The organism is Burkholderia sp. LFS061, from assembly GCF_047978125.1.
GTDB classification, from domain to species: Bacteria; Pseudomonadota; Gammaproteobacteria; order Burkholderiales; family Burkholderiaceae; genus Burkholderia; species Burkholderia pyrrocinia_C.
The window spans coordinates 1-56,318 of the sequence record NZ_JBFPFS010000020.1 but is presented as its reverse complement, the minus strand read 5'-3'; the positions used below and the strand labels follow the sequence as shown (position 1 = coordinate 56,318).

At 68.7% G+C, this 56,318-nt stretch carries 48 protein-coding genes and 3 pseudogenes (1 of these 51 running past the window's edge); 24 read left to right on the top strand and 27 right to left on the bottom strand.

Annotated features, from left to right (window positions below):
- Both ACNQQL_RS19015 and ACNQQL_RS19010 read right to left on the bottom strand, forming a co-directional pair.
- Window positions 1-1,296: the 5' portion of a VTT domain-containing protein gene (locus ACNQQL_RS19015; RefSeq protein WP_347065077.1), read on the bottom strand. The gene continues 723 nt to the left of window position 1, outside the view; the window shows 1,296 of its 2,019 coding nt (coding positions 1-1,296); it begins with the start codon at window positions 1,294-1,296; its stop codon lies off the left edge, out of view.
- 102 nt (window positions 1,297-1,398) lie between these two features.
- The gene (locus ACNQQL_RS19010; protein WP_347065076.1) at window positions 1,399-1,851 is read right to left on the bottom strand and encodes a hypothetical protein; all 453 of its coding nucleotides are present in this window, start codon (window positions 1,849-1,851) and stop codon (window positions 1,399-1,401) included.
- A gap of 322 nt (window positions 1,852-2,173) precedes the next feature.
- On the opposite strand from ACNQQL_RS19010, the gene ACNQQL_RS19005 reads away from it, so the two are divergent.
- Complete coding sequence (locus ACNQQL_RS19005) at window positions 2,174-2,821, top strand: response regulator transcription factor (protein WP_072442167.1); 648 nt, start codon at window positions 2,174-2,176, stop codon at window positions 2,819-2,821.
- Complete coding sequence (locus ACNQQL_RS19000; RefSeq protein WP_347065075.1) at window positions 2,818-4,605, top strand: sensor histidine kinase; 1,788 nt, start codon at window positions 2,818-2,820, stop codon at window positions 4,603-4,605. Before ACNQQL_RS19005 ends, ACNQQL_RS19000 begins: the two co-directional genes overlap by 4 nt.
- A 120-nt stretch (window positions 4,606-4,725) precedes the next feature.
- Here ACNQQL_RS19000 and ACNQQL_RS18995 read toward each other — a convergent pair whose 3' ends face one another.
- From ACNQQL_RS18995 to ACNQQL_RS18985, 3 genes are all read right to left on the bottom strand, one after another.
- Entirely contained in the window at window positions 4,726-5,001 is a 276-nt protein-coding gene (locus tag ACNQQL_RS18995) for a YlcI/YnfO family protein (RefSeq protein ID WP_072442171.1), read from the bottom strand.
- 93 nt (window positions 5,002-5,094) lie between these two features.
- Complete coding sequence (locus tag ACNQQL_RS18990; protein WP_034182070.1) at window positions 5,095-6,405, bottom strand: MFS transporter; 1,311 nt, start codon at window positions 6,403-6,405, stop codon at window positions 5,095-5,097.
- 113 nt (window positions 6,406-6,518) lie between these two features.
- Window positions 6,519-7,535: an ABC transporter substrate-binding protein gene (locus tag ACNQQL_RS18985; RefSeq protein ID WP_347065074.1), complete on the bottom strand. Its 1,017-nt coding sequence runs from the start codon at window positions 7,533-7,535 to the stop codon at window positions 6,519-6,521.
- A 238-nt stretch (window positions 7,536-7,773) separates the two neighbouring features.
- Between ACNQQL_RS18985 and ACNQQL_RS18980 the strand changes: the two genes are divergently transcribed.
- Window positions 7,774-8,439 (top strand): response regulator transcription factor, encoded by a 666-nt coding sequence (locus ACNQQL_RS18980; RefSeq protein ID WP_072442176.1) that lies wholly within the window; start codon window positions 7,774-7,776, stop codon window positions 8,437-8,439.
- Window positions 8,426-9,847 carry a sensor histidine kinase gene (locus ACNQQL_RS18975; RefSeq protein ID WP_347065073.1) on the top strand — a complete coding sequence of 474 codons (1,422 nt, stop codon included), beginning with the start codon at window positions 8,426-8,428 and terminating at the stop codon, window positions 9,845-9,847. The genes ACNQQL_RS18980 and ACNQQL_RS18975 overlap by 14 nt, the downstream gene beginning before the upstream one ends.
- A gap of 92 nt (window positions 9,848-9,939) precedes the next feature.
- On the opposite strand, the gene ACNQQL_RS18970 is transcribed toward ACNQQL_RS18975, so the two are convergent.
- The 4 genes from ACNQQL_RS18970 to ACNQQL_RS18955 are packed head-to-tail and all read right to left on the bottom strand — an operon-like array spanning window position 9,940 to window position 14,612.
- Window positions 9,940-10,704: an ABC transporter ATP-binding protein gene (locus ACNQQL_RS18970; protein ID WP_347065072.1), complete on the bottom strand. Its 765-nt coding sequence runs from the start codon at window positions 10,702-10,704 to the stop codon at window positions 9,940-9,942.
- Window positions 10,701-11,558 carry an ABC transporter ATP-binding protein gene (locus tag ACNQQL_RS18965; protein WP_347065071.1) on the bottom strand — a complete coding sequence of 286 codons (858 nt, stop codon included), beginning with the start codon at window positions 11,556-11,558 and terminating at the stop codon, window positions 10,701-10,703. Before ACNQQL_RS18965 ends, ACNQQL_RS18970 begins: the two co-directional genes overlap by 4 nt.
- A gap of 11 nt (window positions 11,559-11,569) precedes the next feature.
- Window positions 11,570-13,381 (bottom strand): ABC transporter permease, encoded by a 1,812-nt coding sequence (locus ACNQQL_RS18960; RefSeq protein WP_347065070.1) that lies wholly within the window; start codon window positions 13,379-13,381, stop codon window positions 11,570-11,572.
- Window positions 13,382-13,418: 37 nt separating this feature from the next.
- A complete protein-coding gene (locus tag ACNQQL_RS18955; protein ID WP_347065069.1) occupies window positions 13,419-14,612 on the bottom strand; it encodes an ABC transporter substrate-binding protein in 1,194 nt (397 codons plus the stop codon).
- 355 nt (window positions 14,613-14,967) lie between these two features.
- Between ACNQQL_RS18955 and ACNQQL_RS18950 the strand changes: the two genes are divergently transcribed.
- Genes ACNQQL_RS18950 through ACNQQL_RS18935 form a run of 4 tightly spaced genes read left to right on the top strand, consistent with a single transcriptional unit; the run spans window position 14,968 to window position 18,568 of the window.
- Window positions 14,968-15,981, top strand: coding sequence for a LysR family transcriptional regulator (locus ACNQQL_RS18950; protein WP_347065068.1), 1,014 nt, complete (start codon window positions 14,968-14,970; stop codon window positions 15,979-15,981).
- Window positions 15,978-17,402 (top strand): NAD(P)/FAD-dependent oxidoreductase, encoded by a 1,425-nt coding sequence (locus tag ACNQQL_RS18945; protein ID WP_347065067.1) that lies wholly within the window; start codon window positions 15,978-15,980, stop codon window positions 17,400-17,402. The genes ACNQQL_RS18950 and ACNQQL_RS18945 overlap by 4 nt, the downstream gene beginning before the upstream one ends.
- A 45-nt stretch (window positions 17,403-17,447) precedes the next feature.
- A complete protein-coding gene (locus tag ACNQQL_RS18940) occupies window positions 17,448-17,978 on the top strand; it encodes a hypothetical protein (RefSeq protein WP_347065066.1) in 531 nt (176 codons plus the stop codon).
- Complete coding sequence (locus tag ACNQQL_RS18935; protein ID WP_347065065.1) at window positions 17,975-18,568, top strand: peroxidase-related enzyme; 594 nt, start codon at window positions 17,975-17,977, stop codon at window positions 18,566-18,568. Before ACNQQL_RS18940 ends, ACNQQL_RS18935 begins: the two co-directional genes overlap by 4 nt.
- Before the next feature lie 53 nt (window positions 18,569-18,621).
- On the opposite strand, the pseudogene ACNQQL_RS18930 reads toward ACNQQL_RS18935, so the two are convergent.
- Window positions 18,622-18,876: pseudogene (locus ACNQQL_RS18930) on the bottom strand (Lrp/AsnC ligand binding domain-containing protein); the annotation flags it as partial.
- Between ACNQQL_RS18930 and ACNQQL_RS18925 the strand changes: the two are divergent.
- Window positions 18,841-19,365: pseudogene (locus tag ACNQQL_RS18925) on the top strand (arginine deiminase-related protein); the annotation flags it as partial. The pseudogenes ACNQQL_RS18930 and ACNQQL_RS18925 overlap by 36 nt on opposite strands.
- 154 nt (window positions 19,366-19,519) lie before the next feature.
- On the opposite strand, the gene ACNQQL_RS18920 reads toward ACNQQL_RS18925, so the two are convergent.
- From ACNQQL_RS18920 to ACNQQL_RS18905, 4 genes are all read right to left on the bottom strand, one after another.
- Window positions 19,520-22,264 (bottom strand): Hsp70 family protein, encoded by a 2,745-nt coding sequence (locus ACNQQL_RS18920; protein WP_347065064.1) that lies wholly within the window; start codon window positions 22,262-22,264, stop codon window positions 19,520-19,522.
- 5 nt (window positions 22,265-22,269) lie between these two features.
- Window positions 22,270-24,111, bottom strand: a complete 1,842-nt coding sequence (locus ACNQQL_RS18915; RefSeq protein ID WP_347065063.1) for an Hsp70 family protein — start codon at window positions 24,109-24,111, stop codon at window positions 22,270-22,272.
- Entirely contained in the window at window positions 24,108-24,725 is a 618-nt protein-coding gene (locus ACNQQL_RS18910) for a DUF2760 domain-containing protein (RefSeq protein ID WP_347065062.1), read from the bottom strand. The genes ACNQQL_RS18915 and ACNQQL_RS18910 overlap by 4 nt, the downstream gene beginning before the upstream one ends.
- Window positions 24,726-24,985: 260 nt before the next feature.
- Window positions 24,986-25,426 (bottom strand): Rrf2 family transcriptional regulator, encoded by a 441-nt coding sequence (locus tag ACNQQL_RS18905; protein ID WP_072442206.1) that lies wholly within the window; start codon window positions 25,424-25,426, stop codon window positions 24,986-24,988.
- A gap of 141 nt (window positions 25,427-25,567) precedes the next feature.
- Between ACNQQL_RS18905 and ACNQQL_RS18900 the strand changes: the two genes are divergently transcribed.
- The 5 genes from ACNQQL_RS18900 (at window position 25,568) to ACNQQL_RS18880 (ending at window position 30,704) form a co-directional block, all read left to right on the top strand.
- Complete coding sequence (locus ACNQQL_RS18900; RefSeq protein ID WP_347065061.1) at window positions 25,568-26,482, top strand: NAD(P)/FAD-dependent oxidoreductase; 915 nt, start codon at window positions 25,568-25,570, stop codon at window positions 26,480-26,482.
- Window positions 26,483-26,645: 163 nt separating this feature from the next.
- Complete coding sequence (locus ACNQQL_RS18895) at window positions 26,646-27,605, top strand: LysR substrate-binding domain-containing protein (RefSeq protein ID WP_204423087.1); 960 nt, start codon at window positions 26,646-26,648, stop codon at window positions 27,603-27,605.
- 129 nt (window positions 27,606-27,734) lie between these two features.
- Window positions 27,735-28,865, top strand: a complete 1,131-nt coding sequence (locus ACNQQL_RS18890) for a DSD1 family PLP-dependent enzyme (RefSeq protein WP_347065060.1) — start codon at window positions 27,735-27,737, stop codon at window positions 28,863-28,865.
- 115 nt (window positions 28,866-28,980) lie between these two features.
- Entirely contained in the window at window positions 28,981-29,952 is a 972-nt protein-coding gene (locus tag ACNQQL_RS18885; RefSeq protein WP_347065059.1) for an ornithine cyclodeaminase family protein, read from the top strand.
- Between the two features lie 29 nt (window positions 29,953-29,981).
- A complete protein-coding gene (locus tag ACNQQL_RS18880) occupies window positions 29,982-30,704 on the top strand; it encodes an HAD family hydrolase (RefSeq protein ID WP_347065058.1) in 723 nt (240 codons plus the stop codon).
- A gap of 127 nt (window positions 30,705-30,831) precedes the next feature.
- On the opposite strand, the gene ACNQQL_RS18875 is transcribed toward ACNQQL_RS18880, so the two are convergent.
- A complete protein-coding gene (locus ACNQQL_RS18875) occupies window positions 30,832-31,449 on the bottom strand; it encodes a glutathione S-transferase family protein (RefSeq protein WP_072442216.1) in 618 nt (205 codons plus the stop codon).
- Window positions 31,450-31,537: 88 nt separating this feature from the next.
- Window positions 31,538-31,906 carry a hypothetical protein gene (locus ACNQQL_RS18870; protein ID WP_347065057.1) on the bottom strand — a complete coding sequence of 123 codons (369 nt, stop codon included), beginning with the start codon at window positions 31,904-31,906 and terminating at the stop codon, window positions 31,538-31,540.
- Window positions 31,907-31,987: 81 nt separating this feature from the next.
- Here ACNQQL_RS18870 and ACNQQL_RS18865 point away from each other — a divergent pair, with 81 nt between their 5' ends.
- Window positions 31,988-32,455: a MarR family transcriptional regulator gene (locus ACNQQL_RS18865; RefSeq protein ID WP_347065056.1), complete on the top strand. Its 468-nt coding sequence runs from the start codon at window positions 31,988-31,990 to the stop codon at window positions 32,453-32,455.
- A 33-nt stretch (window positions 32,456-32,488) separates the two neighbouring features.
- On the opposite strand, the gene ACNQQL_RS18860 is transcribed toward ACNQQL_RS18865, so the two are convergent.
- On the bottom strand, window positions 32,489-33,082 hold the full coding sequence (locus ACNQQL_RS18860; RefSeq protein WP_347065055.1) for a TetR/AcrR family transcriptional regulator: 594 nt from the start codon (window positions 33,080-33,082) through the stop codon (window positions 32,489-32,491).
- A 118-nt stretch (window positions 33,083-33,200) separates the two neighbouring features.
- On the opposite strand from ACNQQL_RS18860, the gene ACNQQL_RS18855 reads away from it, so the two are divergent.
- Complete coding sequence (locus tag ACNQQL_RS18855) at window positions 33,201-34,259, top strand: saccharopine dehydrogenase family protein (protein ID WP_347065054.1); 1,059 nt, start codon at window positions 33,201-33,203, stop codon at window positions 34,257-34,259.
- The gene (locus tag ACNQQL_RS18850) at window positions 34,246-35,007 is read left to right on the top strand and encodes an isocitrate lyase/phosphoenolpyruvate mutase family protein (protein WP_347065053.1); all 762 of its coding nucleotides are present in this window, start codon (window positions 34,246-34,248) and stop codon (window positions 35,005-35,007) included. The genes ACNQQL_RS18855 and ACNQQL_RS18850 overlap by 14 nt, the downstream gene beginning before the upstream one ends.
- 141 nt (window positions 35,008-35,148) lie before the next feature.
- Here the strand turns inward: ACNQQL_RS18850 and ACNQQL_RS18845 are convergent, their stop codons facing one another.
- Window positions 35,149-36,048, bottom strand: a complete 900-nt coding sequence (locus ACNQQL_RS18845) for a LysR family transcriptional regulator (RefSeq protein WP_347065052.1) — start codon at window positions 36,046-36,048, stop codon at window positions 35,149-35,151.
- Window positions 36,049-36,152: 104 nt separating this feature from the next.
- Here ACNQQL_RS18845 and ACNQQL_RS18840 point away from each other — a divergent pair, with 104 nt between their 5' ends.
- Window positions 36,153-37,031: an aldo/keto reductase family oxidoreductase gene (locus ACNQQL_RS18840; RefSeq protein ID WP_347065051.1), complete on the top strand. Its 879-nt coding sequence runs from the start codon at window positions 36,153-36,155 to the stop codon at window positions 37,029-37,031.
- A gap of 45 nt (window positions 37,032-37,076) precedes the next feature.
- On the opposite strand, the gene ACNQQL_RS18835 is transcribed toward ACNQQL_RS18840, so the two are convergent.
- The gene (locus ACNQQL_RS18835; RefSeq protein WP_347065050.1) at window positions 37,077-38,279 is read right to left on the bottom strand and encodes an MFS transporter; all 1,203 of its coding nucleotides are present in this window, start codon (window positions 38,277-38,279) and stop codon (window positions 37,077-37,079) included.
- A 71-nt stretch (window positions 38,280-38,350) separates the two neighbouring features.
- Between ACNQQL_RS18835 and ACNQQL_RS18830 the strand changes: the two genes are divergently transcribed.
- Window positions 38,351-39,400, top strand: a complete 1,050-nt coding sequence (locus tag ACNQQL_RS18830; RefSeq protein ID WP_175960753.1) for an AraC family transcriptional regulator — start codon at window positions 38,351-38,353, stop codon at window positions 39,398-39,400.
- Window positions 39,401-39,513: 113 nt separating this feature from the next.
- Here the strand turns inward: ACNQQL_RS18830 and ACNQQL_RS18825 are convergent, their stop codons facing one another.
- Together ACNQQL_RS18825 and ACNQQL_RS18820 are read right to left on the bottom strand one after the other, a co-directional pair.
- On the bottom strand, window positions 39,514-39,681 hold the full coding sequence (locus ACNQQL_RS18825) for a hypothetical protein (RefSeq protein ID WP_347065049.1): 168 nt from the start codon (window positions 39,679-39,681) through the stop codon (window positions 39,514-39,516).
- A gap of 56 nt (window positions 39,682-39,737) precedes the next feature.
- On the bottom strand, window positions 39,738-41,657 hold the full coding sequence (locus tag ACNQQL_RS18820; RefSeq protein ID WP_416392645.1) for a DUF3857 domain-containing transglutaminase family protein: 1,920 nt from the start codon (window positions 41,655-41,657) through the stop codon (window positions 39,738-39,740).
- A 221-nt stretch (window positions 41,658-41,878) separates the two neighbouring features.
- Between ACNQQL_RS18820 and ACNQQL_RS18815 the strand changes: the two genes are divergently transcribed.
- Complete coding sequence (locus ACNQQL_RS18815; RefSeq protein ID WP_177318407.1) at window positions 41,879-42,037, top strand: hypothetical protein; 159 nt, start codon at window positions 41,879-41,881, stop codon at window positions 42,035-42,037.
- 6 nt (window positions 42,038-42,043) lie between these two features.
- On the opposite strand, the gene ACNQQL_RS18810 is transcribed toward ACNQQL_RS18815, so the two are convergent.
- Together ACNQQL_RS18810 and ACNQQL_RS18805 are read right to left on the bottom strand one after the other, a co-directional pair.
- Window positions 42,044-42,169 (bottom strand): hypothetical protein, encoded by a 126-nt coding sequence (locus ACNQQL_RS18810; RefSeq protein ID WP_347065048.1) that lies wholly within the window; start codon window positions 42,167-42,169, stop codon window positions 42,044-42,046.
- Between the two features lie 21 nt (window positions 42,170-42,190).
- Window positions 42,191-44,161 carry an APC family permease gene (locus ACNQQL_RS18805; RefSeq protein ID WP_347065047.1) on the bottom strand — a complete coding sequence of 657 codons (1,971 nt, stop codon included), beginning with the start codon at window positions 44,159-44,161 and terminating at the stop codon, window positions 42,191-42,193.
- Between the two features lie 457 nt (window positions 44,162-44,618).
- On the opposite strand from ACNQQL_RS18805, the gene ACNQQL_RS18800 reads away from it, so the two are divergent.
- A complete protein-coding gene (locus ACNQQL_RS18800; RefSeq protein ID WP_347065046.1) occupies window positions 44,619-45,482 on the top strand; it encodes a crotonase/enoyl-CoA hydratase family protein in 864 nt (287 codons plus the stop codon).
- Window positions 45,483-45,533: 51 nt separating this feature from the next.
- Here ACNQQL_RS18800 and pdeR read toward each other — a convergent pair whose 3' ends face one another.
- From pdeR to ACNQQL_RS18780, 4 genes are all read right to left on the bottom strand, one after another.
- Window positions 45,534-47,537 (bottom strand): cyclic di-GMP phosphodiesterase, encoded by a 2,004-nt coding sequence (gene pdeR / locus ACNQQL_RS18795; protein WP_072442242.1) that lies wholly within the window; start codon window positions 47,535-47,537, stop codon window positions 45,534-45,536.
- 703 nt (window positions 47,538-48,240) lie between these two features.
- Complete coding sequence (locus tag ACNQQL_RS18790; RefSeq protein WP_347065045.1) at window positions 48,241-51,879, bottom strand: hydantoinase B/oxoprolinase family protein; 3,639 nt, start codon at window positions 51,877-51,879, stop codon at window positions 48,241-48,243.
- Between the two features lie 115 nt (window positions 51,880-51,994).
- A complete protein-coding gene (locus tag ACNQQL_RS18785) occupies window positions 51,995-53,293 on the bottom strand; it encodes an MFS transporter (protein WP_347065044.1) in 1,299 nt (432 codons plus the stop codon).
- Window positions 53,294-53,363: 70 nt separating this feature from the next.
- Complete coding sequence (locus tag ACNQQL_RS18780) at window positions 53,364-54,137, bottom strand: putative hydro-lyase (protein WP_347065043.1); 774 nt, start codon at window positions 54,135-54,137, stop codon at window positions 53,364-53,366.
- 205 nt (window positions 54,138-54,342) lie between these two features.
- Between ACNQQL_RS18780 and ACNQQL_RS18775 the strand changes: the two genes are divergently transcribed.
- The 3 genes and pseudogenes from ACNQQL_RS18775 to ACNQQL_RS18765 all read left to right on the top strand — a co-directional run.
- Window positions 54,343-55,275, top strand: coding sequence for a LysR family transcriptional regulator (locus ACNQQL_RS18775; RefSeq protein WP_347065042.1), 933 nt, complete (start codon window positions 54,343-54,345; stop codon window positions 55,273-55,275).
- A gap of 152 nt (window positions 55,276-55,427) precedes the next feature.
- Window positions 55,428-55,697: a PAAR domain-containing protein gene (locus ACNQQL_RS18770; protein WP_347065041.1), complete on the top strand. Its 270-nt coding sequence runs from the start codon at window positions 55,428-55,430 to the stop codon at window positions 55,695-55,697.
- Window positions 55,698-56,213, top strand: a pseudogene (locus tag ACNQQL_RS18765) (contractile injection system protein, VgrG/Pvc8 family); the annotation flags it as partial.
- Window positions 56,214-56,318 lie beyond the last annotated feature (105 nt).

Here is a 56,318-nt window from a genome sequence, read left to right as displayed (position 1 = left end):
GAACCACGCCAGCCCGAGGCTCCAGCCGCCGAGCAAACCCGACAGCCACGTGTCGCCGACATACAACCGCGCGAAGCCGCCGAGCACGATCCACAGCACGACCGCCGTCACGACCGGGATGCGCCACCGCGCGGGCCCGTCGTGCGCCAGCACCCAGCCGAGGCCACTGCTCGCGAGAATCGCGAACGCGGCATCGGCATCGGGCAGCGGCACGTGCAGTGCGCCGGGCGGCAGGCTCGCGGGCGTCGCGCCGGGCACGCCCGCGCCGAACACCGGCACGAGCACGACGGCGATGCCGATCGTCGCGAGCCACCACGCGGACGTCAGCCAGCAGCGATGAATCATCAGCCAGACGAGAAACGCGGCCGCGACGATCAGCCCCGTATCGTGCCCGTGCAGCACCGCGAGCGCGCTCATCGCGGCATCGACGGGCGGCGTGCGCAGGTTCTGCAGGAACGCGTACAGCGCGATGTCCGCCTGCATCAGCGGATCGTTCGCGACGACATCCTGCACGAGCCCCGCGAACAGCCACACGCAGCCGACGAAAAGCAGCGCGAGCACCGGCACCGCGCCCGGCAGGCGACGCACGCGCGCGATCATGTCATGCAGCCGCGCGCCGAACCGCGGCCAGCGGCGCGCGCAGGCGTGCGCGACTTCGACGAGCGCACGACGCAGCAGCGGCCAGCCGCGCCGCAACGCGACGCGCACGCCGATCCACACCAGCGCGACCAGCGCGGCGACGACCGCCAGGATCGCGGCGACCCGCACGCTGATCGCCGCGGCCAGGACGGCCGATGCGCCGAACAGGATGCCCGGCGCCACATGAACGGGCGCCCACACGAGTGCCGATATCACGTTGACCGGATAGAACGACCGGCGCGGCAGCATCGCGCAGCCGACGACGACCGGCACGACCGCGCGCACCGGCGCGAGGAAGCGCGCGAGCACGATGCTCTTCATGCCGTGACGCAGCACGAACTCCTCGCCACGCGCGTAAGCGGCTGCGTAGCCGAAGCGCGCCCACGCGTTGCGGATCACCCCGCCATAGTGCCGCCCGAGTTCGTAGCTGATCCCGTCGCCGACCACGGCGCCGACGGCCGCGACGCCGATCGTCGTCCACCCGTCGAGCGCGCCCGCGCCGATCAGCGCACCGGCCGCGAACATCACGGCACCGGCCGGCACGACCGTGCCGACCAGCGCGATCGCCTCGGCGCAGGCGGTCAAGAACACGATCGCCAGCACGAGCAGCGGATGCGCGCCGATCGCGCCGATCCACGCGTGGATCGTGTCGCTCATCGCGCGCTCCAAAGCGGTGCGGCCCGGTGTGCGAACACCGGGCCGGCAGTGGCGTGGGGAACGTTCATCGCGAGGTGCGCGCGGTCGAGCCGGCGTCGGAGGTCAATCGAACTCGTACTGCCGCGCATCGGCCTCGAGCGGCGCGTCGTGGTACCCGACCGTCGCGATCTCGTGCAGATAGCGCGCGAGAAACGCGCCGATCGACCCGGCGGCCTCGAATTGATGCACGTGACGGAATTCGTGGGTCAGCAGGCGGCGCGTGTCTTGCCCGCGCAGCACGAACACCGCATGGCCGAGCGTGAGCCCGATCGTCCCCGGCGACAGCAGCCCAGTGTCGCGTGCGATCGCGGCCAGCGAAGGCGTTTCGGGAAACGGCATGCGGTCGACGATCACGACGCGGATCCGCTCCGGCTGCGCGACGCCCACGGTGCGCGCGTCGTCGGCCTGCGCCGGCGTCAGCGGCACGCCCTGCGCGATCCCGCGCGCCGCCTCCGCTTCGGCCCATGCGACGGCGGCAGGCAGTGCGGACGGAAGGATATCGGCAAGGTCGATCATCGCGGGGCTCCTCGGTTGGCGCGGCGGCATCGGGCACCAGTTTAGTCCCGAATCGGGGCCGTTCGCGGGGCGCTTCGCGTGACGCCACGCAGGTCCGCCCCGGGCGCATCAGTCATCAGGGAATACCCTATTCCACAAGCGGTCCACGCCGCTTCCTTTCCGTCGATTACTTCGGTTCAGTACACATTCCGGGGTCGGATATCTCGAAAATTTCCCGGATGTGTACCGTTTTGGGATTCGGCGGAATATATTGATCGGAAGAACAATCGCGGCGGCAACCGGACGGCAGGGTCCGCGGCGTCATCCCGAAGAGGGTCGCTCGATGATCAGGGTAATTCTGGCTGACGATCACGCAGTCATGCGAGACGGACTGCGTCATATCCTGGAGAGGGCCGGCGGTTTCGAAATCGTCGGCGAGGCGAGCGACGGCCCGGCCACGCTCGCGCTGGCCGAGCGCAGCGCCGCCGACGTGCTGCTGCTCGACCTGTCGATGCCCGCGCCGACCGGCATCGAGCTGATCCGGCTGGTCAAGAGCCACGCGCCGTCGCTGCGCACGCTCGTGCTGACGATGCATGCCGAGGCGCAGTACGCGGCGCGCGCGTTCAAGGCCGGCGCAGTCGGTTACCTGACGAAGGACAGCGCGACCGCCGAGCTCGTCGAGGCCGTGGGCAAGGTCGCGGCGGGCGGCGTCTACGTGAGCCCGTCGGCGGCCGAAAGCCTCGCGCGCACGCTGCGCGCGCCGGCCCAAACGCTGCCGCACGAACGGCTGTCCGCGCGCGAGCTCGACGTGATGCGCCGCATCGTCGCGGGCCAGACGGTCACGCAGATCGCGTCCGAACTCGCGCTGAGCGCGAAGACGGTCAGCACATACAAGACGCGGATCCTCGAGAAGATGGAACTGCCGCACGAAGCCGCGCTGGTCCGCTACGCGATGCGCCACGATCTCGACCCCGGCGTCGACGACGCATGACGACCACCCTCCACTTATCGCCTGCCCCCGCGGACGACGCCGATCCGGACGCGTCGCGCCTGTTCATGTCGTCGCTGCCGCCAGGGCGGCGCGAGCGGCGGCTCGCGATCGCGACCGTGCTCGTGTCGGCCGCGATCTTCGCCACGCTCGCGCCGTTCGCGGGCATGCCGCTCGCGCCGGGCTGGGCGTTCATCCCTGTGTACCAGTCGGCGATCGTCGTCAACGACATGGTGACGGCCGGCCTCCTGCTCGGCCAGTACGCGATCCTGCGCGAGAAATCGCTGCTCGCGCTCGCGGGCGGCTACCTGTTCACGGGCTTCATGGCCGGCACGCACATGCTGACCTTCCCGGGGCTGTTCGCGCCGACGGGCCTGCTCGGTGCCGGCGAACAGACCACGGCCTGGCTGTACCTGTTCTGGCACGGCGGCTTTCCGCTCGCGGTCGCCGCCTATGCGCTGCTGCGCGCGGCGTCGCGCACGCGCCCGATCCCCGCCCCGCAGCGCCGCGCGGCGATTCCGGTGGTGCTCTGCATCGCCGCGGCGGCCGCCGCGACGGCCGCGCTCGCGGTGCTCGCGACCGCCGGCCACGACCTGCTGCCGCGCATCATGCACGGCAACCGGATGGCCGCGACGATGACGAACGCGATCACGGTCGTCTGGGCGCTGAACCTGATTGCGCTGGTGCTGATGTGGCGGCAGCGGCGCCATCATTCCGTGCTCGACCTGTGGGTGATGACCGTGCTCGTTGCCTGGCTGTTCGACATCGCGCTGTCGTCGATGCTCAATCACGGGCGCTTCGATCTCGGCTTCTACGCGGGCCGCGCGTACGGCCTCGTCGCGTCCGGCGTCGTGCTGTTCGCGATGCTGTTCGAGAACGGCCGGCTGCATGCGCAGACGGTGCGCGCGCTGGCCGGCGCGCGCTACCAGCATCTGCTCGTCGTGCAGAAGAGCGCGCAGCTGAACGAGGCGAACGAACGGCTCGAACAGCGCGTCGCCGCGCGCACCGCGCAACTGAGCGCGTCGAACCGCGACCTGCGGCGCGAAGTCGAGGAGCGCGTGCGCGCGGAGCGGGCGCTGCAGGCGTCACGCGAGGAACTGCGCGAGATCGCCGCGATCAGCGCGACCGCGCGCGAGGCCGAGCAGCGCCGCATCGCCCGCGAGCTGCACGACGAACTCGCGCAGACGCTCGCGGCGCTGAAGAACGATCTCGAATGGCTGATCGACCGCGTGCCGCAGGACGACGCGCCGCTGGCGCGCAAGATCGCGGCGATGCACACGATGGCACGCGGCGCGGTGGCCGCGACGCGGCGCATCGCGTCGGACCTGCGCCCGCTGATGCTCGACGATCTCGGCTTCGCGGCGGCGATGCAATGGCTCGTGGAGGATTTTCGGCACCGTCACGGGATCGCGTGCGCGCTGCATGTCGATCCGCCCGAGTTGCAGCTCGACGAGCCGTATGCGACGGCCGTGTTCCGCATCGCGCAGGAAGCGCTCGCGAACGTCGCGCGGCACGCGGCCGCGTCGCATGCGGATGTCGAGCTCGTGCACGGCGACGATGCGATCGCGCTGACGATTCGCGACGACGGTGCGGGATTCGATCCCGGCGTGCCACGCAAGTCGAACTCGTTCGGGCTGGTCGGCTTGCGCGAGCGTGCGTACCTCGTCGGCGGCACGCTGCAGATTACGACGACGCTCGGCGAAGGTACGACGGTCGAGGTGGAGATTCCGCTGTCGCATCCGCAGGTAGCTGTTGCGCATGGGGGAGATGAGGCTTCGCGCGGGTAGGCGGTCGAATGCGGCGGTGCCGCGACGCTGACGCGGTCAGTGGTAATCGTCTTCTCGTTGATGGCGGACGGCGAGGATCGTGACTTGCGTCCGCGATGCATGGATCGCCATCCCAATGGCTTACCCGAGCGCTCTTGTCGCCCGTGCCGCTTTCAGCATGCGCTCGAGTTCAGCCTGGACGTTTACAGCATCGATGTATTCGCCGGTCCGCCGCGCCTCGTCGCGTGATGCGAGACCACGCGCGACAAACTCGCGCTGCACGCGTCGGCGCGCAACGCGAGCGCGCAACGCCGATTCGATGAACGCGGAGAGCGTCTCGTTTTTCGCCAGAACGGATTCAGCGGCTTCAAGCAATTGCGGATCGATCCGGAACGCGGACTTCGTCGCAGAATTCATTGCATTCCCCATGTGTGTCAATGGATCGCACGGTAGCACACCGACACGCTCCAGGAGCGTGAACCGGTTGGAGCAGCCACGAATCCATGCGCGTCACACCCGCGCCGCCACCATCCCCCGCTCCGACCGTGTCCACGCGACCAGCGCGCCGATCCCGAGCAGCGCGAGGCACACGATCGGCACGATCATCGGCCCGAACGCGGTGCCCGTCACCTTGCCCGCGAACGGCATCAGGTTCTGGCTGAAGAAGCCGCCGAGGTTGCCGATCGAATTGATCGCCGCGACGCTCGCCGCCGCCCGCGCGCCGGTGAAATAGCGCGGCGGCATCGACCAGAAGCACGGATACAGCAGCGGGATGCATGCGCCGCCGAGCACGAGCGCGATGAAGCGCAGCGGCGTCGACGGCAGCACGAGACTCAGCAGGAAGCCGAGCGCGCCGAGCGCCGCGACGATCGCGATCGTGCGCAGGATGCTCTTCGCGCGGCGCAGCTTCGCCGGCAGCCACACCAGCAGCAGCACCGCGAGCGCCCACGGCAGCATGCTCAGGAAACCGTTCGTACTGCTCGACACGCCGAACGATTTCACGAGCGTCGGCAGCCAGTACGTGACGCCGTACAGCGACGTCGACATCAGCATGTAGGTCGCCGCGAACAGCATCACGCGCGGATCGAGCAGCGCCTTCCACGGCTGCCCATGCTCGGCCTGCGCGGGCTTCTCGCGCTCCAGCGCGGCCGCGACGATCTGCTTCTCGCGCTCGTCGAGGAACGGCGCCTCGCGAAACGACGCGGGCAGCACGCGGAACACGACGATCGCGACGATCACGGCCGGGATGCCCGTTGCAATGAACACCCACTGCCAGCCCGCCAGCCCCCACACGCCGTTCAGGCTCAGCAGCACGCCGCCGACCAGCGAGCCGAGCATGTTCGCGAGCGCGCTGCCGAGCGTGAAGATGCCGAGCACCTTCGCGCGGTAGCTTTGCGGAAACCACAGCGTCAGGTAGTAGATCACGCCCGGATAGAAGCCGGCCTCGGCGATGCCGAGCAGGAAGCGCAGCGAGCAGAACGCGGGCATCGACGTCGTGAAGCCCATCAGCACGGTGATGAGGCCCCACGTCAGCATGATCCGCGCGAGCCATACGCGTGCGCCGTAGCGATGCAGCGCGAGCGTGCTCGGCACCTCGAACAGCAGGTAGCCGATGAAGAACAGCGACGACGCGAGCCCGAACGCGGCCTCCGTCATCCCGAGGCTGTGCACCATCTGCAGCTTCGCGAAACCGACGTTCTGCCGGTCGATGAACGCGATCAGGAACATCACGACGAGGATGGGCAGCAGGCGCCGCGCCACCTTCGACATGATGCGCTGTTCTTCGGCGGACGCGGGGTCCAGGGTTTCGGTAGCGTTCACTACGGGCTCCTTGCGTGAATCGGTTGCGTGTCGGTTGTATCGGCGCCGCGCGCGACGAAGGCGCGGGCGCGGAATGTTTCGATGAATATCGTTTGTAAGCGGGCCGGCGGCGCTCAGCCCGACCGGTAGTCGTCGAGCATCGGCGCGAACATCTCGTGCCATGCGCGCGGCTTCGCCTTGATCGTGCCGGCCAGGTACAGGAATTCGACGTAGTCCATCAGCTGGTTCGGCCGCACCGAAAAGCGCGTGTCGGGTGCGGCGAGCATCCGCATCACGTCGTCGTGCGACACGCCGACGCCCGACGACGCCGCATAAAGCGCGGCCGCCGCGCGCGGATCCTGCGCGATCAGGCGGTTCGCTTCGTCGAGCGCGCCGAGAAACGCGGCGGCCAGCGCGGGCTCCGTATCGACGAGCCGCTTCGGCGCGAACACGACGTCGAGCGTCAGCGGGCCGAGCACGTCGACCGAACTCACGACGCGGTGGATGCCCGGCTGCCGCAACTCGAGCGTCGAGAACGGCGGCGACGTGAAGTGCGCGGTGACGCCGTTCTCGCGTCGGATCAGCGCCTGCATCGCCTGCGGATGCGGCAGGTTCACGGTGATCGAATCGAGCTGCGCGAAATGCTTCGGGCCGAGCAGCCGGCTCGCGACCATCTGCAGCACGACGGCCGACAACGACGTGCGGATGCCGGGCACCGCGATCCGGTCGGACGGCGTGAAGTCGCGCAGCGACGCGAGGCCCGGACGGTTCGCGTTCAGCGACAGCGACGTGGTCGACAGCCCGCTGATGCCGATCACCTCGACGTTCGGAATGCCGCGCGCCCGCGCCCACAGCTCGATGAAGCCCGGCGCGCCGGCGCCCGCGAAATCCAGCGTGCCGGCCATCATCGCGTCGTTGACGGAATTGCCGCCGTCGAGCAGCACCCAGTCGACCGCGACGTCGCGCACGCCGTGCCGCGCCGCGTGCCGCTCGAACAACCGCTGCTTCTCCATCACGAGCAGCGGCAGGTACAGCACGCCGTAGCCCTTCGAGATCCGCACGGTGCGCGGCTTCGCGCGCACCAGCGCCGGCGCGGCGAGCGCGCCGAGCCCGGCGGCGATCAATGCGCGGCGGCGCGGCGACGTCGTCATGCGCGCGCCGCCTTGCGACGGGCGGCAAACAGCCACGCGAAGGCTGGCGGCGCGCTGCGGCGCGCGTGCGTCGTGCCCGTGACTTGCTGCATGTTGCCGTCTCCTTGAATATTTCTGGTATTAATGCCGTCCTTGCGTGCTGCTTCCGGCTCGACACAGGTTATCGACCGAGTCTGAGAAAATGCTGACATCCCGGCCCCGGGAAAACCCCTAATCCACCCACCTGAAAAACGGCACCATGCGCATTCTCGTCGTGGAGGACGATGCCGAAATCGGCGCGGCGATCCGCAGCCGCCTGGCGCGGCTCGGCCACGCGGTCGATCTCGAAACCGACGGCGCGACCGCGAACGGGCTGCTGCGCGTCGAGCGCTTCGACCTCGTCGTGCTCGACGCGAACCTGCCCGGCATGGACGGGTTCGCGGTGCTGCGCAACCTGCGCGCGTCGGGCGGCACGACGCCCGTGCTGCTCGTCACCGCGCGCTCGGCGATCGACGACCGCGTGAGCGGCCTCGGCCTCGGCGCCGACGACTATCTGGTGAAGCCGTTCGACTACCGCGAGCTCGATGCGCGCGTGCAGGCGCTCCTGCGCCGCAACAGCGGCCACGCGAACGACGTGCTGACGCTCGGCGGCCTCGTGATCGACCGCAGCAGCCGCCTCGCCGAGCTCGACGGCCAGCCGCTGTCGCTGTCGCGCCAGGAATTCGCGCTGCTCGAAATCCTCGCGAGCCGACCGCAGCGCATCTTCTCGAAGGAAGAGCTGCTGAACCAGTTGTTCAGCTTCGGCAACGAGCCGACCGCGAACGCGGTCGAGCAGTACGTGACGCGCGTGCGCAGAAAGCTGCAGGGCAGCTCGGTCGAGATCCGCACCGCGCGCGGGATGGGGTATCAGATTGCCGCGCATTGACTGGTTCCCGAAGACGCTGTTCGGACGCACGCTGCTCTTCATCGCGCTCGTCGTCGCGACCGGCGCGCTCGCGCTCGCGGCGATCGCGCGCTACTACGCGGGCGTCGCGGCCGAACGCGCGTACGACCAGCTGCTCGCCGGCGCGTCGATCCAGGTCGCGGAAAACCTCTACGTGCAAGGCGGCGTGCTCGCACTGAATCCGCCGGTGGCCGCGCTGTCGACGCTGTCGCGCTACGACCTCGTCTACTACAAGGTCGTCGATTCGCGCGGCATCGTCGTGGCCGGCTACAACGATCTCGCGAGCCCCGCGACGCTCGCCGCCGCGAAACAGGGCCCCGCGTTCGCGAACGCCGTCTACCAGGGGCACCGGATCCGCACCGCGACCATCGCGCGCTACATGCCCGAGGAAAGCACGCCGGGCTGGGCACTCGTGACCGTTGCGCAAACAACCAATGCGCGCCAGCAGCTCACGAACGACATGAGCATCAAGGTGTGGACGCTGATCCTGCTGATGAGCGTGCTCGCGATCGGCGCGAGCGGCCTCGCGATCCGGCGCGGCCTGCGCCCGCTCGCGCAGATCGGCACGATCATCGCCGCGCGCGACCCGGCCGACCTGCGGCCGGTGGCCGTCGACACGCCGAGCGAGATCGACGCGATCATCGGCTCGATCAACGGGTTGATACACCGCCTGGCCGAACGCATCAATGCGATGCAGCGCTTCATCGCCGACGCCGCGCACCAGATGCGCACGCCGCTCGCGCGGCTCGACGCACAGATCGAACTGCTCGACGGCGAATCCGATCCCGCGCGCCATGCGGCACGCCTCGATGCGCTGCGCGCGACCTGCTCGGACGTCGGCCGCCTCACCGGCCAGTTGCTCAATCATGCGATGGTGATCCATCGCATCGAGGCCGTGCCGCTGCAACCGGTCGAACTCGTCGCGCTCGCGAAGGACGTGCTCGGACGCACGATTCCGCTCGCGGACGAGCGCGACGTCGCCGTCGCGTTCGCGAGCGACGCGCCGCTTGCGTGGATCGACGGCGATGCGATCAGCTTGCAGGAAGCGCTGTCGAACGTGCTGCACAACGCGCTGCTGCATGGTCATGCCGACGACATCGTCGTCTCGGTCGCGACCGCGGGCAACGCCGACGGCGCGGTCATGCTGACCGTCACCGACAACGGCCGCGGGATTCCGCGCGAGCACTGGGACGCCGCATTGCAGCCATTCGTGCGGCTCGCGCCGGACGGCAGCGAACGGCGCACGGGGTCGGGCCTCGGGCTCGCGATCGTGCAGGAAGTGATGAAGGCGCACGGCGGGCGCGTCGGGTTTGCGTTTCCGGATGCGGGTGGGTTCGCGGTGGTGATGACGTTTCCGCGGGCGGCGGGGATCGGCGCCAGGCAGGCATAGGCCGGTGGAACCCGGCTCACGGTCGATCGGGTACTTGCTTCAACTCATGAGCCGCAGATGATCATGTGTCGGCCACCGATGAGCCACGCCGACTACACCGCCACCGCCTCCCCGCCCAGATACGCATCTCGCACGCGCTCATCGTCGAGCAGCGCCTTCGCGGGCCCTTCGAGCACGACGCGCCCGGTCTGCAGCACGTACCCGTAGTGCGCGATCTCCAGCGCGAGGCTCGCATTCTGCTCGACCATGAACACCGTCACGCCCTGCTTGTTGATCGCGTCGATCAGTTCGAGCACCTTGTCGACGTAGAGCGGCGACAACCCCATCGTCGGCTCGTCCATGCAGATCAGCTTCGGCCGCGCCATCAGCGCGCGCGCCATCGCGAGCATCTGCTGCTCGCCGCCCGACAGCGTGCCCGCGCGCTGCGCGAGCCGCTCCCGCACGCGCGGAAACAGGTCGAGCACGCGTTCGTAATCTTCCGCCACTGCCGTGCGGTCGCTGCGCGTATACGCACCCATCAGCAGGTTCTCCCGCACGCTCATGTCGCCGAACAGCCGCCGCGCCTCGGGCACGGCCGCGATTCCGCGTCGCACGCGCTGCGGCGTCGCGAGCGCCGTCACGTCGTCGCCGTCGAAACGCACGACGCCGCGGCGCGGCCGCATCAGCCCGAGAATCAGCTTCATCGTCGTCGATTTGCCGCTCGCATTGCCGCCGAGCAGGCTGACGATCTGCCCGCGGCCGACTTCGAAGTTCACGTCGAAATGCACCTGCACCGGCCCATAGAACGTATCGAGGTGTTCGAGTTTCAGCAGCGCGTCGGTCATGATCGTGTCGGGTCCGGTGGAAAGCGTGTTCATGCAGCCGCCTGCGTCGTGCGCTCCGCGGCAGCACCGCCCGCGTGACGCCGGCCGAGGTATGCCTCGATCACGCGCGGATCGTGCCGCACGTCGCGCGGCGCGCCTTCGGCGATCTTTACGCCGTTGTCGAGCACCATCACGCGGTCGGACACGCGCATCACGAGTTCGAGCTTGTGCTCGATCAGCAAGATCGTCAGGCCGCGCGCCTTCAGCGACTGGATCAATTGCAGCATCTCGGCCGTCTCCGTCTCGTTCATCCCGGCCGTCGGTTCGTCGAGCAGCAGCAGGCGCGGATGCAGCGCGAGCGCGCGGCCGATCTCCACGCGCCGCCGGTTCGCGTACGACAGGCTGTGCGCCGGATGATCGATGCGCGGCGTGAGCCGTTCGCCGAACCCGGCGACGATCGCGCGCGCCTCGTCGCGCAGCGCCGCTTCCTCGCGCCGCATCGACGCGGGCCGCACGAGCGCGCGCAGCACCTCGGCCGCCGCGCCGAGCGCTGGCCAGCCGGGCCGTGCCGCACGCAACCGCGCATGCGCGCCGATCAGCACGTTGTCGAGCACGCTCAGGTTGCCGAACACGCGGCCGTGCTGGAACGTGCGCGCGATGCCGAGCGCCGCGAGCCGTTCAGGTGCAGTGCCCGTGATGTCGCGGCCGTCGAACGTCACGCGGCCGGCATCGGGCCGGTCGGCGCCCGCGATCAGGTTGAACAGCGTCGACTTGCCGGCGCCGTTCGGCCCGATCACGCTCAACAGTTCGCCGTCGGCGAGCGTCAGGCTCGCACCGTCGAGCGCGGTCACGCCGTCGAAGCGGCGCGTCAGGCCCTGCACGTCGAGCAAGGGTCGGGGGGTGGTCATGGCATTCCTCCTCACACCGTGCCAAGCAGGCCCTGCGGCCGGAACCGGACGAGCAGCAGCAGCACGACGCCGTAGATCAGCATCCGGTAGTCGGCCGCCCAGCGGAACAGCTCGGGCAGCCCGATCAGCGCGACCGCGCCGGCGATGCCGCCGAGCACGTTGCCGAGCCCGCCGAGGATCACCATCGTCAGCGCGAGGATCGACACCTGCGAATCGAAGGTCTGGTGATTGATGTAGCTGTACAGGTGTGCGGCGATGCCGCCGCTCACGCCGGCCGCCACGCCGCCGACCGCGAACGCGATCGCCTTGTAGCGATTCGGCGCGATGCCGTGCGCGCGTGCCGCAATGTCGTCCTCGCGCACCGCGCGCAGCGTGCGCCCGAGATGCGAGCGCAGCAGCCGAACCTGCACGAGCGCGAACACCAAGAGCACCGCGAACGTAAACCAGTACGCGGCGCGCGCGGTCGTCGCCCACGGCAGCGGCGCGATGCCGGTAATGCCGAGCGGGCCGCGCGTGAGGCCGTCCCAGTTCAGGATCACGAGGCTCACCACTTCGCCGATCCCGAGCGTCGCGATCGACACGTAGTGCCCGCGCAGCCGGAACGCCGGATAGACGAGCAGTGTACCGAGCACGGCCGTGATCGCGCCCGCGCACGGGATCGTCACGGCCGGCGACCAGCCGAGATCCGACGACAGCAGCGCCGACGCGTACGCGCCGATCACCAGCAGCGCCGCAGCCCCAAGCGAAATCTGCCCGACCGTGCCCGCGACGAGCGTGAGGCTCAGCGCGAGCAGGCCGTACAACCAGGCGTTGGTCAGCGTCTGCAGCACGTACGGCGACGCGCCGAGCCACGGCAGCACGGCCGCGAGCGCGATCAATACGACGAGCACCGGCCGCGGCACGCGCACGGCTTTCGCGGCCGCGAGGAAGGTGCCCGTCATCGGTTCGGGCGGCAGCGCGCGGTTCGCGCTGAACAAGCCGTTCGGCCGCCATACGAGGAACACGATCAGCAGCCCGAACGCGAACAGGTCGCGATAGCTCGTGCCGAACAGCGCGACGCCGTAGCTTTCGACGAGACCGAGCAGCAGGCTGCCCGCGATCGCGCCCGGCACGTTGCCGAGCCCACCGATCAGCAGCGCGACGACGCCCTTCAGCGTCGCCTGGAAGCCCATCGCCGGATCGATGCTGTTGTAGTACATGCCGACCAGCAGCCCGCTCACGCCGCCGAGCGCGCACGCGATCGCGAATACCGTCTGGTTCACGCGGTCGACGTCGACGCCCATCTGCAGCGCCGCGTCGCGATCCTGCGCGGTCGCGCGCACGGCCCAGCCGAGCCGCGTGAAGCGCAGGAAGCCGTACAGCAGCGCGGCCGCCGCGATGCCGATGCCCGCGATCAGCAGGTCGAGCGAGCCGAGCGTCGCGCCGGCGATCCGCAGATGCCAGTCGGGCAGCGGCGTCGGCACCGCGCGCGGGTCAGCGCCGAATGCGAGCTGCGCGAGCTGGTCGAGGATGAAGCTGATGCCGATCGTCGCGAGCAGCGGCGCGATCCGCGCCGCATGGCGCAAGGGCCGCAGCCCGATCCGCTCGATCGCGATGCCGAGCGCGCCGCAGCCGACGACGACCGCCGCGAGCGCGACCGGCAGCGGCAGCCCGAAGCGTGTCAGGCACAGCCAGCCGATGAACGCGCCGGCCATGTAGACCGAGCCGTGCGCGAAGTTGATCAGGTGCGACACGCCGAAGATCAGCGCGAGCCCGACCGCGAGCAGCGCGTAGATGTTACCGACGATGAGGCCGTTGAGCGTGTAGTCGAGCCAGGATGCCATCACGATGCGTCCGTCACTTGCATGCGGTTGATTCGAATCAGCGCGCGGCGAGCTGCGGCTTCGCGCCGTCCCACAGCGCCCACTGCCCCTGCTTCACGACCAGATACACGGTGCGCGCGCCCGCGACGCGGCGCGTCTGCGGATCGAAGCGCACCTTGCCGAAGATCACGCTCGGCACGTCGCTCACTTTCGCGAAACCGTCGTGCGCGGCCTGGCGAGTCGTGCCGTAGCGACGCAGCACCTCGGCCGACAGGATCAGCGCGTCATATGCGCGCGCAACGAACGAATCGGGATCGGCGTGGAATTTCGCGCGATAGCGCTGCACGAACGCCTGCACCTCGGGGCGCGGCTCGGCCGGGAAGAAATTCGATTCCGTATAGACGCCGTCGACGGCCGCGCCACCCAGTTCGAGGAACTTCGGCGAATACACGGAGCCGACCGCCGCGATCGGCAGCGCAACGCCCGACGTCCGCGCCTGGCGCACGATCTGCGCGCCGTCCGCGTAGTACGAGATCAGCACGATCAAATCGGGCTTCGACGCGCCGATCCGCACGAGCGTCGAGCGGAAATCCTTCTCCGCCGGCTGATAGCCTTCGGCCGCGACGACCTGCGCACCGAGCCCGGCCGCCGCCTTCGCGAAAATGTCCTTGCTGGTGCGGCCCCAGTCGGTGTTCAGGTACAGCACCGCGATCCGCTTGAAGCCGAGTTCCTTCACCGCGTAGCGCGCGAGCAGCGGCTGCTCCTCGGCCTGGCTCAGCGCGGTGCTCCACAGGTAATCGCCGCCCTTCGTGAAATCCGGGTGCGAGTTCGTGAAGCCGAACTGGATCAGTTGCCCGCGCTGGTAGATCGGCGAAGCAGCCATCGACGTCGCGCTGGAGAAATCGCCGAGCTCGATCGCGATGCGCGGATCGGCGACGAACTTCTGCGCGATCGCCACCGCCTGGCGCGGATCGCTGCGGCTGTCCTGGAAATCGATCGCGAGCGGCCGGCCGTGAATGCCGCCGCTGCCGTTGATCTCGTCGAGCGCGAGATCGAAGCCGCGCTTCCATTGCTCGCCGTATTGCGCGTCCTGGCCCGTGAGCGGCCCGCTCACGCCGACCACCACCGGCTCGCCCGACACGCCCGCCGCGAGCGCGCCGCCCGCCGACAAGCCCCATGCGGCAGCGAGCGCCGCCACCGTGCCCAGCACGCGCCGCCATGCGCCGCGTGCGTCGTTCCCCGAAACGTTCATGCCGCCCCCACCTTCAGTCAGTCGAAAAGAGTGAGGGCATGTAACCATCCGGTTCAGGGCGATCCAACGAAGTTTTGCGCATATCGATATCGCGTGCGGCGCGAAGCGGATGACGCGCGCGGATGGCCATCCGCATGCGGCGCATCGTGCAGTGCGTCTGCATGCATCGCATCGCGTTGATTCGATTGCGGTTTCCCGCGCGGCTCCCCTCTCAGCCGAGGCGCACGTACGCGCCGCCGGCCATCGTGAAGATCGCACGCTTCGCAGTTTTCGCGCTGTCGATAGCAAAAATCATTATATGAATCACGCATGCTCGCACTCCTACAATGCGTAAATCGCATCATTGGAACGCGTCATGGAGCTGCATCAACTCGAAGCCTTTTCCGCGGTCATGTCGGCCGGCAGCGTGACCGGCGCGGGCGAACTGCTCGGCCGCTCGCAGCCGGCCGTCACGCGGCAGATCCAGGAGCTCGAAGCCGATCTCGGCTACGCGCTGTTCGACCGGCACGGCCCGCGCGTCACGCCGACGCGGCGCGCGTTCCTGCTGTACGAGGAAGTCGAGCGCTCGCTGGTCGGCCTGCGCGCGATCGAGGCGCGGGCACGCGCGCTCGGAAACGAAACGGCCGAACCCGTGCGCATCGCGGCGACGCCGTCGCTCGCGGCCACGCTCGTGCCGGCCGCGCTCGCCGCGCTGCCCGACGGCACACATGCGCCGCACTACCAGTTGCGCAGCGAATCGGCCGAGCATGTCGTGCATGAAGTGCTGGCCGGCACGGCGGATATCGGCGTCGTCACGCTGCCGATGGCGCACGCGGGGCTCGACGTGCACTGGATTGCGCAGACGCCATGCGTCGCCGTGCTGCCCGCCGGCGATCCGCTCGCGGCGAAGCCGCGCATCGCGCTGCGCGATCTCGCGCGCCGCCGCGTCGTCACGGTCGCGAACCGGCACCGGCTGCGCCAGCGGATCGACGCGGCATTCGCGGCCGCGCGCGTCGAGGCGCGCGTGTTCATCGAAACCAATGCGTCGCTGAATGCGGTGATGGCCGCGCGCGCGGGCATCGGGATCGGCATCGTCGATCCGGCGACGGGCGTCGCGCTGCCGGTCGACGGCGTCGTCGCGCGCCCGCTCGACGTCGACATCCCGTTCGCGTTCGGCGTCGCGACGCCGGCCGGCAAGGCGCGCACGGCCGCCGTCGATGCGCTGCTCGACGCGCTGCACCGCACGACGCGCGCGCTGCTCGACGACGTGATTTTTCACGACGCAGCCGCACACGACGCGCTGCTGCGAGGCGACCGGCTGCGCAGCGAAAGCGCGCCGCGCCCGCCTCGCCCGACACGTACACGCCGCACCCGCCCGGAGGCCGCATGACGACGCCGCTCGACGCGCTCGAAGCGCGGCTCGCGCAAGACCTGCGCTGGCTCGACCTGCCCGCGCCGTCGTGGGTGCCGCCGCGCGAAGCCGACGGCGCGCGCGTGCTCGACGTCGCGATCGGCGGCGGCGGCATGGCCGGGCTCGCAGCTTCCGCCGAACTGCGCCTGCTCGGCATCGACAACCAGTGCGTGATCGACCGCGCGCCGGCCGGCTACGAAGGGCCATGGGTCACGTTCGCGCGGATGGACACGCTGCGCTCGCCGAAGCAGCTCGCGGGCCCCGCGCTCGGCCTGCCCGCGCTGACGTTCCGCGCATGGTTCGAGGCGCAATACGGCCGCGATACGTGGGACGCGCTCTACAAGATTCCGCGTACGCAATGGATGGATTACCTGCGCTGGTATCGGCGCGTGCTCGACCTGCAGGTGCGCAACGACACGACGCTCGTCGCGCTGCGCCCGCGCGACGACGGGCTGCTCGCGCTCGACGTGCGCGGCAACGGCGAAGCGCAGACCCTGCTCGCGCGGCATGTCGTGCTCGCGACCGGCCGCGACGGTCTCGGCGGCCCATACGTGCCGCCCGTCGTACAACGCGCGCCGCGCACGCGCTGGGCCCACTCGTCCGAGCCGATCGATTTCGCGGCGCTCGCGGGCAAGCGTGTCGGCGTGGTCGGCGCGGGCGCGTCCGCGTTCGACAACGCGGGCACCGCGCTCGAAGCCGGCGCCGCGCGCGTCGACCTGTTCTTCCGCCGCGCGGACATTCCGCGCATCAACAAGCTGACCGGTATCGGCAGCCCGGGCCTCGTGCACGGCTACGCCGATCTCGACGATGAGACGAAGTGGCGCTTCATGCACTACGCGTTGACGTCGCAGACGCCACCGCCGCGCGACAGCGTGCTGCGCGTGTCGCGCCACGAGCACGCGCATTTTCATGCGGGCAGCCCGATCGAGACGCTCGCCGAACGTGCGGACGGCCTCGACGTGACGACGCCGCGCGGGCGCTACACCGTCGACTTCCTGATCTTCGCGACGGGCTTTCATTCGGATTGGACGACGCGTGCGGAATTCGCGTCGTTCGGGCAGCACGTGCGGCGCTGGAAGGACCGCTATCGCCCCGAACCGGGTGCATGGCTCGACGAACTCGCCGAATCGCCCGATCTCGGCCCCGCGTTTGCGTTCCAGGAACGCGAGCGCGGTGCGTGCCCTGCCGTCACGCGGATTCATTGCTTCAATCATGCGGCGAGCCTGAGCCACGGCAAGCTGTCCGGCGATATCCCGGCCATCAGCGCGGGCGCCCAACGGCTCGCGCGCGGCATCGCGAGCCGGCTGTTCGACGCCGACCGCGGCCGGCACTACGACGCACTCGTCGCGTATGCGAACGCCGAGCTGCAAGGCGACGAATGGCGCGACGCCGACGCATGAGCGCGCGTTCATCGATCACATAAACGACGAAGGGAAACCAAAACGATGACTGAATCCATCACGCCGGCCGCCGCGCCGGACACGATCGACGCGGTAGCCGGCCTGCGCGACGACGATGCCGTGACCGCACTGCGCCGCGCGCGCGACAAGGTGCTGCTCCATGCGCGGCTGAGCGAAGCCGCGCTGTTCGATCCGGCGTTGCCCGATCTTTCGTTGGTCGAAAGACTGCATGCGGCACGATACGTCGCGCAACGCTCGAACGCGCACGCACTGGCCTCGACGTATCGCACGCGGCTGCTCGACGCGGGCGGCATCGCCGAGGACATCGCGCTCGCCGACGCCGATGCGTTCGACGCGCTCGCCCCGCGCGTTGGCGCGATCCTCGCTCATGCGCGGCTTTTGACACACGCGCCCGCCGATGCACGCCCCGCCGACCTCGATGCGCTGAGGTCGGCCGGACTCACGACGCCCGCGATCGTCGCGCTGTCGCAGCTCGTTGCGTTCGTCGCGTATCAGTTGCGCGTCGCTGCTGCCGCGCAAGCGCTTCAGGCACGTGCCGCCAAGGAGGCCGCATGACGACGTCCGCCCACGGCTTCACGTCCGACACGCTCGGCTGGCGCGCCTGGCTCGACACGGTATCGCTCGATGCCGCGACGCCCGATCAGCTTGCGGTGCTCGAAGCGAGCCACCCGCATGCGAAAACATCCGACTACTACCTGCTGCTCGTCCACCTGCCCGAAATCCTGCGGCAGCGCTCGGGTGTGTTCAACGCGATCATGTACGGCCCCGGCGGGCTGTCACGCGCGGAGCGCGAACTGGCCAGCACGGCCGTGTCGCGCGTGAATGGGTGCGTGTATTGCGCGTCGGTGCATGCGCAGCGCTTCGCGCAGCTCGCGAAACGCACCGATGCGATCGAGCAGGTGTTCGACGATCCGGCGACGGCCGGCACGACGGCACGCGAACGCGCGATCGTGCGTTATGCGATCGCGCTGACCGAGCGACCCGATACGGTCGACGCGGACGACATCGCCGCGCTTGAAGCCGAAGGGCTGACGCAGGAGGAAATCCTCGACCTGTCGCACGCGGTCGCGATCTTCGCGTGGGCGAACCGGTTGATGCTGACGCTGGGGGAGCCGGTGTTTCCGGAGTCGGCAGCCAACGCGTGACGCGCCTGCGAGCACGCCTGCTCACGCACAAGCCGTCGCGGGCCCTGCCCGCGTCACGCCTTGTGTGTCGACAACAAAATGCTCGTCTCGGTACTCGCGATCCCGTCGATCAACCGGATCGCGCCGAGCACGCGATCGAAATGCTCGAGCGAATCGGCATGCAATTCGGCGACGAGATCCCAGCGCCCGTTGGTACTGTGGATCGACGCGACGTTCGGATGTCCGCGCAGCACCTTCACCACTTCCGCGCCGCGATTGCCCTGCACCGCGATCGACATCAGCGCGCCGATCCGGTCGCGCTCGAACGCTTCTGCACGCACTTCAATTTCGAGCCGATCTGCTTCGATACGGCCGACGCCGACGGGCGCCCGATCTATCACACGAACGTGATGATGAGCGTCGCAACCGAGTTCGCGATGGTCGGCCTCGACCTGATCGCCGACCGCCGGCGCCGCACCGAAATCGCGCAACGCCTGACCGAAACGGGACGCGCGGTAATCGCGCTCGATCAGTCGCAGATCGCGAACTTCGCGGGCAATACGCTGGAATTGTCGGGAAGAAACGGGCGCGTGCTCGCGCTGTCGCGGCGTGCGTTCGATAGCCTCACACCTGACCAGCGCGCGACGATCGAGCGCTCCGCGCGGCTGCTGCCGCTCGACGTGCCGACGATCGAACTGGCCGGCGGGTCGGTGCGCTGCATGCTCGCGGGGATTCATCTCGCGCGGCGGGCAACCGCGCCGGAGGCGATTGCCGTGGAATCGGTCACATCGCCGCGCGAGACGACGCCGCAGTTCTGACCGGCAACCCGGCAAAACGCAAACGGCTGCCGATGCGATGCAACGGCAGCCGTTTTCTTGTTCGACGGGGCATTGAATCGGCGAGCGTCAGCCCGCATCCGCAACGCCACGAAATGCTCCGGCATCCGAACGATACCGGAGCCCGCCGCGCTGCTCACCCGGCCAGCAGCTTCAACCCGGCCGGCAGCGTCTCGCCGAACACGCGCACCGTGTCGGCTTCGTCGAAGGCGATCGCTTCGCGCACCATGTCGATCCATGCGGCCGATGCATTCGCGGCCGACAGACGCTTGATCACCGCGTCGCGCGTATCGTCCGGCAGGTCGCGTGAACGGTCGCCGGTCATCCGTGCGATCTGCGCAGCCGCGAATGCGGCCGGCTCGACCTGCTTCCAGTCGAGCGCGAACAGCGCATCGAGCCAGCCGTTGGCGACTTCCGCAGGCACGACACTGTGCGCGCTGCCGTAGAACGGCCGGCGCGCACCGATGCGCCCGAGCGCCCACGCGCAAAGCGCGCGCTCGGCCGGCTTCTGCAATTGCGCGACCAGGCGCTCGGCCAGCTCGATCTTGCGCTCGACGGGCAGCCGTTCGAGCGAAGCGGACAGCCGCGTCATGTCGGCCGGGCCGACCTTGCCCGGATCGAACGGCAGCTTGCGCCGCTTGTCGTCGGACGGTTCGAGGAACGCGATCGCGTCGCGCACCTGCGTCTGCGCATCGTCGTCGAGACCGCCGGCCACGCGCCGCCACAGCGTCCACCACTCGGACCACACCTGAGCGTCGTTCACGTATTGAATCCCGTCGTCGAACAGCGGCCACAGCTGCTCGATGCGCCACGCGTCGAGCGGATGGCCGAAGCCCGGACGCAGGCAATAACCGGCGAGATTCAGCCACGCGCGTTCGTGATCCGCGGAGCGCCGGCGGCGCCGCGCCCGCGCAAGCAACGCGTCGAACAGTTCGCGCGCGAGCGCGACGTCCCACTCGTCGCGCGGGCCGAGCACCTGCTCAAGTTGTGCGCGCAACCGGCGCGTATCCTTCGGCGTAACGTCGGCGGCCTTGCTGCCGAACGAGCGCTCGATCAGCTCGATGGCCTGGTCGAGACGCGGATGCCGCTCGGGCGCATCGTCGCCGCCGTGCGCCGGCGCATCGCCGCGCAACTGGAATTCGAGCCGCCAGCGGCGTGCCGCGTCGTCGGTCGCGATGCAATGCATTTCGAGCGTGCCGACCTCGGTCAGCGATGCGGTGAGCTTCACCGGCGTTTCGCGCGCATCGCTGCCCGCCTGCCGCTCGACGACCGTCGCGATCGGCGGCAGCCGCACGAAATCGCCGCTGTCGAGTTCGACGAGATCGCCGGGGCGGTACGCAGTCTCGGCCACCGTCGACACGAGGTGAAAACGCACCGGCTGCCCGAGCTGCAGCGCGAAGGTGCGATCCTCGAGCCGGATCTCGCGGCCCTCTTCCGCGCCGCGCGGCAGCAGGCAGACGCCGCGCGCGGCTGCGTCGCCGGCGCCATCGTCGAGCACGAGGAAATAGCTGCGCGCGGAACCGCCGCCGATGCGCGGCGCATGCCCGGCACGCGCGAGCCCGTAGGCCACCGCTCCGCGCGCGACGGCCACGTCCGGATGTGCGTTGTGCAGCACGTCGAGCGGCGCGCCGCGCCACGCGCCGAGCGTCTGCGCGAGACGGCCGGCGAGCGCGCTCGCGCGGAACACGCCGCCGTTGAGCAGCAGCGTGTCGGGCAGCGGGCCTTCCGCATGACGGTTCAGAAACGCGGCGACGTGCCGCGTGACGGCCGGGTCGCTCGCATACGGCAGCCCGAATTCGACGATCGCCGCCCGCGCGCGGCGCGGCAGTTCGCAGGCCTCGACCTGCGGAAAGAAACCGTCGACGACGATCTGCTCGACTTCCTGCCGCGTCAGCTCGGCCGAACGCGCGCCGCCGACGAGCTTGCTGCCCGCGCCGAGCAGCGTGACGGTGACGGACGCCGGCGCATCGTCGCCGAGCAGCCGCTCCTTCGCCGCACGGCAGCGCTCGACGAGCTGCGACAGGCTCGCGGCCGACAGCCGCGTGCCGGGCTCCGTCAGCCGCGTCTCGACCAGGCGCGCGAGCGCGAGGTCCATGTTGTCGCCGCCGAGCATCAGGTGGTTGCCGACGCCGACGCGCGTAAAGGTCGGCTCGCCGTCGTCGCCCGGTGCGACATCGACGAGCGTGAGGTCGGTCGTGCCGCCGCCGACGTCGCAGATCAGCACGCGCCGCGCGTCGGCGAACGTGTCGCGCAACGTCGCGCGCTGGCCGTACAGCCAGTCGTAGAACGCGGCCTGCGGCTCTTCCAGCAGCCGCAGCGCGGGCAGCCGCGCGCGCCGCGCGGCCTCGACCGTCAACGCGCGCGCGCCGTCGTCGAACGACGCGGGCACCGTCAGGATCACGTCCTGCTTCGCGAGCGGCGCATCGGGAAAACGTGCGTCCCACGCGTTGCGCACATGCGCGAGATAACTCGCGCTCGCGTCGACCGGCGATACCTTGTCGACGCCGTCGGCCGCGCCCCACGGCAGGATCGCCGCGAGCCGGTCGACCGATGCGTGCGACAGCCAGCTCTTCGCGCTCGTCACGAGCCGGCCCGGCACCTGCGCGCCGAGCGTGCGCGCATAGCGGCCGATCACGGCCGGCGTCGCACCGGCGGCCTTCGCTTTCGCATCGGCCGCCCACGGCAAGCGCAGCGCGTCCGGCGGCAATTCGCCCGCCGCCGGGTGATAGCGCACCGACGGCAGCAGCGGCTGCGCGGCCACCGCGCCGGGGCCGACCAGTTGCTCGACGTCGAACACGCGGATCGCGTCGGAGCCGGCCTCGACGTATGCGACGACCGTATTGCTCGTGCCGAGGTCGATGCCGACCGTATAGCGCTTCATCGTGCTCAGGCGGCGCCGCGCACGTCGAACTCGACCTTCCAGCGCTCGTTCGTGCCGCTCGGGATCGCCTCGAGCTCGAGCGTGCCGGCTTCGGTCACGCGCGCATGCAGCTTCACCGGCACGATCTCGCCGACCGTGCGGCCTTCGGCAGGCAGCGTCGCCTGGATTTCCTCGAGCTCCTGCAATTCTTCCGGCGACCAGTAGTCGAGCAGCGTGCCGACCTGGTCCTGGCGACGCACCGACGAACCGAAGAAGCGGAACTGCACCGGTTCGCCGACGACGAGGCCGAACTCCTGCGGCGGCAGCGCCGCGTCCGAGCCTTCCTCCATCCCGAACGGCGCGATGCACAACGCCTGCACCGGCGGTTCGAGCCCCGGCACTGCGGGCATCGCCGATTCGATCGCGACGTAATACGCACGCGCCGTGCCGCCGCGAATGCGCACGCCACGGCCGCGCTTCACGTAGCCGTAGTAAGCCGCGCCGCGCGCGACCGCGAGATCGAGATCGGCGCCTTCGAGCAGGCGCGCGAGCGGCGCGCCTTCGGCGGCCAGCCAGCTGTTGAGCGTATCGAGCACGCGCTGCGTGAGCAGCGCCGACTTGAACACGCCGCCGTTGAACAGCACGGCCGTCGGATGCAGGAACGTCGCACCCTGCGGCAGCGTGCGCTGCACGCCTTCGAGCGTGTCGAGCGCCGCGACCTGGCGGCCGAGGAACGCCGCGAGATGGCGCGTGATGCCCGCGTCCTGCGCATACGGCAGGCCGAGCTGCGTCAGGCCGACGCGCGCGCGGCTCACCGGGCGCGCGGCCGCGTCGACCTGCGGGAAGAAGCCTTCGAGAATCGTCTGCGTGAGTTCCACGCGCGTGAGCTCCGTGCGGATCGAACCGCCGATCAGCTTCGAGCCGCGGCTCGGCACGACGAGCGGCACCGCGTCGGTCGTCGGGTCGGACAGCAGCGTTTCCTTCGCGGCGCGGCATGCGTAGGTGAGCGCGCGCAGTTGCCACGGATCGGCTTGTGTGCCCTGCTGCGCGAGCTTCCGCGCGACCACGTGCGCGAGCGCGAGGTCCATGTTGTCGCCGCCGAGCAGGATGTGCTCGCCGACCGCCACGCGATGCAGTTCGAGATTGCCGTCGCGCTCGACCACCGCGATCAGCGACAGGTCGGTCGTGCCGCCGCCGACGTCGACGCACAGGATCAGGTCGCCGACCTGCACCTGCTTGCGCCAGCCGCCTTCGCTCTTCTGGATCCAGCTATAGAGCGCGGCCTGCGGCTCCTCGAGCAGCGTCATCCGCGTGTAGCCGGCGGCGCGCGCGGCCTCGGCCGTCAGTTCGCGCGCAGCCGGATCGAACGATGCGGGGATCGTCACCGTCACGTCCTGATCGACGAACGGCGCGTCCGGATGCGTGTGGTCCCACGCTTCGCGCAGGTGCGTCAGGTAGCGGATCGAGCTTTCCAGCGGCGACACGCGCGACACTTCGGGCGGCGCATCGCTCGGCAGGATCGCCGCGCGGCGGTCGACGCCCGGGTGGCACAGCCAGCTCTTCGCGCTCGACACGAGGCGGATCGGCGTACCGGCGCCGCGCGTGCGCGCCATCTCGCCGACCGCGAAGCCGCGCGAGGCCGTCCACGGCAGCGTCAGGTCGCCCTGCGTCAGTTCGCTTTCATGCGGCAGATAGAGGAACGACGGCAGCAGGTCGCGCGACTCCAGCGCGCCGGGCGCGGTGAGCTGCGCGATCGGCAGCACCTGCTGCGTGATTGTTTCGCCGTCGCTTGCGGCGCTGTCGACGTACGACAGCGCGCAGTGGGTCGTACCGAGGTCGATACCGATCGAATAGCGCGGATCGCTCACAGTTCCACCTCCGCCGGTGCAACCACCGATGCGTCGTGGCTGCCCGTCAGCTTCGGCAGGCGCACGTCGGCGACGCGCCAGCCGCGATGGCTGACGGTGCCGGTGAACGGCGCCGAGCCGACCACGTTGCCCGTCACGCGCACGGCCGTCGCGTCGAAACCGGCCGGCAGCGTCACGCGGCTGCCTTCGGCTTCGTCGCGCACCGGCACGATCGTGAAGTGTTCGCGCAGCGCGGCACGGCAGCCGTCGTGCACGAGGCGTGCGGCCGCGCCGATGTCGGCGTCCGCGTAGCCGGCGATGTCTTCCTCGACGAAGTCGATGAAGCGCGCATCGCGCTGCAGCAGGCCGAGCAGTTGCAGCGCGGCCTGCGGGCTCGCTTCGCGCAGCTCGGGCGCCGGGGCCTTCACGGGCGCAGGTGCGGGCGCAGGTGCGGGTGCGGGTGCGGGTGCGGGGGCCGGGGTCGGTGCGGCCGCGGGTGCCGGCGCGACCGGTGCCGGGGCGCCGTCGCGCACGCGCAGCACGCCGGCCGCGAACTCGCGGTTGCCGAGCACGGAGAAGAACGTGCCGACGGCAAGCGACAGCCGGCCGAAGAAGGACAGGTTGGATTCGGGCATGGGGTCTGGACTCCTGTGGGCTCGCGACATGGCGAGCAATCTTGCCTGGGCGCCGGGCGGCGGCGTGCGAAATGCGCACTGCCGCCGCCCGGCGCGTGATTCGGACGCGCCCTCGCGGGTGCGGAAAACCCGTATTTTGCCCTGTGGCGGGCGAACCGGGCAGAAGTTGGGGGACAGAACATTGCGACGCGACGGGTTGGGCCGCGCCGGATCGCGCCGGATTGCACGTCAGGCGCGATCGATCGTGATGCTGCGCCGCGTCAGCGCGTGTAGCCCCGCAGCGCAGCCTTCGCTTCGAAATCGCGCGACAGCATGCCGAGCGTGACTTCGCCGAAGCGCGCCAGCAACGATGCTTCGGCATCCTTCAACGTCGCCGACAGATGCGCGTTGACGGCCTGTTCGACCAGGCATTCGGGCTCGTCCTCCGGCACCAGATCGGAAAACAGCGGCGGCTCGCCCACCGCGCGATAGACGTCGAGCAGCGTGATGTCGTCGAGCGCGACGCTCAGCACCCAGCCGCCGCCGTGCCCTTTCTCCGACTGCACGTAGCCGCAGTCGCGCAAGCCGCCGAGCAGGCGCCGCACGACGACCGGATTCGTGGCCAGCATCGTCGCGATCGCCTCCGACGTGAGCGGGCCGTCGGCCTGGTCCATGTGGATCAGCGCATGCAGCATGCGCGACAAACGGCTGTCGGTTCTCACGGGCGGTGCTCCACTCTCTCGAAACTTCTAAAGTTGCATGAATGATACCATCGCTCTATCATGCAACTTCACGTGTTTCATGAGTTGGCCGCCATCGGGACACGTCCGTCATTCATGCAGGTTCAGGAAAGGAGCGGATGCATGCATAACCATCATGAAGTGATCGTGGTCGGCGGCAGCTTTGCGGGGCTGTCGGCGGCGATGCAGCTGGCGCGCGCACGACGCCGCGTGCTCGTGATCGACGCGGGCCGGCCGCGCAACCGTTTTGCCGAACACGCGCACGGCTTTTTCGGGCAGGACGGCAAGCCGCCCGCGCAGATCGTTGCCGAAGCCATCGCGCAACTGGATGCGTATCCGACCGTGCAACAGATCGACGGCGAAGTGCGCACGGCCGAGCGCGATGCCGACAGCCGCTTCCACGTGATGCTGTCGAACGGCCGCCGCGCGAGCGCCGACCGGCTGATTCTCGCGATCGGCATCCGCGATGAACTGCCCGCGCTGCCGGGGCTCGCGGAACGCTGGGGCATCAGCGTGCTGCATTGTCCGTATTGCCATGGGTACGAGGTGAGCGGCCAGCGGCTCGGCGTGCTCGCCACGCATCCGCTTTCCGTGCACCAGGCAATCCTGATTCCGGACTGGGGCCCGACGACGTGGTTCACGCAGGGCGTGGTCGAAGCGAATAAGGAAGAAGCCGCGTTGCTCGACGCTCGCGGCGTGCGCATCGAGCGGTCGCCGGTCGTTGAAATTCTTGGCGATGCGCCGCGTATCGAAGCGCTGCGGCTCGCCGACGGGCAGGTCGTCGCGATCGATGCGCTGTTCGTCGGTGCGCGCACGGTAATGGCGAGCGATCTCGCGCAGCAGCTCGGCTGTGCGTTCGACGAAGGGCCGCTTGGCTCCGCGATTCGCGTCGATACATGGAAGCAGACGAGCGTCGCCGGCGTGTTTGCCGCCGGCGACGCGTCGAGCCTGATGACCAACGCGACGTTCGCGTCGGCGTCCGGGGTGGCTGCGGGGGTCGGTGCGCACCGGTCGTTGATTTTCGGGCTGCACGCTTGACGGGAATGCGTGCAGCCGAGCGTGACGCGACGCGCGTCGCTTTCGCCGCGTGACGAAGGTCAACCTGTCGAGCCTGACACGTGCTCGCACACGGTCGGTCATCGCACGCATTTGCCGCGATCCGCAGCCGCATCGATGGATTCGCGGCGTGATGTGCGGTTTAATGCTCGGCAACACCAGCATTAAGAGACATGAAATGCTCGATCTCGACGACCTTCGACTCGTTCGCGCGATCGGCGCGTCGCGCTCATTGGCCGCTGCCGCGCGCCTGCTCGATCTCACGCCGCCCGCGGTCACGATTCGCCTGCAGCGGATGGAGGCGCGATTGAGTGCACGGCTCGCCGTGCGGCAGTCGAAAGGGATCGCGTTGACCGACGAAGGGCAACGGCTGTACCAGGAAGCCGTCGATATTCTCGAGCGTGTGGAGGCGCTGCCGGTCAGCATCTCGGGCGACCACGGCGACGTGCAAGGCACGCTGCGCGTCGTCGCCCCGTTCGGCTTCGGGCGCAAGTACGTCGCGCGGATCGTGCGTGACGTGCAACGCGCACATCCGAAGCTGGAAATTTCGCTCCACCTGTCGGAGAGCCCGTTGACGAGCGCGTCGGCGGCCGACGTGGTCGTGCACGTCGGCAGCCTCAAGTCGTCGTCGTGGATCGGCTATCCGCTCGCGCCCAACGAGCGTTTCCTGTGTGCAAGCCCCGGCTACGCGCGTCGCATCAAGGAACTGAATCATCCGTCCGACCTCGCTCGATACGACTGCCTGTGCCTGCGCGAGAACGACGAGGACATTCCGCGATGGCGCTTCTCGCCAAGTGGCGACGGTCAACACGAGTCCGGACGGCCAACCGTGATCCGCGTCACGGGCGCGCTGTCCTCCAACGACGGCACCGTCATCACCGATTGGGCATTGTCCGGGCTCGGGATCGTGGAGCGCTCGGAATGGGACGTCGCCCCGCTGCTGGCGAGCGGCAAGCTCGTCCGGCTGCTGCCCGACTGGAGCCTGCCGCCCGCGCCTGTCACGGCGCTGTTGCCGTCGCGCACGGGCCGATCCGCGCGCCAACGCGTTTTTCTCGAAGCGGCGCGGCAGTTCCTCGATCCGCCGCCGTGGCGCGGCAAGGCATGAGCCGCACCGCGGCCCGCGCGATTCAGTCGATTAAATCACGCTTAATGGTGGATTAGCCATGCGTTAAACACGGTGTCCGCCGGCCGCCCTACTGTGTTCGCTGTCGACAACATCGCAACCCAACGCATCGTGAACATTCAAACCCTCAACACCCCGGCCGCCTTGATCGATGTCGGCCGCATGCGTCGCAACATCGACCGCATGCAGGCGCATCTGGACGCACTCGGCGTCAGGTTCCGGCCGCACGTCAAGACCACCAAATGCCGGCAAGTCGTCGACGTGCAAATCGCGGCGGGCGCGCAGGGCATCACGGTGTCGACGCTCAAGGAAGCCGAGCAGTTCTTCGCGGGCGGCGTCCGGGACATCGTCTATGCGGTCGGCATGGTGCCCGCGAAGCTGGGCCAGGCGCTTGCGCTGCGCCGGCAGGGCAGCGACCTGAAGATCGTCGCCGACAGCCTGCAGGCCGCGCACGCGATCGCCGCATTCGGGCGCGAGCATGGCGAACGCTTCGAAGTCTGGATCGAAGTCGACGTCGACGGCCATCGCTCGGGCGTCCCGCCCGAAGGCGACCTGCTGATCGACGTGGGTCGCGCACTGGTCGACGGCGGGATGGCGCTTGGCGGGGTGCTCGCTCACGCGGGCTCCAGCTACGACTACAACACGCGCGAAGCGCTGGTGGCGATCGCCGAACAGGAGCGCAGCCGCACCGTGCGGGCCGCGGAGCGCCTCAGGGCCGCCGGGTTGCCCTGCCCGGTCGTCAGTATCGGTTCGACGCCCACCGCCCTCGCGGCGGAAAACCTCGACGGTGTCACCGAGGTCCGCGCCGGCGTGTATGTGCTGTTCGACCTCGTCATGCACAACATCGGCGTGTGCGAGCTGTCCGACATCGCGCTGTCGGTGCTGACCACCGTCATCGGACACCAGGAAGAGAAAGGCTGGGCGATCGTCGACGCGGGCTGGATGGCGATGAGCCGCGATCGCGGCACGCAGCGCCAGGCGCGGGATTTCGGCTACGGGCAGGTCTGCACCGAAGACGGCGAAGTGCTCGGCGACTACGTCGTGAGCGCAGCGAACCAGGAACACGGCATCGTGTCGCGTATCGGCTCGCCCGACACGGGCATCGCGCAGCGGTTTCCGATCGGAACGCGCCTGCGCATCCTGCCGAATCACGCGTGCGCCACCGGCGCGCAACATCCCGAATATCAGGCCATCGGCGAAGACGGGGTCGTACACACGTGGCCGCGCTTCTACGGGTGGTGAGCGGAGCGTGGCCTCCACGCCCCGTCCGGCCCAGGATTTGACTATTTGTCTAAATCTGGACACACTTTAAACCTTCCCGATTCGCCCTGGGCCGGAAAGCCTGACCTGACCTGACATGCCGACAGACGCCCGACTCCTTCTTCTCGACCGCGACGCCGTCGAACCCGCCCTTCAGGCCGAGCAAGTGATGGCCGCGGTGCGGGAAGCCTTCGTGCTGCACAGCCAAAGGGCCGGACGCGTGTTCCCGGTAGTCCGCGAAAAGCTGCACACCGGGGGCGTATTCGGCATCAAGTCGGGCGACGTCGCGAGCCAGGATCTGCTCGGGTTCAAGGCGGCCGGATTCTGGCCCGGCAACCGGGCCCGCGGCGGCGAGCCGCATCAGGCAACCGTTGCGCTGTTCGATCCTGCCACGGGCCGCCCCCTCTGCATCATGGACGGCAACGCGATCACCACCGCGCGGACCGGTGCCGCCGGCGGCCTCGGGCTGCAACTGCTGGCCCGCCGCGACAGCACGCGGATCTGCGTGTTCGGCACGGGCGTGCAGGCGCGCGTCCAGCTCGAATACGCGCTCAGGCTGCTGCCGCAACGTTGCGCGGTGCGGTACGTGAACCGCAGCGGCGAGCCGGACCCGGTGTTCGAATCGGCCTTCCATGAACGATGCGAGATTCGCATCGCTCGCGACCGGAACGACGCGGTGGCCGACAGCGATGTGGTCATCACGGCAACGCCGGGCGGCGGTGCGTTGTTCGATGCGGATGCGGTTCAGCCGGGTACCCACCTGACCTGTGTGGGTGCCGACACCGTGGGCAAGCGCGAACTTCCGGCAGGCGTGCTGGAACGTGCGCGCATTTTCGTCGACGACCACGATCAGGCGCGCAGCATCGGCGAGTGCCAGTGGGCGCCGGATCTGCCGCGCACCGAAATCGGCGACCTGCTCGCCGGAACGGTGTCGATCGACCGCTCGCCGAGCGACGTCACCGTATTCGACATGACAGGGCTCGCGCTCCAGGATCTGACCGTTGCGCGTTTCCTGTTTGAGCAGGCCCTTGAAAACGGCACGGGAACCTCAGTACCATGGCCGTGGTGAACGCCCTCCACCCCGCACCGTCATCCGCCATGCGCCTGCCTGACGTATCCGCCCTCTCGTTCGACCTGGACGACACCCTGTGGCCGTTCGGGCCTGCCGTCGAACGGGCCGAAGCGGCACTTCGCGCGTGGCTGATCGAGCACGCTCCCGATACCGCGAGCGTGCTGCCCACACAACAGGCGCTGAGCGAGCTACGTGAGGAATACGAACGTTTGTGTCCTGATCTTGCCAGCGACTATCGCGCGTTGCGAATCGGCTCGATCCGGCTTGCGCTGGAGCGCGCGAACGAAGATGTCGCGCTGACCGAGCGTGCGTACGAAGTCTTCTATGCCGCGCGCAACAACGTCGAGTTCTATGAAGACGCGTTGCCGGCGCTGGCATGGCTGAGCGCCAGGTTTCCGTTGATCGCGGTGACCAATGGCAACGCGGACCTCCGGCTGACCGGCGGCGGAGAATTCTTTCGGGAAACGCTCAGTGCGCGTGCGCTCGGGATCGCGAAGCCGGAACCCGAAATATTCCATGCGGCGGCAGCGGCGCTCGACGTGCGTCCGGCGGAATTGCTGCACGTCGGGGACGACTTCCACCTCGATATCGTCGGTGCATTGAACGCGGGGCTTCAGGCGGCATGGGTAGTGCGCGACCATCAGCCGGAAGTGGAACGCGATCCGCAGCATGCCGCGACGCCGCACCTCACTCTCCGCGACCTGTCGATGCTGTGTCGCGCGCTCGGCGGGCCCGACAACGTATCGTGACCGCATGCGCGCGCCGCGCTCACGCTGCGTGCTGTACCGCTGTGAAACGCGGCTGACCGTCGGTTGTCCGTTGCGCAAACATCGCGGTCGGCCATGCCAATGCAGCGCATGACCGACCACCGCCCCGTCACGCCGCCTTGCGCGCCTCCGCAATGCGCTGCGGCGCCTTCGGCCGCGAGTAAAGGCGTTCGAGATACGCCCGCAGTTGCGGAAACGGTTCGATCAGGTTGCATTCGCTCGCCCAGTCGATCAGGTAGGCCGTCACGCAATCGGCCACCGTCAGCGAATCGCCGACGATGAACTCGCGCCCTTCGAGATGCTTGTCGAGGATCGCGGCCATCGTCGCGAAATCCTCGCGCGCCAGTTCGATGTCGGCCGGCGAACGCTTCTCCGGCGGATAGATGAACGAATGCCGCGTGATCCGCCACAGCGGCTGCTCGAGCTCCGTCACCGCGAACATGACCCACCGATAGGCCTGGGCACGCAGCGCCGGATCGACCGGCAGCAGCGCCTTCTCCGGATACTTGTCCGCGAGATACAGCACGATCGCGGCCGACTCGGGAATCACGAGATCGCCGTCCACCAGCACAGGCACCTTGCCGGCCGGATTGAGGCGCACAAATTCGGGCTGCTTGTGCTCGCCCGTAAGCAGGTTGACCGACACGAACTCGAAATCCGCATCCAGTTCCTTCAGCCCCCACAGCGCGCGTTGCGTGCGGGTGCCGGCAAATCCGTAAAGCTTCATCGCCAGTCTCCATCCAGAATGTCGGGGAAATCTCCGCATGCAGGTCACGGCACATCGACGCAACGCGATGCGCAGCGGCCGGCATCGTTCACGCGCCGGGAATCGCCAGCACCGGCATCACGTCGATCGTCTCGCCCGGGAAAATCGTGAAATGCGGATGGCCTTCGAACAGCGCGGCCGCCGCATCGTGCGAAGCCGCCCGCACGACGGTGAAGCCGCTCAGCGCGTTGGCCGTGTCCTTGATGCCGCCCGCATCGATGGTCTTGGTCTTGCCGAGCGGCCCGCCCAGCTCGACGATCGCGTCGCGATGGCGGTCGACCCATGCCTTCCATGCGGCGATGCCTTCCTTCTCTTTCGCGCGCCGCTCCTGGTCCGAAAGCGCGACCCACGCCTTCATCCGCGGGCTGTCCTTGCTGCCGAGGAATACGGCGAGATACAACTGCTGTTGAGCACTCATGCTTTCTCCTCCGATGACGGGCGCGGCGGGCTGCCGCGCCTCGACCTTGACAAGATAGGTTGATATCAACACAATTGCAACATGGCACGAAAAGAAAAGCTCCCTTTCGAAACGACGCTGATGGTGCGCGATTGCTGCCTGTGCCTGCACATGCAGCGCGCGGCGCGCAATCTTGCGCGCATCTTCGACGATGTGCTGCGTCCGCTGGATCTGACCAACGGCCAGTTTTCGCTGCTGATGTCGCTGAACCGGCCTCAGCCGGCCCCGATGAAATCGGTCGCGTCGCTGCTCGCGATGGACCGCACCACGCTGACCGCCGCGCTCAAGCCGCTCGAGCGGCGCGGGCTCGTCACGATCGCGCAGGATCCGGACGACGGGCGCAGCCGCCTGCTCGAACTGACGCAGGCGGGCCACGATCTATTGGCCGAAGCGTTTCCGCTGTGGCAACAAACGCATGCCGACATCGAACGGCAATTCGCGCCGGGAGAAGTCGACCTGTTGCGCGACCAGTTGCACGCACTGTCGCAGGAGCCGGCTGCGCGCGGTTGAACCGGCGCGCGGATCGCGGCCGCGGCGTGCCGCCTATTTCCTGCCCTTCTTCGGCAGCAGCAGTTGCGCGAATTCCTGCAGGAAATGCACGGGGCCGCGCTCGTGCAGCGCACGCCCGCTGCTCAGCGCACCGTCGATGACGGTTGCGAGCCGCAGCGCGAAAATTTCCGGTTCGTCGATCCGCATCGCGCTCGCCAGCTCCGTCAACCGGCGCCGCAGTTCCTGCTTGTGCGCGACGGCGACCTTGCGGGCCGGATGGTTGTCGTCCGCATATTCGGCGGCGATGTTGATCTGCGGGCAGCCGCGATAGCCGGGCCGCGCAATGCGCTCGCCGATCCATTGAAGCTGCGCATCCAGTTCCTCGCGCGGCGTGCGCTTGTACTGCTGCGCCACCGCATCCCAATGCGCCCAGAAATCCGCGTCCTCGCGCAGCAGGAACGCCTCGATCAGGTCGTCCTTCGCCGTGAAGTGGCGATAGAGACTCGTCTTCGCGACGCCCGCCTGCGCGACGATCAGGTCCACGCCAACCGCGCGCGTGCCTTCCCGGTAGAACAGCTCGCTGGCCGTTTGCAGAATGCGCTCGCGCGTATCGAGCGCGCTACCTTGTGTGTCCGTTCCCTTTTTCATCCAAGCCCGGCCGCCCAGGGCCGCCCGTACCGCAACAGTGGGCCGATCATAGCACCGTGAGGTTGACGACGCTACAGGTCTGTACTATAAAACAGACCGTTCTGTATCGGAGTTGATCATGGACGATCGAAAGACGGTTGCGGTCTATGGCGCCACGGGTCACACCGGGCGGTTCGTCGTCGCCGAACTGGCCCGGCGCGGCGTTGGCGCGATCCGCATCGGCCGCGATGCCGCGCGGCTCGCGGAAGGCGGCACAAGCGACGCCGCGCCTTCGCGCGTCGCGGCGATCGACGATCCGGCCGCGCTCGATGCCGCGTTGCGCGGCGCGGATGCCGTGATCAACTGCGCGGGCCCGTACCTCGATACCGCGCTGCCGCTGGCCGATGCCGCGCTGCGGGCCGGCATCCCCTATCTCGACCTGACGGCCGAACAGCCGTCGGTACTGGCGCTGGCCGAACATGCCGATGCCCGTGCGCGCGCCGCAGGCGTGACCGTCGTTCCCGCCGCCGCGTTCTACGGCGGCCTGGCCGACCTGCTCGTCACGGCCGTCGTCGACCAACGCAAGCCGATCGATCGCGTCGATATCGCGACCGGCCTCGACAGCTGGCACCCGACGCGCGGCACGCGCGTGACGGGCGAACGCAATCGCGCGGTGCGGCTCGTCCAGAGGGACGGCAAGCCGACGCCGGTGCCGTCGACGGCACGCGAACGCGTGTGGCCGTTCCCGGCGCCGATCAGCACCGTCGACGTGACGCTGCTGCCGTTTTCGGAAGTGATGACACTCTCGCGTCATCTGCGCATCGATACGATCGAATCGTGGCTCGCGACGCTCGCGCTGCGCGACGTGCGCGATGCCGCCACGCCGCCGCCCGAGCCGACCGATGCGCTGGGCCGGTCGGCGCAGCAGTTCGCGATGGACGCGATCGTCGTGCAGGGCGGCACGACGCATCGCGTGACGGCATCGGGACGCGACATCTACGCGGTCAGCGCGCCGATCATCGTCGAGGCGGCCGTGCGCCTGATGACGGGCGAGGCCGTCGTTTCAGGCGGCGTGCGCAGCCTCGGCGAATTGTTCGACGCGCGCGATTTCCTCGCGGCGCTCGATACGGTGGCAATATCGTTCGGCACGACCACCGATCCGGTTTTCATAAGGAGAGACAAGCATGACGAGCAATGAGAAAGGCGCGTATTTCCGGTCGCTTCATCGCGCGGGCCAGCCGCTGGCGCTGTTCAACGTGTGGGACGCCGGCAGCGCGCGCACTGCGGCCGACGCGGGTGCGGTCGCGCTGGCGACCGGGAGCTGGTCGGTAGCCGCGGCCAATGGTTTCGTCGATGGCGAGCAGATGCCGCGCGCGCTCTTGATGGAAGTGCTCGAGCGGATCACGCGTGCGACGAACTTGCCCGTCACCGTCGATCTCGAAAGCGGGTACGGCGAGCGGCCCGAGGATGTCGCCGAAACGATCGCGCTCAGCATCGAAGCGGGGGCGGTCGGCAGCAACCTCGAAGACAGTTTTCCGGCGACGGGCGAATTGCGTGACGTCGAAGAAGCGGCAGCGCGTCTCGCGGCTGCACGGCGGGCGGCCGATCGCGCGGGCGCCGACTACTTCATCAATGCGCGTACCGACGTGTTCTTCAAGGCGCCGGCCGACACGCACGACGAACGCCTGCTCGACGAAACGCTGGCCCGCGCACGTGCATATGCGGCGGCCGGCGCCGACGGTCTCTTCGTGCCGGGCCTTCAGTCGCCTGCGCTCATTCGCGCGCTGACGGCCGCGTCGCCGCTGCCGGTGAACGTGATGCGCGTCGCGGAAACGCCGACGCTCGCCGACCTCGCCGAATACGGCGTGGCCCGCATCAGCCACGGACCGTATCCGTATCTGCAGGCGATGAAGACGCTTGCGGCGATGGTCAGGCAAGGCGGCTAGCGGATTCCCGGGACGGCCGCGCGTCGAACGATTACATCCGATGTAATCGGCGCACGGCCCGACCGTCCCTTCGCTTCCGGTATCGCGCCGCCATTCCGGCGGCGCTCGTCGCCCGGCAGACATCACGCCCGCCCGCAGCGTTCAGGATGCCTTGATGAAATCGATGAACGCGCGCAGTGCCGGCGGCACGAGACGGCGCCCGGGGTAATAGAGGAAGGGCCCCGAAAACGGCCGCCACCACGGTTCGAGCACGCGTTCGAGTGCGCCGCTGTCGAATTGCGGGCGCAGCCACTCTTCGAAGAGATGCACGATGCCCGTGCCGGCGATCGCCGCATCGACCAGCAGGTCCGTCGCACCGCCGATCTGCACCAGCAGCGGCCCCGCGGCCGGCTCGACCCGCACGACTTCGCCGTCGCGCTCGAACTCCCACGGCGGCATCGCTCCGCTCGCGAAGCGCCCGCGCAGGCAACGATGGTCGAGCAATTCGCGCGGATGCCGCGGCCGGCCGTGACGATCGAGATAGCCGGGGGCCGCCGCGGTCGCAAACCGCTGAATGCGCGGGCCGATCGGCACCGCGATCATGTCCTGCTCGAGCCGTTCGTCGTAGCGGATGCCAGCGTCGCATCCAGCCGCCAGCACGTCGACGAAACTTTCGTCGGCGATCACTTCCAGCCGTATTTCCGGGTACGCATCGAGAAAGCGCGGCACGATCGCGGGCAGCACGAGCCGGGCCGCGCTGAGCGGCACGTTGAGCTTCAGCGTGCCGGCCGGTCTGTCCCGGAATTCGCCGATACCGTCGAGCGCCGCCGCCACTTCGGTCAACGCGGGCCCGAGACGCGCGAGCAGGCGCTCGCCGGCTTCGGTGGGCACGACGCTGCGCGTCGTGCGGTGCAGCAGCCGCACGCCGAGCTGCGCCTCCAGCCGACGCACGGCCTCGCTCAGCCCCGACGCGCTGAGGCCCGTCATGCGTGCGGCGTCGCGGAATCCGCTGGCGCGCGCCACGGCCATGAACGCATTCAGATCTCCAAGATCGGTTTGCATTGTTCGCCTTTTCGTACAACCCGTGCGGATTATGACGGCTTATCGCGCAGACGGCCAATGCCTATGCTGGGCGCATTCATCCATGGATTCACAGGAGCACAGTCATGTCCGACATTCGGCACACCGCCACCTTCAGGCTCGGCGATCGCAACGTCAAACGGATCGGCTACGGCGCGATGCAGCTCGCGGGGCCCGGCGTATTCGGCCCGCCGAAGGACCGCGACGCGGCCCTGAACGTGTTGCGCGAAGCCGTCGCGGCCGGCGTCGACCATATCGACACCAGCGACTTCTACGGCCCGCACGTGACCAACCGGCTGATCCGCGATGCGTTGCATCCTTATCGCGACGATCTCGTGATCGTCACCAAGATCGGCGCGCGACGCGGCGACGACGCATCGTGGCTGCCCGCGTTCGCGCCCGACGAACTCGAACGGGCCGTGCACGACAACCTGCGCAACCTCGGCCTCGATGTGCTCGACGTCGTCAACCTGCGCATCATGTTCGACACGCACGGGCCGGCCGAAGGATCGATCGAGGCACCGCTGAGCGTACTCGCCGAACTGCAGCGGCGCGGGCTCGTCCGCCACGTCGGCCTGAGCAACGTGACGCCCGCGCAGGTCGCGCAAGGCCGGCGGATCTGCGACATCGTCTGCGTGCAGAACCACTACAACATCGCGCATCGCGGCGACGATGCGCTGATCGACGCGCTGGCCCGCGACGGCATCGCGTACGTGCCGTACTTTCCGCTCGGCGGCTTCTCGCCGCTGCAGTCGTCGACGCTGTCCGGCGTGGCGGCCCGCGTCGGCGCGACGCCGATGCAGGTCGCGCTGGCGTGGCTGCTGCGCCGCGCGCCGAACATCCTGCTGATCCCGGGCACGTCGTCGGTCGCGCATCTGCGCGAGAATCTCGCGGCGGCCGACCTCGATCTGCCGGACGATGCGCTCGCGGAACTCGACCGCATCGCGGGCGCCGGCGCCGCCTGACGGACGACCGCCGGCGGGCCTGCGAAACGCGGGCCGCCCGGCCGGTTAGGACACCACCACGCCCACCCGCTTCGGCACGCCGGTCACGATCGTCGCGACTGCGACGGCGAGCACGACCGCCGCGCCGACGAACACGCCGGCCGCGCCGTTCGCGTCGAACACGACGCCGCCGGCTGCCGCGCCCGTCGCGATCGCGAGCTGGATCGCCGCGACGATCAGCCCGCCCGCGCTCTCGGCCTCGTCGGGCACGGTGCGCGTGACCCACGTCGACCACGCGACGGGCACGCCGCCGAATGCCATCCCCCACAACGCGACGAGCACCGCGTCGAGCATCGGCGCACGGCCGAGCGCGACGAGCGCGATGCCGAGCACGACCATCAGCGCGGGCATCCCGATCAGCATCGGCCGCAGCCGGTGTTCGAGCACGCGGCCCGCGAGCGACGTGCCGACGAAGTTGGCAATGCCGTAGCCGAGCAGGATCGCCGACAGCCCGTTCACGCCGACGCCCGCGACCTGTTCGAGGAACGGCCGCAGATACGTGAAGAACGCGAAATGCCCGGTGAACACGAGGATCGTCGCGAACATCCCGAGGCCGACGGTCGGCCGGCGCAGCACGTCGATCAGCGTGCGCAGCCGCGTCGTGCCGCTCGGCGGCATCGACGGCAGCGTCATCACCTGCGACACGAACGCGACGCCGCCGAGCCCGGCCGCGATCAGGAACACGTTGCGCCAGCCGATCAGGTGACCGAAATAGCTGCCCATCGGCGCGGACGCGATCGTCGCGACCGCCACGCCGCTGAAGATGATCGACAGCGCGCGCGGCACCATCGCCGTCGGCACGAGCCGCATCGCGGTGGCCGTCGCCATCGTCCAGAAGCCGCCGAGCGCGACGCCGAGCACGACGCGGCCGATCAGCAGCGTCGTCAGGTTGGGCGCGAACGCGACCGCCAGATTCGATGCGACGAGCAGCACCGAGAACGCGAGCAGCACGCGCCGCCGGTCGATCGTGCGCGTCAGCGCGGAGATCAGGAGGCTCGTGACGAGCGCGACCGTCGCTGTGGCCGTCACGGCCTGCCCGGCCACGCCTTCGGTCACGCCGAGGCTGCCGGCCATCGGCGTGAGCAGGCTGGCGGGAAGAAATTCGGCCGTGACGAGCCCGAAGACGCCGAGCGTCATCGCGAATACCGCGCCCCAGGCCGGTTCGCGGGTGGCCGCCGTCGAGGCGGCCGGGGAAATTCCGGGATTCATGTGGCGTTCCGTTTTCGTCCAGGGAAAGTACTGATGACGGCGTATCGTAAGGACCGGCAGCAGGACGGTCTATGACATACAATCCGTTCTTGTTGATCGATCGTCCGAATCTCGCCATGTCCGAACCGCTGCTTCCCCCCGTCCCCGACGTGCACGACCTCGTCAGCGAGCTGCTGCTGGGGATGCGTCTGAGCGGCGTCCAGTACCGCCGCATCCAGGTCGCGCGGCCGTTCGGGCTGAATTTCGGTCAGGCGCCGGGCCGCGCGCAGTTCCATTTCGTCGGGCGCGGGCCCGTGCTGCTGCGCGACGCATCCGGCGCAACGATGCGGCTCGAGGCCGGCGACGCGATCCTGCTGCCGCACGGCCGCATGCATGCGCTGGTGTCCGATCCGGATGCGCCGTGCCGCGAGATCAACGGCTTCGAAGTCGCGAAGATCTGCGATACGGTCGCGTCGGTGGCGTCGGCCGGCACGTCGCCCGCGGGCTGCGCGACGACGGAGCCGGGCGCCGGCGATGCGCTGATCTTCAGCGCATGCATGGAACTCGACCTCGGCGGCATGCAGCCGCTGGTCGGCACGATGCCCGAGTTCATGCACGTCGGCACGCTGCTCGCGCGCTACCCGGAAATCCGCCCGATGCTCGACGCGATGGAGCGCGAATCCTGCTCGGCGCGCGCGGGCTTCGCGGGCATCCTCGCGCGGCTCGCGGACGTGGTCGCGGCATTCATCGTACGCGGCTGGGTCGAGTGCGGATGCGGCGACGCGTCGGGCTGGGTGCAGGCGCTTCGCGAGCCGAAGCTTGGCCGCGCGATCGTCGCGCTGCATCGCGATCCGGGCCGCAACTGGAGCGTCGCGGAGCTGGCCGCCGAAGCGGGCGTGTCGCGCTCGGTATTCGCCGAACGCTTTCTCGCGGCGACCGGGATGACGCCCGTGCGCTACCTGACCGAGCTGCGGATGCGGCTCGCCGCGCAGTGGATCGCGCGCGACCGCGAAGCGATCGAAGCCGTCGCGTACCGGCTCGGCTATGGTTCGCTGGCGGCGTTCAGCCGCGCGTTCAAGCGTGTGATCGGAAAGCCGCCGGGCGCCGTGCGTGCGGACGGCGAGGCGCGCGTCGAAGCGTAATGCCCGACGCTTGACGTGCGACGCCGACCCGGCCGCCACGCGTTGCTTCGCTCCGCAGTCGCACGCTCGCCGGCGTCGCGCAAGGCGCCGCCGCGTGTGACGCCTTTCCGCGTTCAGCCGCCGAGCGCCGCGAGCTTGTCGACCAGCGCCGTCGCGCACTGCACGGCAAGCTCCGCGCACTGCTCCGCATCCACGGCCGCACCGTTCGCGATGGTGCCCTGCACGATCCGGCCCAGCAATTCCTTCGAGAGATCGGCGATCTCGTAGTCCCGTTCCGTCATGATGTCCCTCCTGCGCGTCGGCCGATGGCGGCGACGCGCTCACTGTCGCTGCCCGTTCAACGCCCTTTCGCGCGCACGACGATCTGCGCCTGCGTATCGCGCTCGATGCGTTCGAGCGACGCGCGCAGCGCCGTGAATTCGTCGGGCGTGCATACCTGCCGGCCGAAATCAGCCGTCATCCGCCGCGTGACCTGCACGACGCGCGCGGCCGCGTCGAACACGTAATGCGACGTGAAGTCGACGAAGCGGTCGTGCACGGCTGCATCGGCCGGCAGATCGGTCACGACGACGTCGGCCGGCAGCGCGATCTGGCCGGTCTCGTCGAACGTGCCGCCGATGCAGCCCCACGGCTGCGTGCGCACGGGTTCCGCCAGCCAGTTCTCGACCTGCGTCGCGATGCCGCCCGTGAGGCTCGACAGCGCGGGCAACGCGGTCGTGCCGTCGGGCCATACGAAATGATCGAGCGTGCCCGACACCGTCACGTCGAACGGCCCGTCGGTCACGCGCCGCTCGCTGGTCGACAGCTGCGCGCGGCCGCGCAAGCCGCTTTGCCGCAGGCGTTCGGTCGCGAGCTGCTCGATGCGGTCGTGCGTCGCGCGGCGAAACAGGTTGCGCTCGAGTTCGGCCGTCCAGCCGTCGTCCTCGATGTACGCATGAAGCCGCGCGGCGCCGGGCTGCGCGGCATCGATCGCGAGCCGTGCGATGCGGCCGCGCGGCTGCGTGGCCGGCGTGCGCGACAGCACGCCCGTGCCGACCAGCAGCGCGGGGCGATCCATCACGATCGGCGGCAGATAGCCGAACGCGATGCCGGCCGTCGTCGTATCGGCGTAAAGCGCGAGATCGGGCAGCCACGTGATCGCGTGATTGATCGCGCCGCCGCCGTAACCGGGCACGGACGGCAGCGTGTACACCGAACCGAGATTGATCAGCACCGGTTCGCTGCGGATGCCGACCGCCGCGAGCAGCGCGCCGAACAGCGCGACATGGTCCTTGCAGTCGCCGTAGCGGTTGCCCAGGATGTCGGTCACGCGATGCGGCGCGGCGGCCGTTTCGCCCAGAAACAGCGCGACGTAGCGCACGTTCGCCTGCACCCAGTCGTACAGGATGCGTGCCTTGTCGCGCGGATCGGCGGCAGCCGCGGTGAGCGCGCGCGCCAGCTGCACGACGGCCGGATCGTCCACGCTCGGGTCGGCGGCCGCGTTGCGGTAGCGCGCGGCGAATGCCGCGTAGTCGGGCAGCGTCGACACGACGAGCCGGTCGCCGTAGGTCGGGTAGCCGACCGCGCCGTTCTCGATGCGGTCGTACGGGCCGTGCCGGTAGTCGAATTCGTAGCGCGTGCGGCCGTTCGCCGTGACCGGCGGCAGCGCGACATAGCCGCGCGCGTCCGCGTACAGCGGCATGTCGGCCGGCACGTCGAAGATCAGCCGCTGATTGTCGACGGGCTCGCGCGACGGCTCCACGTAGTAGCCGAAGTAGCCGCGATTGACGGGCTTCGTGCGCGTCTTGCGGAACGCCACGCGCGTGCTCGACCCGGCTTCGACGCCGGGAAACACGACGGTGCGCAACAGCCCGTCCTGGAATGTCGGCGCGCCGGCCGAGCGCGGCTCCTGCACGTCGCGGATGCCGTCCGCGCCGACCGGATGCGCGACGCCGTCGCGGTCGATCGTCTCGGCCGCGAGCAGGTCGACCTGCTCGAGATTCTTGTCGAACCACACGTAGCGCTGCGCGACCGCGTCGATGCCGTTCGCGTTGTTCGCGCGCAGCGTCGAATCGTCGTGCTCGTCGAGCGAACCGTCGTGCCGGATCACGAATTCGTGGACATCGCTGACGAGCGTGACGGGTGCTTCGTCGGCAACGCCGTTCGCGCCGCCCGCCGCCGTGCCCGCGCCCGGCGTCGCACCGACGGCGTTCGATGCGACGAACGCGGCAGCGCATGCCAGCATCCAGCCAGCCAGGCCGACAGAAAAGCGCACCACATCGCACCTCGTCGCGGTTCACGGAAAGCGCGGCCGCGCAGCGGACGGGGTCAACCGCGCGGCTCTCGTGTCGGCCAGTGTGGGCGACGCATCCGCACGCGTCAAGCCGGTGCCCGTCGGCCTACAATGGGACATGAAAGCGTCGTCGCATGCGGCCGCCGGCATACGGCTCGATCGCCTAACGCCGGCAAAAGATCGTCCGCCCGCGACCGGGAGGCACCATGGAAAACGGGATCGTGGAAGTCGTCGTGCTGCTGGCGTTTGTCGCACTCGCCGTGCTGTTCTTCGTCAAGCGTCCGGGGCGCGACCGGCTGAGGGCCAAATTCCATCATCCGCCGCTGCGGCGGCCCAACCGTCCGCATCGGCATCATCAGCCTTGACGGCGGCTACCGGCAGTCGCCCACGCGCTTGCCGCGCCACGTCCACGCGAGCGTGTACGCGCCGGCCTGCGCATGCTGCCCGGGCAATAGCCCCTTCGAGTCGTAGCTCGTCGGCGTGATGGCGCCCGTCACGGTGCCGTTGCCGCGCCACCGCTAGCCGACGTTCATCGGCAACAGCACCATCTGCTTGCCCTCGACATGCAGGCGCGCCTGCAGCTCGACGGGTGTCTGGTTGTGCAGCCACGCGGTCAGGAAATTCACGCGCCGGAAGATCAGCTTGCTCGCGAAGCACACGGCATTCGGATACGCGTCGAGCGTCGACGACGCGAGGTTCATGAATTCCACGACGGGGTTCGTGCCGAACGCGATCCGGTAGTCGGCTGCGATGCCGTTGCGGCGGCAATGCGCGACATAGTAGTCGAGCGCTTCGGTGATCGAGTGACGCAGCCGTTCGAGATGTTCGTGCCCGTCGTACGCCTTCGCATCGACCTCGCCGACCGCAAGGAAGATCACGTTGCGGAAGTGCCCGGGAAACAGCCGGTTGACCCACAGCAGCGCATGCATGCTCGCGCCGCGATGCTTGCCGACCAGCAGCACGGCCGTCGGTTGCGACGGATCGGGCTTGCCCGGCGCGCTCGCCTCGTCGACTTCGGGCGGCTTGCCGGAGAACAGCGCATCTTCCTTCGCGAGCTGCGTGCGCGTGTACGCGTAGTGGCGGTTGATCATGAAGCACAGCGCGATCACCGCGCTCGTCACGAGCACCGTGAGCCAGCCGCCCGCCGTAAACTTCTCGACCAGCGTGATGACGAGCACGGTCGCCGTCACGCTCAGCCCGAGCGCGGACAGGAAGAAATGCTTGAACCAGCCGCGCTCGCTGCGATGACGCCACCAGTACGTGCACAGCCCGAGCAACGACATGCTGAACGTGAGGAACACGTTGATGCTGTACAGCACGACGAGCACGTCGACGCTGCCGTGCGTCCACAGCAGGATCAGCAGGCTCGACAGGCCGACGACGATGATGCCGTTCTGCCGCACGAGGCGTGTCGACAGGTCGCGGAAATGGCGCGGTACCCACGAATCCGACGCCATGTTCGACAGCACGGCCGGGCCGTCGAGGAAGCCCGTCTGCGCGCCGACCATCAGCAGCCCGGCCTCGAACGCGAGCACGGCTGCGAGCAACGCATGCCGCGCGAACGCCGAGCCGAGCCCGAGATGGTCGATCACGCTGCCGAACACGACCGCGTTGAGCGTCTCGCCTTCGACGGGCCGCGCATGCCACAGCATGTACAGCAGGATGATGCCGCCGGCCGTGAACGCGAGCGACGTCGACATGTACCACATCGTCACCTTCCCGTTCGGCACGCGCGGATCGGCGAGCATGTTCACGTTGTTCGACACCGCCTCGAGGCCCGTATAGGTGCCGCCGCCGAGCGAGAACGCGCGCATCAGCAGCGCGAGCATCACGAACACGCCGAGCGACTGCGACATCCCGTGCGCCTCGTGCACGGCATCGGGCACGATCATCGCGAGGTTGCTGCCGTGTACGGCGACGCCATACACGATCAGCCCGAAGTGCAGGACGACGAAGCCGATGAAGATCGGCAGCAGCACCATGATCGATTCCCGCATCCCGCGGAAGTTGAGCCCGGTCATCAGCAGGATCAGCGCGATCTCGGTCGTGAGCTTGAATGCCTGCGCGCTGACCGGCAGCAGGCTGAAGAACGCGTCGACGCCGCTCGCGAGCGAGGTCGCGACGGTCAGCACGTAGTCGACCAGCAGCGCAGCACCCGACACGAGCCCCGGCTTCGCCCCGAGCAGCGCGGTCGCGACGCGGTAGCCGCCGCCGCCCGTCGGGAACAGCTCGATCACCTGGTTGTAGCCGAGCGCGATGATGAAGACCGTGGCCGCGGTCGCGAGCGCGAGAAACAGCGCGAGCGGCGTGTGGTGCGCCAGCGCGAGGAACGCCTCTTCCGGGCCGTAGCACGACGAAGACAACCCGTCGGCGCCGAGCCCGACCCAGGCCAGCAACGGCGTCACCGCGATCGCATGGCGCGTGCGCGGATCGAGCGGGTCCAGCGGTTTTCCGACCAGCAACTGCCACACCTTCCGGAATGCGGTCATGGTCCCCTCCCGGCACACCCGGCACGGCGGCGCGATCCCTTAAAGCTAATCGACGCGCGCTCGCGGCGCCAGTCCGCATATTCCATAGGGGGCGCCCGCCGGCCCGGCGCCGCTTTCAGCGCGTAAGCGACCGACGCCGGCGCCCGTGCGCAGGAGCAGCCGCCCGCACGCGATTGCGCGATGCGGCGACCTTGCTCCGGCCGCGTCGCGGCCCACCTTCCCGCCCGCATCGGCCACGCCCCGCACACAGGTTTCCGCACCCGCGCTCCCTCTCCTCGCCCGTCGCCACCCGCTGCGTCCGCGCCCGCGTCCCGGTCGTGCGTTGTTCCCCGCAATTCGGCATTTGTGCGCGCGCAACAATGGCGATGCCTCGCGCCCGGCGCCAGGCGGGCTACCCGATTCCCGCATGGCGCCGGGCGCGATGGTCTTCGAAAACCACATCTCACGAGGACATACCATGCAACTCCAATCCCATCCGGCGTGCCGCCCGTTTTATGAAGCCGGCGAACTCACGCAACTGACTGCCTTTTACGAAGAAGGCCGCAACGTCATGTGGATGATGCTGCGATCGGAGCCGCGGCCGTGCTTCAACCAGCAACTCGTCACCGACATCATCCATCTCGCGCGCGTCGCACGCGACTCGGGCCTGCCGTTCGACTTCTGGGTGACGGGCTCGCTCGTCCCCGAGCTGTTCAACGTCGGCGGCGACCTGAGCTTCTTCGTCGACGCGATCCGCAGCGGCCGGCGCGACCAGCTGATGGCCTATGCGCGCTCGTGCATCGACGGCGTGTACGAGATCTACACGGGCTTCGGCACCGGGTCGATCTCGATCGCGATGGTCGAGGGCAGCGCGCTCGGCGGCGGCTTCGAAGCGGCGCTCGCGCATCACTACGTGCTCGCGCAGAAGGGCGTGAAGCTCGGGTTCCCCGAGATCGCGTTCAACCTGTTCCCGGGGATGGGCGGCTATTCGCTCGTTGCGCGCAAGGCGGACCGCGGAATCGCGGAATCGCTGATCTCGACCGGCGAAACGCATGCGGCCGAGTGGTACGAGGATCGCGGGCTGGTCGACGAGACGTTCGACGCCGGTGACGCGTATCTCGCGACGCGCACCTTCATCGACGTGATGAAGCCGAAGCTGAACGGCGTGCGCGCGATGCTGCGCGCACGCGAGCGCGTGTTCCAGTTGTCGCGCTCGGAGCTGATGGACATCACGGAAGCGTGGGTGCATGCGGCGTTCACGATCGAGCCGAAGGACCTCGCGTACATGGAACGCCTGGTGATGCTGCAGAACCGGCGCGTGTCGAAGCTGCGCACGGTGTAATACGGCGGGGGCCGCCGGTGGCCGGGGGCGCCCCGCTCCCCGGAACGAAGCTCAGGCGATCAGCCTGAGCTTTCTCGTCTCGGCGAGCCACGCCTCGAATGCCTGCGCCGGCATCGGCCGTGCGTAGTAGTAGCCCTGCGCGTGATCGACGTCGAGCTGCTTGAGGAAATCGGCTTCCGCGCGCGTCTCGACGCCTTCGGCGACCACCGCGAAATTCAGCGCCTTCGCGAGCGACACGACCGAGCGCACCAGCGCCTGCGAACGCGGATTGCGGTCGATGCCCGTGATGAAGGTGCGGTCGAGCTTGATCGCGTCGAGCGGCAGGCGCGACAACTGCGACAGCGACGAATAGCCGGTGCCGAAATCGTCGAGATGGATCTGAGCGCCGAGCTGGCGGAACTGCCGCATCAGGCTGTTGGCGGAATCCTCGTCCTCGATGAAGCAGCTCTCGGTCAGTTCGATGTCGAGCAGGCCGGGCTTGAGCCCCGCGCCGTCGAGAATCGATGCGAACTGATGCACGATGTTCGTGTCCTGCAACTGCCGCGCGGACACGTTCACCGCGATCCGGATGCCGAGCCCCTTCGCCTTCCACGCGGCGGCCTGCGCGGCTGCGGTGCGCATCACCCAGCGCCCGAGCGGCGCGATCAGCCCCGACTCCTCCGCGAAGCGGATGAACTCGATCGGCGCGACGAGCCCGCGATCGGGCGACTGCCAGCGGATCAGCGCCTCGACGCCGCGCACGTCGCCGGTCGCGATATCGACGACCGGCTGGTAGTGCAGCACGAACTGCTCTTCCTCGAGCGCCTTGCGCAGGTTCGTGTCGAGCCACATGTACTTCGCGACCTTCTGGTTCATCTCCAGCGAGAACACGCGGTACGTATGCTTGCCCTCTTCCTTCGCGACGTACATCGCGGTGTCCGCGCTGCGGATCAGCGTCTCGAGCGAATCGCCGTGCTGCGGATGCATCGCGATGCCGATCGAGCAGCTCGTATAGACCTCCATCAGCCCGAGGTGGATCGGCGTGCGCATCCGTTCGAGGATGATCTGCGCGGTCGCTTCGAGCAGCGGCCGCGTGCCGTGCTCGAACAGCACGAGGAATTCGTCGCCGCCGAGCCGCGCGAGCGTCGCGCCGGACGGCAGGCAGCCGCTGATGATCTTCGACACGTCCTGCAGCAGGCGGTCGCCGGTGATGTGGCCGTAGTGATCGTTGACGCGCTTGAAGTTGTCGAGATCGAGGAACAGGATGCCGACCTGGCCGCGCGACGCGGCGCTCTCCGCGGCGATCGCCGCATGGATGCGCTCGCTGATTGCATGGCGGTTCGGCAGCCCGGTCAGCACGTCGGTGTTCGCGAGTTCGGTGAGCCGCTGCTGCGCGTTGCGCTCCTCGGTGATGTCGATGCCCGAGCAGATCAGGAACTGCTCTTCGACGCCGCTGCCGCTCTGCACGAACTTGTTGCGGAACTGGAACAGGCGCGGCCCGTTGACCGTGTTGATGTAGCGCTCGACCGCGAACGAGCGGTTGCTCGCGAAAAAGCCCGTGATGTTGCTGCGCGACTGCGCGCCCTGCTCGGGGCTCATGAACAGTTCGAACGCGCTGCGTCCGATCACGTCGACCTCGCGCTTGCCCGTCACTTCCTCGCACAGGTGGTTGAAACGCTGCACCATCCCGTTGCGGTCGAGGATCACGACCAGCGAATTCACTTCGGACACGACCTGCTCGGCGAACGCGAGCCCGTGCGAGAGATCTTCCGCGACGGACACGGCATCGGAATACGCGGAGGCCGTGCCGGCCCAGTCGGTCGTGTTGACCTTCCTGCCGACGAGATGGAGGCTGACCGACTCGCCGAACAGTGCGATGTCGAGCACGAGGTGCGACGTGACGCCCGTCAGCGCACGGATGCGCGCGGCCTGCTCGACCGTCAGCGCGACGGCGACGTTGGTCAGGCCGCGGACGGCGGCCAGTTCGAGCGCATTGCTGTCGCTGCCGAGACGCCAGCAGGGGCTGCGCGTACCGACATGCGCCTCGAGCACCGCGCTATCGTTTTCGTCATCCATGGACACGCCCCGATCCAGAAAAAAACGCACAGTGTAGACGGAGGCGAGTTGGCCGCCCGCCTTCCCGGGCCGCGCAGCGCGCGTTCCCGGCAGGGCAGCCGTGATTGCCGTGACAACGGCCCTCGTCTCGTACTTGTTTCCAGCTAATGCAACCGGCGTTCGCGCGTGAAGCGCGCAGGTTCTGCCTAACGAATGATGAGAGCCATCTTATCAAATGACGATGAGGATTGGCACTCACATTTAGAACGGGGTGTCAAGGAATCGGGACTCGATTGGCAAGCCGGATTTTTCATGATTGGCGGCACGCTCGAGAACAGACGAGGCAGTGCGAAACGGGGCTGGCCGGATAGTCGGAGCGCCTTGCTCCGCAAGGGTTTCCAGGAAATCGCTGAATGTAGGGACGGATTGTCCTCAGGTCCACGGCGGCAGGGTCGGATCGTGTTCCGGCAACGCGAAATCCGGCCAATTTGTTTCTGTTCGAGCGTGAATGCGCCGCTTTATTCCACAGTCGGTTGCAATATCGCCGACTGCAGAAACGACGCGTTTCATCGGATCCCGGCAGCGTTGTCGAATTCCGCAGCCGGTCGGCAGCGCCGGTGGAACCGGTACGGCCGCCGTCGCGACCGGTGCGCGAGACACGCGGCGAGCGTCCGCCGTTCCGCACGAACGCCCGCCGTCGCCGCTGCCGCGCGTGGGGCGCGGCTCAGCCCGCCGCGCCGTACCCGCCGCCGCCCGGCGTTTCGACGACGAACACGTCGCCCGGCGCCATCTGCGCGCGGCCGATATGCTCGAGCGCCTCGACCGTGCCGTCCGCGCGCTCGATCGTGTTGCGGCCGAGCGCGCCGGCCGCGCCGCCCGCCGCGCCGAACGGCGCGTGGATCCGGTTGTTCGACAGGATCGACGCGGTCATCGGCTCGAGGAAGCGGATCCGCCGCACCGCGCCGTCGCCGCCGCGCCAGCGCCCGCCACCGCCCGAGCCGGCGCGGATCCGGTGCGAATCGAGCCGCACCGGGTAGCGCCATTCGAGCACCTCCGGATCGGTGAGCCGCGAGTTCGTCATGTGCGTCTGCACCGCGCCGACGCCCGCGAAGCCGTCGCCCGCGCCGCTGCCGCCCGCGATCGTCTCGTAGTACTGGTAGCGATCGTTGCCGAATGTGAAGTTATTCATCGTCCCCTGGCTCGACGCGACGCAGCCGAGCGCGCCGTACAGCGCGTTGGTGATCGCCGACGACGTCTCGACGTTGCCCGACACGACCGCCGCCGGATACTCGGGGTTCAGCATCGAGCGCGCCGGCACGATCACCGTGAGCGGCTTCAGGCAGCCGGCGTTCAGCGGGATGTCGTCGCCGACCAGCGTGCGGAACACGTACAGCACGGCGGCCATGCAGACGGCCTTCGGCGCGTTGAAGTTGTTGTCGAGCTGCTCGGACGTGCCGGTGAAATCGATCTCCGCGCGCCGGGCCGCGCGATCGACGCGGATCGCGACGCGAATTTCCGCGCCGTTGTCGAGCGGATAGCGGTACGCGCCGTCCTGCAGCGCGCCGATCACGCGCCGCACCGCCTCTTCCGCGTTGTCCTGCACGTGCCCCATGAACGCGAGCACGACGTCGCGGCCGAACTGCGCGACCATCCGGCGCAACTCGTCGACGCCCTTCTGGTTCGCGGCGACCTGCGCGCGCAGGTCGGCCATGTTCTGCTCGACGTTGCGCGCCGGGTAGCGGCCCGATGCGAGCAGCGCGCGCGTGTCGGCATCGCGCAGCACGCCGGCCGACACGAGTTGCCAGTTGTCGATCAGCACGCCTTCCTCGTCGATATGCGTCGAATCGGGCGGCATCGAGCCCGGCGTCGTGCCGCCGATGTCCGCGTGGTGGCCGCGCGAGCCGACGTAGAACAGCGGCGCGTCCGAGCCGTCCGCGAACACCGGCGTGATGACCGTCACGTCCGGCAGGTGCGTGCCGCCGTGATACGGGTCGTTCAGCATGAACACGTCGCCGTCGCGCATGCGGCCGCGGTTGCGCTCGATCACCGTGCGGATGCTCTCGCCCATCGAGCCGAGGTGCACGGGCATGTGCGGCGCGTTCGCGATCAGGTTGCCGTCGCCGTCGAAGATCGCGCACGAGAAGTCGAGCCGCTCCTTGATGTTCACCGAGTACGCGGTGTTCTGCAGCCGCAGCCCCATCTGCTCGGCGATCGACATGAACAGGTTGTTGAAGATCTCGAGCCGCACCGGATCGGCATCGGTGCCGAGCGAGCGGCGCGTCGGCAGCGGCGTCGTGCGCGTCAGCACGAGATTGCCCTGCGCGGTCATCCGCGCGCGCCAGCCAGGCTCGACGATGGTCGTGCCGTTTTTTTCCGCGACGATCGCCGGGCCATCGATCGTGTCGCCTGCGAGCAGTGTGTCGCGTACATAGAGCGCCGCGTCGTGCCACTGGCCGCCGGAATGGAAGCGCACGGCGGAATCGGCACGCGGCGCGGCGCCTTCCCCGCGCGAGGCCAGCGGCGCGATGTCCACCGGCGCGTCGGAGCGGCCGATTGCCTCGACCGACGCCAGTTCGGCGACGAGCGGCGTGCCGGGCATCAGGAATGCGTAGCGCTGCCGGTACGCGGCCTCGAACGCCTGCTGCATCGCGTCGACGCTGCCGGCCGGCACGTCGAGCGCCGAATCGGTGCCCTGGTAGCGCAGATGCACGCGCCGCTCGGTCGCGATCCGCTCCGGCGGCACGCCCTGTTCGAGCAGCGCGCCGACGGCCTCGTCGGCCAGCCGGTCGAGTGCGGCGTTCAGCGCCGGCAGCGACGCATCGGACAGCACGGCCTCGACCGCGCGCTCGCGCATCGCCGTCTGGTCGGCGAGGCCCATCCCGTATGCGGACAGCACGCCCGCGAGCGGATGCGCGAACACCTGCGTCATCCCGAGCGCGTCGGCCACGCCGCACGCGTGCTGGCCGCCCGCGCCGCCGAACGTCGTCAGCACGTAGCGCGACACGTCGTGCCCGCGCTGCACGGAGATCTTCTTGATCGCGTTCGCCATGCTGCCGATCGCGATTTCCAGGAAACCTTCGGCGAGTGCTTCGGGCGTCTCGCGCCGCCCCGTCGCCGCATGGATTTCATCGGCGAGCGCCGCGAACTTCGCGGCCACGCCGTCGCGGTCGAACGGTTCGTCCGCGTGCGGGCCGAACACGCGCGGAAAATGATCGGGCTGAATCTTGCCGAGCATCACGTTGCAGTCGGTCACCGTCAGCGGGCCGCCGCGCCGGTACGCGGCCGGCCCCGGGTTCGCGCCGGCCGATTCGGGTCCGACGCGCAGCCGCGCGCCGTCGAAGCCCAGCACCGAGCCGCCGCCCGCGGCGACCGTGTGGATGCTCATCATCGGCGCACGCATCCGCACGCCGGCCACCTGGGTCTCGAACACGCGCTCGAATTCGCCGTTGTAGTGCGACACGTCGGTCGACGTGCCGCCCATGTCGAAGCCGATCACCTGGCCGAAGCCGGCCGCGCGCGCGGCGCGCACCATCCCGACGATGCCGCCGGCCGGGCCCGACAGGATCGCGTCCTTGCCCTGGAACGCATCGGCGCGCGTCAGGCCGCCGCTGCTCTGCATGAACTGCAGGTTCACGCCCGGCATCTCGTGCGCGACCTGCTCGACATAACGACGCAGGATCGGCGACAGGTACGCGTCGACGACGGTCGTATCGCCGCGAGACACCATCTTCATCAGCGGCGACACTTCGTGCGACACCGAAACCTGCGTGAAGCCGATGCGGCGCGCGAGCTCCGCGAGCGCGCGTTCATGCGCGCTGTAGCGGTAGCCGTGGATCAGCACGATCGCGAGCGCACGCACGCCGGTGTCGAACACGCGTCGCAGCGACGCTTCGGCATCCTGCGCATCGAGCGGCACGACGACGTCGCCATGCGCGCCGATGCGCTCGTCGATCTCGACGACGCTCTCGTACAGCGCATCGGGCAGCACGATGTCGAGATCGAACAGCCGCGGCCGGTTCTGGTACGCGATGCGCAACACGTCGCGAAAGCCGCGCGTCGTCGCGAGCGCGGTGCGTTCGCCCTTGCGTTCGAGCAGCGCGTTGGTCGCGACCGTCGTGCCCATCTTCACCATGTCGACGTGCTCGGGCGTGATCGGCTCGCCGTCGGCGAGGCCGAGCAGGTGGCGGATGCCGGCCACGGCCGCGTCGCGGTACTGCTCGGGGTTCTCCGACAGCAGCTTGTGCGTGACGAGCGTGCCGTCGGGCCGGCGCGCGACGATGTCGGTGAACGTGCCGCCGCGGTCGATCCAGAATTGCCAGCGTGCGGCGTCGGAGGGAACGGGAGAAAGGTGTCGGTCGGTCATGATGGTCGATGCGTCGTGAAATCTCGGAACGAGCGCCGCCGCACGGCGCGCGGCGCGCGCCGTGTCACGGTGTCGATGAAAGGGGAAGAAAACGAAGGGCGGGCCGCCCCGCCGCTTACGCGGCGTCGAGTTCGCGGCCGCGCGTCTCGGGCAGCGTCAGCGCGGCGACGATCACCACGCCGTATGCGGCAACGGCGAAGATCCCGATGCTCGTGCCGAGCCCGTATTGCTTCGACAGCGCGCCGATCAGGAACGGGAACAATGCGCCGATCGCACGGCCCACGTTGTAGCAGAAGCCCTGGCCCGAGCCGCGCACGCGGGTCGGGAACAGTTCGGTGAGGAACGCGCCCATCCCCGAGAAGATGCCCGATGCGAAGAAGCCGAGCGGAAAGCCGAGCCACAGCATCGACGCGTTGGTCAGGTTCAGCGACGTGTACGCGAACGCGATCACCATCGAGCCGACCGCGAACAGGATGAAGTTCGGCTTGCGGCCGAGGCGGTCGGTCAGGTATGCGCTCGTCAGGTAGCCGACCCACGAGCCGAAGATGATCATCGCGAGATAACCGCCGGTGCCCATCACGGTCAGGTGCCGCTCGGTCTTCAGGAAGGTCGGCAGCCACGTCGTGATCGCGTAGTAGCCGCCCTGCGCGCCGGTCGTCAGCAGCGCCGCGCGCAGCGTCGTCGTGATCAGCTTCGGCGCGAAGATCTCGGTGAGGCGCGGTGCGTCGGCCACCTTCGCCTGCGCGGCCTTCTCCTTTGCGTAGACGTCCGGCTCCTTCACGTAGCGGCGGATCGCGACGACCAGCAGCGCGGGCGCCAGCCCGACGAGGAACAGCGCGCGCCACGCCTGCTCGGCCGGCAGCACCGAGAACAGCAGCGCATACAGCAGCGCGCACAGTCCCCAGCCGATCGCCCAGCCCGATTGCACGAGGCCGACCGCCCTGCCGCGATCGCGCGCGCGGATCACCTCGCCGATCAGCACCGCGCCGGCCGTCCACTCGCCGCCGAAGCCGAAGCCCATCAGCGCGCGCGCCGCGAGCAACTGGTGATAGTTCTGCGCGAGCCCGCACAGCGCGGTGAACACCGCGAACCACAGCACCGTGAGCTGCAGCGTGCGCACGCGGCCGATCCGGTCGGACAGAATGCCGGCGATCCAGCCTCCGAGCGCCGATGCGAGCAGCGTGACCGTGCCGATGAAGCCGGCGTCCGCGAGCGAGATGCCCCAGGTCGCGACGAGCGTCGGGATCACGAACGACAGCATCTGCGTGTCCATCCCGTCGAGCATGTAGCCGACCTTGCAGCTCCAGAATGCACGGCGCTCGCGCGGCTGCGCGTACGCGTACCACGAGAACAGGCCGCGGCTCTCGGGGCTCGCGGGCTCGGGGGCGGGTGCCGCGAGGGTCTTGCTTTCCATGGTGGTGCTCCTGTCGTTATGCGCCGTCAAATGTGTGCGTGTGTCGTGTGTGCGTCGCCGCGATGCCGGATCAGAACACGGCCAGCGACGCGTTCGTGATGTCGGTCATCAGCATGTGGCCGGGCGTATGCGCGATCGCGATCGGCAGCTTCGCGTCCATCAGCGCGGTTTGCGGCGTCACGCCGCACGCCCAGAACACCGGCAGCTCGCCGTCGCGGATCGTCACCGCGTCGCCGAATTCGGGCGTGTTCAGATCCGCGATGCCCAGTTCCCGCGGGTGGCCGATATGGATCGGCGCGCCGTGCACGCCCGGAAAGCGGCTCGTGATCTGCACCGCGCGGATCGCATCGGCGCCGCGCATCGGCCGCATCGACACGACGAGCCGGCCGCCGAAGATGCCTGCGCGCCGGTTCGGAATCGACGTGCGGTACATCGGCACGTTGCGGCCCTCCTCGACGTGGCGCAGCCCGATCCCTTCGCGGGCGAGCATGTCCTCGAACGAGAACGAGCAGCCGATCGCGAATACGACGAAATCGTCGCGCCACAGCGCTTCCAGCGACTCGACGCGCTCGGTCAGGCGGCCGTCGCGGTACACGTTGTAGCTCGGCACGTCGGTGCGGATGTCGAGATCCTCGCCGAGCGCGTCGATCCGGAACGCGCCCGGTTCGCCGACGCCGAGCAGCGGGCACGCTTTCGGATTCGCCTGACAAAAGCGCAGGAAATCGTGCGCGTACGCATCGGGCAGGATCGCGAGATTGGCTTGCGCGAACGGGCCGCAGTGGCCTGCGGTCGGGCCGCGGAACGCGCCGCGGCGCACGGACTGGCGGAATTCGGAAGGCGTCATGAGATTCAATGGCAGATCGGGATGTGGTCGGGATGACGGCGGCGCGTCATCGGATACGGCGAAGAATAGAAAAGAAAAAATTTTGTCGCCAACGAGTTTTTTTGCGCTGCGTGTATAGAATTTCTTAACGTATCTTCGGGTTTTCCCCGGTCCCGTTCATTTTTTCAGCGGGGCAAGCTGCGCGCCCAATGCCTTGCCGACCGCCATGAACACGCGTTTTCTCGAAACCTTCGTCACGCTCGCGAAGCTGCGCAACTTCCGCACGACGGCCGCCGCGCTGCACGCGACGCCGGCCGCGATCTCGCAGCGCCTGAAGGCGCTCGAGGACGAATTGCAGACCGTGCTCGTCGACCGCGACAGCCGCGAATTCCGGCTCACGCCGAACGGCGAGTACCTGCTCGGCTATGCGAAAGCCGTGGTCGAGGCGACGCAGGAGCTGCAGGCCGCCGCGTCCGGCGAGAGCGCGCTGCGCGGCAAGCTGCGGCTCGGCGTGATCGAGACCGTCGTGCATAGCTGGCTGCCGCACTATATGCGCCGCCTCGCGGCCGACTACCCGCAGCTCGAGATCGACCTGACCGTCGATGTGAGCATCGTGCTGCAGCGCCGGCTGATGGCCGGCGAGCTCGACCTGATCATCCGCGTCGAGGGCAGCGACGAGGCGTCGGTCGTCTGCGACGCGCTCGCGAACTATCCGGTGCGCTGGATCGCGCGCGCGGGGCTGCTGCCGAACACGCGCACGGGCCTTGCGCGGCAGGTGCTGCGCCAGCCGATCCTGACCTACGGGCGCGGCACCGCGCCCCACCGCGCGCTCGAGGACATCGTCCGTACCCTTGCGCACGCGCACGGCGTGCCGCTGTCGGACACGCGCATTACCGGATCGCCGTCGATCTCGGTGATCGTGCAGCTCGTGCGCGACGGCTTCGGCGTCGCCGCGATTCCGGTGCTGTTCGTCGATGCGCTGATCGAGAGCGGCGAAGTCGTCGAACTGCCGCTGCAGCCGTCGCCGCCGTCGATCGTCGTGTCGATGTCGCGGCGCGCGGATGCGCCGCGGTTCGTGCACGGCGCGTCGATTGCCGCGCGGGCCGCGTGTCACGAGTATTGCGAGAAGAGTACGCGGCGGTTGGTCGAGGCGCTTTGAGGTGGTGCCCGCACCGCATTCGACATTAGCGCACGAAAAACAACCACCTTTTGTTTAACGAGAGTCAAAGTCGGAAAAATCGTATTCATCCCATAGGCGACGCCGCATTTTCACGTTATCAATCTCGATCCACGTGATATGCGAGATCGCTGATGAAAAATGCACAAGGCCGCGAAATGGTCCGCCTGGGTGACCCAACCAACCACGGCGGCGAAGTCATCGAATGCGCGAATGACCTGAAACATCTCGGGATCGGCGTGGCGCTTGACGGCCATGGCGTTCGTTGTCCGAAATGCGGTGGCATTTTTCCGTTGCTGGCGAGTGGCCCGCGTACGCATCGCGGCCGGCGTGTTGGCTATCACGGCGACAAGACCGGTTGCGGTGCGACCGTCATTGGCCAGCGAACAACGGGGGCAGCGTAAATGGCGATTTTCCCCCGGGTTCGCACACTGTCCATCGCGGGCGCATCGTTGCCGACCTATGGGATGGACCGGCTACCGGTATTCGTTCCAGTGCGCCTGCAAGGCACCGAGACCATCGGCCGTCTCGATGAATGCCGCTACCTCGTCATGCTGCGTACCGACGACGCCTATGCGGTTTCGCCCAGTCGCACGGCCGATCTCGATCTGGACAAACTGGTCGGCACTGAAGTAACCGTATCGATCCAGCTCGAGGGCAAAGGGCAATTCATTCCCGGGCTGGCGGGAAACGCCGGGCTCGGCAACATCGGCGCGGGCACGCGCGAGATCACCGGATTGGTCGAAGTAGCCCGGCTTGCGGGTGAGGATCGCGATTCGATCCTATTCGAACTGGAACTCCGACCGTGGCTTCATCGTGCGACGCTGACGCAGGACTGCCGCCTGTTTCAGGATATGACCGTCATTGAAATCACCGACGCGGTGCTTTCGAAGTATCCCTACCCTGTCGATAGACGCCTAGCAGGCTGTTGAAATTGGGAACGGTGTAAACGGGCTCGAAGGGCGGTGCGTTAGAGATATCGTGTTCATGATCTTGAGCAGATGAGCCGATGCGTGGAATGGACG

Excerpts from the sequence above, each read along its gene's own strand:
- ACNQQL_RS19010 (WP_347065076.1), bottom strand. The coding sequence starts at position 1,851 with ATGATCGACCTTGCCGATATCCTTCCGTCCGCACTGCCTGCCGCCGTC.
- ACNQQL_RS19005 (WP_072442167.1), top strand. The coding sequence starts at position 2,174 with ATGATCAGGGTAATTCTGGCTGACGATCACGCAGTCATGCGAGACGGA.
- ACNQQL_RS19000 (WP_347065075.1), top strand. The coding sequence starts at position 2,818 with ATGACGACCACCCTCCACTTATCGCCTGCCCCCGCGGACGACGCCGAT.
- ACNQQL_RS18995 (WP_072442171.1), bottom strand. The coding sequence starts at position 5,001 with ATGAATTCTGCGACGAAGTCCGCGTTCCGGATCGATCCGCAATTGCTT.
- ACNQQL_RS18985 (WP_347065074.1), bottom strand. The coding sequence starts at position 7,535 with ATGACGACGTCGCCGCGCCGCCGCGCATTGATCGCCGCCGGGCTCGGC.
- ACNQQL_RS18980 (WP_072442176.1), top strand. The coding sequence starts at position 7,774 with ATGCGCATTCTCGTCGTGGAGGACGATGCCGAAATCGGCGCGGCGATC.
- ACNQQL_RS18970 (WP_347065072.1), bottom strand. The coding sequence starts at position 10,704 with ATGAACACGCTTTCCACCGGACCCGACACGATCATGACCGACGCGCTG.
- ACNQQL_RS18965 (WP_347065071.1), bottom strand. The coding sequence starts at position 11,558 with ATGACCACCCCCCGACCCTTGCTCGACGTGCAGGGCCTGACGCGCCGC.
- ACNQQL_RS18960 (WP_347065070.1), bottom strand. The coding sequence starts at position 13,381 with ATGGCATCCTGGCTCGACTACACGCTCAACGGCCTCATCGTCGGTAAC.
- ACNQQL_RS18955 (WP_347065069.1), bottom strand. The coding sequence starts at position 14,612 with ATGAACGTTTCGGGGAACGACGCACGCGGCGCATGGCGGCGCGTGCTG.
- ACNQQL_RS18950 (WP_347065068.1), top strand. The coding sequence starts at position 14,968 with ATGGAGCTGCATCAACTCGAAGCCTTTTCCGCGGTCATGTCGGCCGGC.
- ACNQQL_RS18945 (WP_347065067.1), top strand. The coding sequence starts at position 15,978 with ATGACGACGCCGCTCGACGCGCTCGAAGCGCGGCTCGCGCAAGACCTG.
- ACNQQL_RS18940 (WP_347065066.1), top strand. The coding sequence starts at position 17,448 with ATGACTGAATCCATCACGCCGGCCGCCGCGCCGGACACGATCGACGCG.
- ACNQQL_RS18935 (WP_347065065.1), top strand. The coding sequence starts at position 17,975 with ATGACGACGTCCGCCCACGGCTTCACGTCCGACACGCTCGGCTGGCGC.
- ACNQQL_RS18920 (WP_347065064.1), bottom strand. The coding sequence starts at position 22,264 with ATGAAGCGCTATACGGTCGGCATCGACCTCGGCACGAGCAATACGGTC.
- ACNQQL_RS18910 (WP_347065062.1), bottom strand. The coding sequence starts at position 24,725 with ATGCCCGAATCCAACCTGTCCTTCTTCGGCCGGCTGTCGCTTGCCGTC.
- ACNQQL_RS18900 (WP_347065061.1), top strand. The coding sequence starts at position 25,568 with ATGCATAACCATCATGAAGTGATCGTGGTCGGCGGCAGCTTTGCGGGG.
- ACNQQL_RS18895 (WP_204423087.1), top strand. The coding sequence starts at position 26,646 with ATGCTCGGCAACACCAGCATTAAGAGACATGAAATGCTCGATCTCGAC.
- ACNQQL_RS18885 (WP_347065059.1), top strand. The coding sequence starts at position 28,981 with ATGCCGACAGACGCCCGACTCCTTCTTCTCGACCGCGACGCCGTCGAA.
- ACNQQL_RS18880 (WP_347065058.1), top strand. The coding sequence starts at position 29,982 with ATGCGCCTGCCTGACGTATCCGCCCTCTCGTTCGACCTGGACGACACC.
- ACNQQL_RS18875 (WP_072442216.1), bottom strand. The coding sequence starts at position 31,449 with ATGAAGCTTTACGGATTTGCCGGCACCCGCACGCAACGCGCGCTGTGG.
- ACNQQL_RS18870 (WP_347065057.1), bottom strand. The coding sequence starts at position 31,906 with ATGAGTGCTCAACAGCAGTTGTATCTCGCCGTATTCCTCGGCAGCAAG.
- ACNQQL_RS18865 (WP_347065056.1), top strand. The coding sequence starts at position 31,988 with ATGGCACGAAAAGAAAAGCTCCCTTTCGAAACGACGCTGATGGTGCGC.
- ACNQQL_RS18860 (WP_347065055.1), bottom strand. The coding sequence starts at position 33,082 with ATGAAAAAGGGAACGGACACACAAGGTAGCGCGCTCGATACGCGCGAG.
- ACNQQL_RS18855 (WP_347065054.1), top strand. The coding sequence starts at position 33,201 with ATGGACGATCGAAAGACGGTTGCGGTCTATGGCGCCACGGGTCACACC.
- ACNQQL_RS18850 (WP_347065053.1), top strand. The coding sequence starts at position 34,246 with ATGACGAGCAATGAGAAAGGCGCGTATTTCCGGTCGCTTCATCGCGCG.
- ACNQQL_RS18845 (WP_347065052.1), bottom strand. The coding sequence starts at position 36,048 with ATGCAAACCGATCTTGGAGATCTGAATGCGTTCATGGCCGTGGCGCGC.
- ACNQQL_RS18840 (WP_347065051.1), top strand. The coding sequence starts at position 36,153 with ATGTCCGACATTCGGCACACCGCCACCTTCAGGCTCGGCGATCGCAAC.
- ACNQQL_RS18835 (WP_347065050.1), bottom strand. The coding sequence starts at position 38,279 with ATGAATCCCGGAATTTCCCCGGCCGCCTCGACGGCGGCCACCCGCGAA.
- ACNQQL_RS18830 (WP_175960753.1), top strand. The coding sequence starts at position 38,351 with ATGACATACAATCCGTTCTTGTTGATCGATCGTCCGAATCTCGCCATG.
- ACNQQL_RS18825 (WP_347065049.1), bottom strand. The coding sequence starts at position 39,681 with ATGACGGAACGGGACTACGAGATCGCCGATCTCTCGAAGGAATTGCTG.
- ACNQQL_RS18815 (WP_177318407.1), top strand. The coding sequence starts at position 41,879 with ATGGAAAACGGGATCGTGGAAGTCGTCGTGCTGCTGGCGTTTGTCGCA.
- ACNQQL_RS18805 (WP_347065047.1), bottom strand. The coding sequence starts at position 44,161 with ATGACCGCATTCCGGAAGGTGTGGCAGTTGCTGGTCGGAAAACCGCTG.
- ACNQQL_RS18800 (WP_347065046.1), top strand. The coding sequence starts at position 44,619 with ATGCAACTCCAATCCCATCCGGCGTGCCGCCCGTTTTATGAAGCCGGC.
- pdeR (WP_072442242.1), bottom strand. The coding sequence starts at position 47,537 with ATGGATGACGAAAACGATAGCGCGGTGCTCGAGGCGCATGTCGGTACG.
- ACNQQL_RS18790 (WP_347065045.1), bottom strand. The coding sequence starts at position 51,879 with ATGACCGACCGACACCTTTCTCCCGTTCCCTCCGACGCCGCACGCTGG.
- ACNQQL_RS18785 (WP_347065044.1), bottom strand. The coding sequence starts at position 53,293 with ATGGAAAGCAAGACCCTCGCGGCACCCGCCCCCGAGCCCGCGAGCCCC.
- ACNQQL_RS18780 (WP_347065043.1), bottom strand. The coding sequence starts at position 54,137 with ATGACGCCTTCCGAATTCCGCCAGTCCGTGCGCCGCGGCGCGTTCCGC.
- ACNQQL_RS18775 (WP_347065042.1), top strand. The coding sequence starts at position 54,343 with ATGAACACGCGTTTTCTCGAAACCTTCGTCACGCTCGCGAAGCTGCGC.
- ACNQQL_RS18770 (WP_347065041.1), top strand. The coding sequence starts at position 55,428 with ATGAAAAATGCACAAGGCCGCGAAATGGTCCGCCTGGGTGACCCAACC.